The following is a 56547-nucleotide window of genomic DNA, read 5'->3' on the forward strand; positions in this document are numbered from 1 at the left end:
GCCATTCCGACCTGATTGCGGGCGCCGCCATGGGCAGCAAGGCGGTTACCAAGCCGATCAAGGCGCTGCGCGGCGCGATTGGCACGCAGCTCGACCCGCATTCCTGCTGGATGCTTGGGCGCTCGCTGGAGACGCTGTCGATCCGCATGGAGCGCGCCAACGATAATGCGCGCCTGGTCGCCGAATTCCTGCGCGATCATGCCAAGGTCGAGAAGGTGCATTACCTGCCGTTCCTGGGCGAGGACACGCCGGCGGGCCGCGCCTACAGAGCGCAATGCACCGGTGCCGGCTCGACCTTCTCCTTTGATATCAAGGGCGGGGAGAAGGCAGCTTTCGCCTTTCTCAACAACCTGCAGATATTCAAGCTGGCGGTGAGCCTGGGCGGAACGGAATCCTTGGCCAGCCACCCCGCAGCCATGACCCATTCGGGCATTCCCTTCGAGGTGCGCCAGCGCATCGGCGTGCTGGAGACCACGGTCAGGCTGTCCATCGGCGTCGAGCACCCGGACGATCTGATCGCCGACCTGACGCAGGCGCTGGCGACGGTCTGAACCGTCTCCGGGTCGTCCGCGGCTCCGCGGTTTGCACATAAGCGTTACCGGGCGGAGCCTTCTGCTCTCACAACCGTTGTGTCGGTGCATCCGCGCGCCGGGGAGCCGCGGAGGATGTTGCTCGTCAAACGGAGATTCTCATGCGTATCCAATCCTTGGCACCAATGCTTTCGGCACTTGCCATCTCGGCGTCCTTCGTCATGGCTTCATCGGCCCTGGCCGAGACGGTGAAGCTGACGGCAACGCTCGACGGCGGTCAGCAGAACCCGCCGGTGACCACGAAAGGCAAGGGGACGGCCGCTCTCACCTTCGACACGGTCAAGAAGAAGCTCAGCTGGAACGTCAAATATTCCGGGCTGAGCGGGCCGGCCACAGCAGGACACATTCACGGCCCAGCCGCGATTGGTGAGAACGCCGGGGTGGCGATCCCGTTCAAGGGCAAGCTCAAGAGCCCGATCAAGGGTTCGGCTGTCCTGACCGACGCGCAGGCCGCCGACCTGATGGCCGGCAAGGACTATGTCAACGTGCATACGGCGGTCAACAAGGACGGCGAAATCCGTGGCCAGATCGAGGCGGCGAAATAGCGCAAGCCGCGTTGACAGAAAGGGGCGGGCGACTGCCCCTTTTTTGTAACTACGCCTTGTCGCGTATCTGGGTCATCGTCTTGCTCGGCGTGATCGCTTCGGGGTCGAGCCGGATTTCGACGATCGCCGGCTTGCCGCTGGCGCGGGCGCGTTCGAAGGCCGCAGCGAAATCCGCTGTCTTCTCGACCGTTTCGCCATGGCCGCCATAGGCGCGGGCGAGGGCCGCGAAATCGGGGTTCCTGAGATCGGTGGCGACGACGCGACCGGGATATTCGCGCTCCTGATGCATGCGGATGGTGCCGTAGATCCCATTGTTGACGACGACGACCACGATCGGCAGGTCATATTGCACGGCAGTGGCGAATTCCTGCCCGTTCATCAGGAAGCAGCCGTCGCCGGCGAAGGCAACCACGGTGCGATCCGGAAACAGCTCTTTGGCGGCGACTGCCGCAGGCGTGCCATAGCCCATCGAGCCTGACGTCGGCGCTGCCTGCGTGGCGAAGCGGCGGAAGCGGTGGAAGCGATGCACCCAGGTGGCGTAATTGCCGGCGCCGTTGGTGAGGATGGTGTCGTCGGGCAGCATTTTTTCCAGGTAGTTCATGATCGGCCCCATCTGGACCGAGCCGGGGCCGCTTTCCGGCGGTGTCGACCATTCGAGATAGGCGGCATGCAGCTTTGGCGTCTCGGCTGCCCAAGTCGGCGCCGAGGCTGGCTTGCGCCTGGCGAAAGCTTCGACAAAGGCAGACGGCGAGGCGTTGATCGCCAATGCCGGCCGGTAGACGCGGCCGAGTTCGCCGGCGTCGGCATGGACATGCACCAGCGTCTGGTCGGGATAGGGGCTTTTCAGCAGCGTGTAGTCCGAGGAGGGCATTTCGCCCATGCGGCCGCCGACCAGCAGCACGAGATCGGCCTGCTTGATCGCTGTCGCCAGCTTCGGGTTGATGCCGATGCCGACATCGCCGGCATAGTTCGGATGCAGATGATCGAACAGCATCTGGCGGCGGAAGGAGCAGCCGACCGGCAGCGACCACGCCTCGGCGATCGTGCGCATCCGCGCCACCGCCTCGGCGTCCCAGCGCGTGCCGCCAAGGATGACGAACGGCCGCTTGGCCTTGGCCAGCAGCTTTTCCAGCGCATTAAGCTCGGTTTCGCCCGGCCGGGTTTCGACCGGTGTGTGCGGCAAGGCGATGGGCGCTTCGACGACACTGGTCAGCATGTCTTCCGGCAGCGAGATGACCACCGGGCCGGGGCGGCCCGATGTCGCCACCGCGAAGGCGCGGGTGACGAATTCCGGGATGCGCGAGGCATCGTCGATCTCGACCACCCATTTGGCGATGTCACCGAAGAACCTTTTGTAGTCCACTTCCTGGAAAGCCTCACGCTCCTTGGCGTGGCTGGCGACCTGGCCGATGAACAGGATGACGGGTATCGAATCCTGCATGGCGATGTGGATACCGGCCGAGGCGTTGGTGGCGCCGGGGCCGCGGGTGACGAAGCAGATGCCGGGCTTGCCGGTCAGGCGGCCGTGGCAGTCGGCCATCATGGCGGCACCGCCTTCCTGGCGGCAGACGATGGTGCGGATCGCTGAATCGTGCAGCGCGTCGAGCACCGCCAGATAGGATTCACCGGGCACGCAATAGATGCGGTCGGTGCCGTTGGCTTCGAGCGCGTCGACGATCAGTTGTCCGCCGGTCTTCATTGTCCAGACTTCTCCAGTTCGGCAAGGATTTCTTGCGTGTGCTCGCCCAGGCGCGGCGAGGGGCGCTCATAGACCAGCGGCGTGCCGGACATGACCATCGGCGCACGCACCGAAGGCAGAAGATTGCCATGGCCGTCGTCGAGATCGAGCCGCATGCCGCGCGCGATGGTCTGCGGGTCAGCGAACATCTGGCCGATGGTGTTGATCGGGCTCGCCGGCACGCCGGCCGCTTCCAGCTTCGCCAGCAACGGGTCGCGATCAAAAACCTTCAGCGCCTCGATCATGTGCTCGCGCAGCTTGACCCGGTTGGCGACCCGGGCCGGATTGGTGGCAAAGTCGGGGCTGGTCGACAGTTCATCCAGCCCGACGACAGCGCAGAATTTGGCGAACTGGCCGTCATTGCCGACAGCCAGGATGATGTGGCCATCCTTGACCGGCACCACTTCGTAGGGGGCGATGTTCATATGCGCATTGCCCATCTGCACCGGCGACTTGCCGGAGACGAGATAATTGAGGTTCTGGTTGCCGAGTGCCGAGATCTGGGTGTCGAAAAGCGCCATGTCGATGTGCTGGCCCTCGCCGGTCTGTTCGGCGTGCCGCAGTGCGGCCTGGATGGCGATGACCGAATAGAGGCCGGTGAAGATGTCGGAGATGGCGACGCCGGCCTTTTGCGGCTCACGGCCGACCTCGCCGGTGATCGACATCATGCCGGCCATGGCCTGGATGATGAAGTCGTAGCCGGCGCGTGGCGCGTAGGGGCCGTCCTGACCAAAGCCGGTGATCGAGCAATAGACGAGGCGCGGGTTGATCTTGCGCAGGCTGTCATAGTCGAGGCCGTATTTCTTCAGGCCGCCGAGCTTGAAGTTCTCGATCAGCACGTCCGAAGTCGCGACCAGCCGGCGCACCGTCTCGGCGCCTTCCGGTGTCGAGAAATCGATGGCGATGGAGCGCTTGCCACGATTGCAGGAATGGTAATAGGCGGCCGACAGGTTCTCGCCGTCCTTGCTCATGACGAAGGGCGGGCCCCATTTGCGGGTGTCGTCGCCGCCATCGGGGCTCTCGACCTTGATGACATCGGCGCCGAGATCGGCAAGCAACTGCCCGGCCCATGGTCCGGCAAGGATGCGGGCGAGTTCGACGACGCGGACGCCTTTCAGCGGGGGCTCAGCCATAGATCACCGTGGTTGCCGCAATCACCTTGATTGCTGCGAAAGCAGAGCCTCTATCAAGCCCTGCAACGGCTGTCACGGCTCTTGCGATGGGCCAATCCCTTCAACCTTTCAGCACGCCGTCGGCCCAAGCCGCGAAATCGCCCATGATGATGTCGCGATTCACCTCGTTCAGACTTTCGTGGCGGGTGTCTGCGTAAACCTTTGAAACCAGATTCGAAAAGCCCATCTTGCGCATGCGATTGGCAAGATGGGTGATGCCTTTGCCATAGTCGGAAGCCGGATCCCTTTCGCCGCCCACGATGCTGACGGGGAGGTCGCGCCGGATGGCGGCAAAGCCGGCATCCTTGCCGCCGTTGAGCGCCATGCCGACGACGTCGCGCCACATCGATACCGAAGCATCCCAGCCGCAGAGCGGATCGGTGATGTATTTCGCCACTTCCGCCTCGTCGCGTGACAGCCAGTCGAATAATGTGCGGTGGTTGGGCACCGCCTTGCCCCAGGCCTGGAAGGTGAGCTTCGGCAGCAGGTGCGATGGCACGTCGGAGCCGAGCCGCATCCGTTCCCAGGCAAGGATGCCCAGCGCCAGCTGTCCGAGCAGGCCTTGGGAGAAATTGCCGTTCCAGATCGCGGCGGCATGAACGCGCGGCGAGTGGCGCAACAGGTAGTTCAGCGCCACGGAAGCACCCATCGAATGGCCAAAAAGGATGACGGGCAGGTTCGGCTGTTCGCTGGCGATCAGACCGTGGATGGCGTCGACATCGTCGATCACCTTGGCGGAGCCGTCCCTGTCGGCGAACCTGCCGAGCGGCGCGTCGGGGGCCTTGGTCGCGCCATGGCCGCGATGATCGTGGACATAGACGTGGAAGCCGCGTGAGCCAAGAAAATCGGCGAAGCGGGCATAGCGCGCGGCGTGCTCAGCCAGGCCGTGATTGATCTGGACAACGGCTCGTGGCCGGCCATCGGCTTGCCTGATGAAAAGATTGAGATCGGCACCGGTCGGCGAGGCAACCACGTGCTGCTGGCTGAATGACATGCCGCTCGGTCTCCAGGCTCTGGCCGCCGCCGTGGCGCCGGCCTTGTTTGCGCCGGCGCCGGTTTTGCGTCAATCCGCCTGCCTGCTTTTCGCAGACGATGTTTCTTGCGTTTGGCCAGCAAAATATCGCAATTCTGACATGGAGACAGCTTCAGTCTGTCGCCCACTTCTTCAACCGGGGATCTTCCATGCGCATTGGTGTCGTTTTCGGATTGGCCATGTTGGCGGCGTCGCTGGCTGGTGCGGCGCGTGCCGACGTCAAGATGAGCGGCACTTTCGTTGCCGACGCTGCCTGTCCGGCGACGCAAGCCATCAAGAACGGCAAGAACCCCGGCAATGTCTCGACCGATGCCGGGCAGGGCTACCAGCTGCTTGCCGGCAACAAGGATGCGCCGACGCACTACCTCATCCTGGTGCCGGGCGCCGATCCGGAGCGCCGCTGGGTGAAGGTCACCTGCGGCCATGTTTCTGGCAGCAGCGCGGCGACGGTGCCGGTCGCACCGGGCGGGCAAGGCAAGCCGGCGGCATCGGGAAAACCCGAATATGTCTTCGCGCTGAGCTGGCAGCCGGCCTTCTGCGAGACCAAGTCGAGCAAGACGGAATGCAAGGCGCAGAGTGCTGGTGATTTCGACGCCACGCATTTCACCTTGCACGGCCTCTGGCCGCAGCCAAGCGGCAATTTCTATTGCCAAGCGACGGCGAGCGACAAGGCCAACGACAATCCGGCCCACTGGAAGGACCTGCCGCCGATCAACCTGGACGCCAACACCCGCACGGAACTCGATCAGGTGATGCCGGGGACAGCTTCCAAGCTCGAACGGCATGAATGGATCAAGCACGGCACCTGCTATGGCAAGAGCCAGCAGGACTATTTCTCCGATGCGCTCAACCTGATGCGCGCGGTGAACAGCTCGCCGGTGCGCGATCTCTTTGCCAAGAACATCGGCGGCAAGCTGACGGCGGACCAGATTCGCGGCGCCTTCGACACTGCCTTCGGGGCGGGCGCAGGCGACCGCGTGCGCGTTTCCTGCGTCATCGATCCGTCGAGCGGCAGGCGGCTGATCGGCGAACTGACGCTCGGCCTTGCCGGCCCGATCGGCCCCAACAGCTCGCTCAAGGATCTGTTGCTGGCTTCGGTGCCGACCAACAAGGCCGGCTGCCCGACCGGCACCGTCGATGCGATAGGCTTCCAGTAAGTACAGGGTAGGTAAGCGCAGGCGGGACGCAGACAACTGGACTGTCGCGCCGTCAGGCGTTCGTCGGCAGAAGAAATCCTAGAACAGACTTAAATCCGCGCGGGCTTGGTCCACACAACGGCTGCGTCGTGGCCGCCCGGCTCGCCGACGACGCGATCGCGCCCGGTCGATTTCGCCTTGTAGAGGCGCTGGTCGGCAAGCGCGAACAGGTCGGCAAGGCAGCGCGTCGTTTCGCTGACGCTGGAAACGCCGGCGCTGACGGTCAGCTCGAACCGGCTGGTGGCGGCCGAGCCCTTGACCGCGGAGCGGATGCTCTCGCCAAACAGCCTGGCGACCGGGTGCGGACGCGAACTGAGGATGGCGAATTCCTCGCCGCCGATGCGGAACACCTGGTCCTCGGCGCGTGCCGCTTCGCCAAGCAGGGCCGCAACCGCTTTCAGCACCTTGTCGCCCTCGGCATGGCCGAAACGGTCGTTGATCGACTTGAAATGGTCGACATCGATGATCAGCAGGCTGAGCGGCTTGGCGGTGCGCAGGCTGACCTGGACGGCGGCTTCACCGTCGCTGTCGAAGCGACCCCGGTGCAGCAGGCCGGTCAGGCCGTCACGGCCGACATGTTCGACCAGCGCTTCGTAGCGTTCGCGATAGGTCAGCGTATCGAAGATATCGGTCAGCCCGCGCGGCGCCGCGATCTGGCGCTCCTCGAACCATTTGAGATAGGCCACGAGCATGGTGCTGAAGGTCAGCGCCGCCGCCATCTTGGCGACCCAGCCGCCGAAAAAGACCGCTATCGGCGCGCCGGCAACGAAATGCAGCGCGGTGAAGAAACCGGCCTGGTCGAAGGTCAGCACGCAAGCGACCGAGATCAGGATGCGCGCGAACTGTGCCTTGCGCAGGTAACGCCCGAGCTTTTCGTAGAGCAAAATGATCAGAATGGCGTCGACGAATAGTAGCGTCGTGCCCCACACCATCAGCCAGCCCATCTGGTCGATGAAGCCGATGTCGGGGAGCCTGCCGTCGGGAAGTGCCGCGATGACGTGCAGTCGCAGCACCAGCACCAGCCCGATCATCAGCGCATTGCCGAGCAGCAGGCCGTAGATCGGCTGACGCACGGTGGCGGCGTCCTCCTTCATATAGAGCAACAACAGCATGACCAGCTTGCCGGAAAACAGCACCGCCGAGCCCGGCGAGACCATGCCGAACGGCAAGGCGACGTAAAAGACGCTGGCGAGATAGGTTTCGAGAAAGTGCATGACGCCGAGCGCGCAGACGAAGACGCCGAGGCCAATGCGCTTCCTGAAGCGGAAAAGCGTCACCATGACGCTGAAGTAGACGACCGCTTCGGCAAGGAGCAGGAAACTGTTCAGCAATGCCGTCGATCCGATCTTTCTCCTGAAATCGCGACAAATCAGCGATTCCACCTCGAACCTGTTTTGACGCGGAAGGGTTAACCGGAGCTTTCAGCGCGCCCGGTAAGCATGGAAAACCTCAGCGCTTGGCGGACACTTCCGCGTGTGAGCGGCCAGATGCGGCAAAAGCGATTGCCGTTCGCCGCTGCATCGCCTACATAGCGGCCAACCTCCATTCAATTCGACAAATCCAGTCAGTTTTTTCAGGGAAAGCGCGCGTGGCACGCCAGTTCATCTATCACATGGCCGGCCTCAACAAGGCCTATGGCACCAAGAAGGTGCTCGAGAACATTCATCTGTCCTTCTATCCGGACGCCAAGATCGGCATCCTCGGCCCCAACGGCTCGGGCAAGTCGACGATTCTCAAGATCATGGCCGGGCTCGACAAGGAGTGGAACGGCGAGGCGTGGCTCGCCGAAGGCGCCACGGTCGGCTACCTGGCGCAGGAGCCAGCGCTCGATCCGAACAAGACCGTGTTCGAAAACATCATGGAAGGCGTTGCCGCCAAGACCGCCATCATCGAACGCTACAACGAACTGATGATGAACTACTCCGACGAGACCGCCGACGAGTCATCCAAGCTCCAGGACGAGATGGACAGGCTGAACCTGTGGGATCTCGAACAGCAGGTCGAGATGGCGATGGAAGCGCTGGGCTGCCCGCCCAAGGATTCGGAAGTCACCAAGCTTTCGGGCGGTGAGCGCCGCCGCGTCGCGCTTTGCCAGCTCTTGCTGCGCCAGCCCGACCTTTTGCTGCTAGACGAACCGACCAACCATCTCGACGCCGAGACCACGGCGTGGCTGGAAAAGCATCTGCGTGCCTATCCGGGCGCCGTGATGATCATCACCCACGATCGCTACTTCCTCGACAATGTCACCGGCTGGATCCTCGAACTCGATCGCGGTCGCGGCATTCCCTACGAGGGCAACTACACCAAGTACCTCGAAGCCAAGGCCAAGCGCCTGAAGCAGGAAGGCCGCGAGGACGATGCCCGCCAGCGCGCCATCGGCCGCGAGCGCGAATGGATCCAGTCGAGCCCCAAGGCTCGCCAGACCAAATCCAAGGCGCGTATCCAGGCGTTCCAGGACCTTTTGGACGCAGCCGACAAGCGGCGTCCGAGCGATACCCAGATCGTCATTCCGCATGGCGAGCGGCTCGGTAATGTGGTGATCGAGGCCGAAGGCCTGTCGAAAGGCTTTGGAGACACGCTGCTGATCGACAATCTGTCGTTCAAGCTGCCGCCCGGCGGCATCGTCGGCGTGATCGGCCCGAACGGCGCCGGCAAGACGACGCTGTTTCGTATGATCACCGGCCAGGAAAAACCCGATGCAGGCACGGTCCGCGTCGGCGAAACCGTGAAACTCGGCTATGTCGACCAGAGCCGCGATACGCTCGATCCGTCAAAGACGGTTTGGGAAGAGATTTCCGGCGGCGCCGAAGTGGTCAAGCTCGGCAAGTTCGAGGCCAATACGCGCGCCTATTGCGCGTCGTTCAACTTCCGTGGCGGCGACCAGCAGCAGAAGGTCGGCAACCTCTCCGGCGGCCAGCGCAACCGAGTGCATCTGGCCAAGATGTTGAAGACCGGCGGCAATGTGCTGCTGCTCGACGAACCGACCAACGATCTCGATACGGAAACGCTGGCCGCACTCGAAGACGCATTGGAAAACTTCGGCGGTTGCGCCGTCATCATCTCGCACGATCGCATGTTCCTCGACCGTCTGGCGACGCACATCCTCGCCTTCGAGGGCGACAGCCATGTCGAATGGTTCGAGGGCAATTTCGAGGATTACGAGCAGGATAAGATCCGCCGGCTCGGACCCGATGCCGTCAACCCGCACCGCATGACCTACAAGAGGCTGACGCGGTAAGGGGTTTTCCGGGCGGCGAATTCTCAAGAAGACATGAGGAGCTCACATGGCTGATTGGTCCGCCGCCCAATATCTGAAATTCGAGGATGAGCGCACGCGACCCGCGCGGGACCTGGTGGCGCAGGTCCCCGTCGACTTCCCGCGCCGGGTCGTCGACATCGGCTGCGGGCCGGGCAACTCGACCGAGCTGCTTGTCGAGCGCTGGCCGGATGCTGAGGTGAGGGGCTTCGACACCTCACCCGACATGATCGAGAAGGCGAGGGCGCGTCTGCCCGACGTCAACTTTGACCTGGCCGATGCCTCCAAATGGCAGCCGGCGGAGCCGGTCGACGTGATCTTCGCCAATGCGGTGTTCCAGTGGCTGCCCGAACATCCCGCGGTCTTCCAGCGGCTGATGGGCTTCCTCGCCCCAGGAGGCGCGCTGGCCGTCCAGATGCCCGACAATATGGGCGAGGACTCCCACCGCCTGATGCGGGAAACCGCCGCCGAAATGCCATTTGCCGAAAAGCTCAAGGGCGCGGCGCGCGGGCCGTTGCCGCCAGTGTCGCTCTACTATGACCTCCTGTCGCCGCTCAGCGATCGGCTGGACATCTGGCACACCGTCTACAACCATCCGCTTGCCGACGCGCAGGCGATCGTCGAATGGGTGAAGTCGACGGGCCTGAAGCCTTTTGTCGACCCGCTCGATGCGAACGAGAAGACACTGTTCCTCGACAGCTACACGGCCAAGATCGCCAGGGCTTATCCGAAGACGGCGGGCGGCAAGGTGCTTTTGCGCTTTCCGCGCATCTTCATTGTCGCCAAACGGGCCTGATTAGCCACGTTGCACGACGCCCGTTGCGGCCGCTTGACCGGGTTTCGCCGCCATGCGCATTTCATCTCGATGGGATCACAATGCCCGCGTGGCAGGGGTGGATAATGGCACTGAAAAAGATGCTTTTCGGCAGTAGCGTTTGTGCGGCGGCACTTCTGGCGTTCTCGATCTCGGCTGAGGCCAAGCGAGCGCGCTGCTTCACCAGCGACGACGGCTATTTTGCATGCAGCTACAGGGCGATCGATGATGCGGGCAGCTTCCGCATCTCGGCGCCGGGCTATCCGACCTATGTGCTGGAGATCGACGGGCCGGGCTTTGCCTATGGGTATGTTAATCTCGGCCGCCGCAATGTGCCGCTGCCGGGGCAGTTCGTGCGCAGCCGCGACGACGGCGCCTGCTGGAACAACCCGCAGACCAACACCAAGCTCTGCGCCTGGTGAAATCAGGCTTAAGTCGGCGTAAACCGCCGCGGTGAGAAAAGTGTTGCGCCGGAGCGTTCCGGCGCCCACATGAAGCCCGCAACGCCTGCGGATGGGACGGACTGGATATATGCATCGCGTCATCATCAGCGGCCTCGGCGTTGAAATCCCTGAAGCCAAGATCACCAATGAAGAGCTGGTCGCCAGCTTCAATGCCTGGGTCGACACGGAGAATGCGCGCCGCCTGGGCACCGACGAGCCGCCGTTGTCGAAATCGGATAGCGACTTCATCGTCCACGCCTCGGGCGTGCGCACCCGCCATGTGATCGAACGCGAGGGCATTCTCGATCCGACCCGGATGGCGCCGCGAATTCCGGCACGGCCTGACGATGCGCTGTCGCTCGAAGCCGAGTTCGGCATCGCCTCGGCCAAAAAGGCTCTCGACCATGCCGGGCTGAAGCCGTCCGATATCGACCTGGTGATCTGTTCGGCTTCGCATCACCAGCGGCCCTATCCAGCAATCGCCATCGAAATGCAGGAGGCTCTGGGGACAAAGGGCGCCGGCTTCGACATGGGGCTCGGCTGTTCTTCGGCGGCGGCAGCCCTGCACATCGCCGTCAACCTGGTGCGGTCGGGCGCGCACAAACGCATTCTGGTGACGACGCCGGAGATCATCACCGGCCATCTCAATTTCCGCGACCGGCAAACGCATTTCATCTTCGGCGACGCCTCGGTGTCGATGGTGGTCGAAGGCCTGGCCAAAGGCGACAAGCGGCCGGGGCGCTTCGAGGTGCTCGACACGCGCGTCTGGACGCAGATGTCGAACAACATCCGCACCAATCTGGGCTACCATACCCGCACCGCCCAGGATGATCCCTATATGATCAATCTGGAAGGCAATCTGATCAAGCAGGTTGGCAACAAGGTGTTCAAGGAAGTCACAGTCGCCGGGCAAAAATTCATCGTCGAATTCCTGGCCGAGCACGGGCTGACGCCGCAGGCGATCAGGCGCTTCTGGCTGCATCAGGCCAATGCGCGCATGAATGCGATGATCCTGAAACTGTCGTTCGGCCACGAGGTCGACCACGATCGCGCGCCGATGGTGCTGGAGCGGCTGGGCAACACGGCGGGCGCCGGCGCCATCGTCGCGCTGTCGGAAAACCACGCCGACATGAAACCCGGCGATTTCGGCCTGATCTGCGCCTTTGGCGCGGGGTATTCGATAGGCGGCGCGCTGTTGCGGATGCTTTGAGCTTGCCGTGTCAGGCTGGCGCGAATGGCACCAGCATGGGCACGCGAGCGGCATAATCATCATAGGCAGGGCCGAGTTCGACGCGCAGGAAGCTTTCCTCGAGCCTCGCTTTGACGACGATGCCGATGATCAGCAGCGCTGTCCCGGCTAAACCCCAGATCGTGCCCTTTGCCGACATGGTGGCGAGGATTGCCAACAGCAATCCGGTGTAGATCGGATGGCGGACGAGCCCGTACGGGCCGGTGTCGACGACACGGTGCCCGGCCTTGGCGGTGATGGTGCCCGACCACAGTCTGCCGAGATGCAGGCGCGCCCACCAGGCAAAGGCGATGCCGATGGCAATCAGGGCGACACAAATCCAGGCTTCGGGGAGGTTGGGCATCCACAGCCTAAGTCGGCCTTCATAGCCACGCGCAGGAATGAACAGCAGCACCGCGCCGACCAGCCAGAGAACGCGATAGCGGGCCTCCGCCCTGAATCCGGCGCGCTTCCGGGCAGGGTCGGACCATAGGGCGGCTGCGGCCCAGCTCGCCGCCCAGATCAACCAAAGCAACGTGATTGCCGTCACGGGTCGCACGATCAGCTCCGCAAACTGTCTGGACGCCACCATGAAACCGGCACCGCGCGGCGACAATGCGGCGCGAAATCGATGACAGGTAAGAAAAGCGTGATCGCGATCCTATCGGTGGTGTTGATCGGACGATCAGCACTTTCGACTGGACGCCGCGAAGCCCGCCCGGCTAACTCGCTGGATGACGAATGGAAAGAACGCCATGCTGGATCTCTTCCCCGAGGCTGAAAAGCCGGCCGAAATCATCCCCGCGCGAAAGCTTGCCGCCAAAGCGGCAGCGCTTTACCTGGCGCCGGCGGATCATTTTCAGACGCGCCCGGTGGACGAATTGCGGCTGGGCTTCGACGGCATATCGGGCGATTTTCATGCCGGATCGACACGGCGCTCCGGCGGGCGCGAGCCCTGGTATCCGCGCGGCACAGAAATGCGCAACGAACGGCAACTGTCGATCGTGGCGGCGGACGAGCTGGCGGTTGTTGCCGAACGCATGGGCCTCACCGAGATCAAGCCGGAATGGATCGGCGCCAATCTTTTGATCGAAGGGGTGCCTAACCTCTCCATGCTGCCTGCCGGCACGCTGCTGTTCTTCAAGGGCGGCGTCACCATCAAGATCGACGCGCAGAACGGACCTTGCCGCATCGCCGGCCGGTCGATCGCCGAGAATGCCGGAATGGCCGACGTAGAAGCCGGCGCGCTGTTGTTCCCCAAAATGGCGAAGCGGCTGCGTGGCGTCGTGGCCTGGGTCGAGAAACCGGGAGCGATCAAGGCCGGCGAGGAGATGTCGGTGCGGGTCCCGGAGCAGTGGATTTACACGGCATAGCCGCGCGGGTTCGCACCGTTCAGTACACCAAAGGCGGGGCCAAGCCGCCTTTTGAGGCGGCGTGGCAAAGCCGCCAAGCGTTAGCCCTTGCGGTTTTTCTTGGCGCCCTGCGCCAAGATGGAAACGTGATCCCATTTTTCCCAGGTGGCGATGCGGTTGGCGTATTCCTGTTTGATCATTGGCAGGCCGCCGTCGCCGAAGAACACCCGGAGCGGCGGTTCGGCGGCATCGACAATGGCCAGCATCGCAGGACCGGTGGCCTCGGGATCGCCGGCGACCGAATTGGCGCGGCGCTCGGCCATCTTGGCGCGGGCAGGCGCATAGGCCTCGATCGGTTGGGAGACCTTGGCCGACGGGCCGGCCCAGTCGGTGGAGAAGCCACCGGGTTCGACCAGCGTCACATGGATGCCGAATTCGGCGACCTCGATACTAAGCGACTGGCTGAAGGCTTCCAGTGCCCATTTCGAGGCGTGGTAGAGGCCGAGCGAGGCAAAGGCGTTGACGCCGCCGATCGACGAGATCTGGATGATGTGGCCGGACTGCTGCGCCCGCATGATCGGCAGGGCGGCCTGGGTGACCCACAGCGCGCCGAAGACGTTGGTTTCGATCTGGTCGCGGGCTTCCCGTTCGCTGACCTCCTCGATCGCGCCGAAATGGCCGTAGCCGGCATTGTTGATGACGACGTCGAGCCGGCCAAAGCGCTTGTGCGCTTCGGCGACCGCGGCATCGACTGCCCTCTTGTCGGTAACGTCGAGCTTTATCGTGGCGACGTTATCGCCATATTTCTCGACGAGATCGGCGAGCGTGCCGGCATCGCGGGCGGTCGCCGCGACGCGGTCGCCACGCGCCAATGCGGCCTCGGCCCAGACGCGGCCAAAGCCCTTCGACGATCCGGTGATGAACCAAACCTTGTTTGTCATGATGTGGAGTCCTTGCCCCTGCGGGCGTGATTTCGGGTGAAAGCGGAGGCTTCTCCGTTTTTTGGCATATACGGCTTAACCCGTTATTTTCCAGAGGCGAGGGGAAATCTTTTTGAACAAGACGCCCCTTGATCAGGGGTAATTCACCTGAGACGACCATGCCGGGTCGTCGTGCTTTTGCCAATAGAGCGCCTTCAGGCGGCTGGTGATCGGCCCGACCTTGCCGTCGGCGACCGGGGCGCCATCGATGACCGTGACCGGCATGATGCCGCCCGCGGTCGAGGTGATGAAAACCTCGACTGCCTCGCGCAATGCGGCGATGCTGACATCGGTAGCCGTGGCGGCAAGACCTGTCTCGGCGCACAGGTCGAAGACGGTGCGCCTTGTGATGCCGGGCAGCACGCCGATGGAAGGCGTCGACAGTTTGCCGTCCTTGACGCAGAAGACATTGAAGCCTGGACCTTCGGCGACGTTGCCGTTGAAGTCGAGAATTAACGCGGTCTCGGCGCCGCGGTCATAGGCATCGTAGAGGCCGCGCACCAGATCGAGCCAGTGGTAGTTCTTGATCGCCGGGTCGATCGAGGCCGGCGGAATGCGTACCTTGTCGCTGATGGCGACATGCAGACCGCGCTGCAACTGCTCGGCATTGGCGACCGAGCCGAACGGCACGGCGAACGCCATGAAGCGGTTGACCGCCTGGCGCGGGTCGCGGCTGAAGGTCGGGGAGGCGCCGCGCGTGCACAGCATTTCCACATAGGCGGCGCGATGACCCGACAGCGCCACGCAATTGTGCAGGATTTCGGTCACGCCGTCGCGGTCGAAGGGGATCTTCATGCGCAGCTTTTCCAACCCGCCGAAGAAGCGATCGAGATGCAAATCGAGGCGGAAGAAGCGGCCATTCCAGACATGCACGGTGTCGTAAGTGGCGTTGGAATGCAGAAAACCCCAATCCAGCACTGAGATCTTGGCCTGCGACATCGGCAGGTACTGACCGTCGAGGAAAGCGATCCCCTCGGGGTAGAAGTGCGGGTCGACATGGCGGTCGCCAACCACGGGCGGTTGCCTCTCGTCCTGTGTCGCCATCGTTTGGCTCATCGGAAGCCTCCTGTCGCACAAGGCGAGGTCAGCAGGCTATCCGCGTTGGGCAGAAGACATAGAGCCACCCGCCCGGTGCTGTTCGGCCTCCATGGCGATCTCGCCGATACATTGGATTGGAATTGCCTTACAATCGCGAGCTCTGAACGGGAGGGGAAGATGGGCAGGCTTGGGGCCGTCACAGCAGCCATGATGATGTTCGCTGCCGCGGGCGAAGCCAGCGCCCAGTGCGCGCGCGAAGGCGAGGACTTGTGCCAGGGCGGCCAGACTTATCGCTGCGAGAAAACCGGCAGCGAATTGACACCGATCTTCCAGAACCTGCCTTGCGCGGTGAATGTGCCGTCGCTGAGCGGCACCTGGGTCGGCAATGGCCACCAGAGCCCGGCGGGTGACGCCGGGGCCGACTGGCCGATCGCCATGACGATCAACGATGGCGGTGCGTCGATCGACTATCCGTCGCTCGGCTGCGGCGGATCGCTGTCGCAGACATCCAGGGACGACTCGTCAGCGGAATACCACGAGAGCATCACCTACGGTCAGGACAAGTGCATCGACGGCGGCAACATCACCGTCCGGTTTTTCAAGGGAGATCTGTCCTGGACCTGGGTCGGCCAGGCCGACGGCCAGCCCTACAATGCCGTCGCCGTGCTGACGCGGAAGTGACCGTGGTCAATCCTCCTCGTCATCCGCATCGAGCAGGCGTGTCGCGCGCCAGCGGGTGAGCACGATGTTGGTCTGATCGATGACGAAGAAGCGCGCCGAGTCGCGGTCATAGCCTTCGCTCAGCAGTTTTTCGTAGTCAGTGTGCACGTGGCGGATATGGGCAATGGTCGCCAGCCATACGGCGATGCCCGGCGGCAAGGTCTTCATGTGAACCGCGCCGGCGTCGGCCCGAATCTTCTCCATGTCGGCATAGGGCGCTAGCGGCAGAAGTACAGTGAGCGCCTTGGCGATGGCGCGGCGGCGGCCGGTCGGCGCCGTCATTGCCCAATCCGATCGGGCTCGTCGCGCCCTTCGATGGTCGCCTCCGGTATGGCGTCGGTCGAGGCGAAATAGGGTTTCAGGTCGATGACCGGTGTGCCGTCGAGCACGTCGATGCCGTCGAGATCGATGCGGCCGGTGCCGATGTCGAGCGCGACGAGCCTGGCCACATGCAGACCGATCGGGTTCGGGCGGGCAGGGGAGCGCAGAGAAAATACACCTTTCGCTTCAGCCGCATGGCGCGGTTTCTGCACAATCAAAGTCCTGGGCGCGTGATGCAGCCAGGACAGGATGATGACGTGGCTGGCGCGCTCCAGCCCCTGCAGGCCACGGCGATAGGGCGCGTCTATTGTCAGCACTGCCGGCTGTCCGGCCTCGCGCGCGCTGCGCATGTTCTTCGGGCATGTTTGGCGCGTCGTCCATGGCGAGGCGATGCGGCCGATGAAGACGATCCCGCCATCCGGCGACATCAGTGCCGGATCGTCTTCCAGCCTCTGCTCGCCTTCTCGCGTCTCGAACAGCTCACGCGTTTCGGTCATCCTGCTCTCATCTCGCATCTTCTTGTTCATGCTGTCGTTGTCCCAAAACCGCGGTCCACGTCTGGACCGCATGCATCGAGAAGTCGACGCATGCGGCATTTTCTTGTCCGGAAGCGACATAGCGCTTGCAAGGTTTTGAAAACCGACATAAACATATCTTTATATCTTTTCAAAGAGAATACGCTGATGCATGTCTCGCTCGACACCATGGTGGATACGTTGAAGGCTGCGGCCGAATCCAGCCGGCTGCGAATACTGGCACTGTTGTCTCGCGGCGACCTCACCGTTTCCGATCTTACCGAAATTCTCGGCCAGTCGCAGCCGCGCGTTTCGCGGCACCTGAAGCTCTTGCTGGAGGCCGGGTTGATCGGGCGCTACCAGGAAGGGTCGTGGGCCTTCTTCCGCCTGTCGGATGCGGATTCCGCGCGTGACTTCGTCATCGGGCTGGTTTCCGGCATTCGCGGCGCCGATCCGCAGGTCGAGCGCGATCTTGAGCGCCTGGCCTCGGTCAAGCGCAAGCGGCAGGACCGGGCGGTCGAGTATTTTTCCGTGAATGCGGCGAGCTGGGACCATATCCGCTCGCTGCATGTGCCGGACCGCGCCGTCGAAGCCGCGATGTTGAAGCTGGTCGGCAAGCGGCCGTTCCAGTCGATGCTCGATCTCGGCACTGGCACCGGGCGGCTGCTCGAAATCTTCTCGCCGCTCTATCGGCGCGGCGTCGGCATCGACATGTCGCGCGAGATGCTGACCGTGGCGCGCGCCAATCTCGACAAGGCCGGCGTTTCAAATGCGCAGGTGCGGCAGGGCGACATTTTCGCGCCGCCGGTCGAGCGCGATGCCTTCGATCTCGTCACCATCCATCAGGTGCTGCACTATCTCGACGATCCCGCCCGCGCCATCCATGAGGCGGCGCGGCTTTTGCGTCCGGCCGGGCGGCTGGTCATCGTCGATTTCGCGCCGCATGCGCTGGAATTCCTGCGCGACGAGCACGCGCATATGCGGCTCGGCTTTTCCGACCGGCAGATCGCCGACTGGTTTTCAGAAGCCGGCCTCGATCTCGAAGAGGCCCAGGAGTTCGAGCCGCGCGGCGGCAACGAGGCCAGGCTCACCGTGAAACTCTGGCTTGGCCGCGATCGGCGCCTGCTGATCGCCGATCCCTCCAGTGACACAAGGCAGGCCAAAGCGAATTCGATAGGGGAAATCGCATGAACCAGTTCCGCTTTTCCCGCCGCCCCGACATTGGTGACAAGGTCCGGGTTTCTTTTGAATTCTTCCCTCCGAAGACCGACGAGATGGAAGCAAGGCTGTGGGAGACGGTCACAAGGCTGGAGCCGCTGAAGCCGAAATTCGTCTCGGTAACCTACGGCGCCGGCGGATCGACGCGTGAGCGCACCGCCCGCACCGTAAAGCGCATCCTGACGGAAACCGCCATTCCTGCCGCGGCGCATCTGACCTGTGTCGGTGCAACGCGCGACGAGGTCGACGCGGTCATCCAGGATTACAAGTCGATCGGCATCAACCGATTCGTGGCGCTGCGCGGCGACCCGGCTTCCGGCGTCGGCGAATCCTATCGGCCGCATCCCGGTGGCTACGAGAATGGCGCGGAACTGGTCGCCGGACTTAAGGCAATCGCGAATTTCGACATCTCCGTTGCGGCTTATCCGGAAAAGCATCCGCAAAGCCCCGATTTCGCCACCGACATCGAGATGCTGAAACGCAAGGTCGACAATGGTGCGACGCGGGCGATTACCCAGTTCTTCTTCGACAATGATCTCTACGAGCGCTATGTCGAGCGCGTCCGCCGCGCCGGCATCTACATCCCCATCGTGCCGGGTATCCAGCCGGTTCACAGTTTCAGGCAGGTCGCGAACTTTTCCGCGAGGGCGGGGGCGCATGTGCCTGGCTGGCTGGCGGAGCGGTTCGAGGGCCTTGATCGGGACCCGCAGACGCATGCGCTGGTGGCGTCGGCGGTGGCGGCCGAACAGGTCATGGATCTGGTCGAGCGCGGGGTCGGCGATTTCCACTTCTACACCATGAATCGGGCCGATCTGGTCTTCGCCATTTGTCACATGATCGGCATCCGCTCGCACGAAGCAGAGGCGGCTGGCTCGGCCGCGGCTTAGAGCATGATCCCGAAAAGTGGAATCCGGTTTTCGGAAAAGATCATGCTCAAACCATGAGAGCCTCGAAGAAACGTTCGAAATGCAAAAAGGCCGGGTAAAAACCCGGCCTTTTCAATGGTTTGGACTATGTGGTGCTGGTTCTTCCCCGTCTTGGCGGGTCAGGGAAGAAAGCCCATAATAAGGGCTCCGATGAAGGCGAACGCAGCACAGATCATCAATGCGTTGATAGGCCTCGTAAGTCCCATGACATAGCCTCCTCTTAAAGAGCTATGCCTGAGAGTCTAGGTTCATTTGTGCCACAGGCAAGCAGAAAATGTGCTGCATTGCGACGCAATTGCTAGATTTGCGACCTGCCTTTTGCCGTTAAGCGTTGAAACTCCTAGGCAAAACCCGGCTTCAGACCTGTGAATAAAATATGGCGGTGGTGTGTCGCTGGCGTGTCATGGCAGCGCTACCGCTGCGAAAGTTGAATTCGACTTTCGCGATGCGGGGGCAATTAAGTGGCTGGAGCGTCCTTTGCGCGTCCAGTGGACGCGCGGCGCTTTAGCGTCGGCCAAGCAGACGCCCGTCGATGGTGACAAGGCCGAGCGCGATCAGCACCACGCCGCCGATTTCGAACAGCTCCAGCCGCTCGCCAAGGAACAGGAAACCGAGCAGCATGGCGCTGGCCGGCACGATGAGCGTGACCAGCGAGGCGTTTGTGGCGCCGGCCGAGGCGACGAGGTTGAAATAGAGGATGTAGGCGAAGGCGGTGGACAGAAGCGCCAGCGCCAACACCGCCGCCCAGACCGGCGGCGAGGCCGAGAACAGGCCCGATGGACCGTAGGTGAAGAGCACGATCGGGATCATGACGATGGTCGAAGCCGTCAATTGTCCGGTGGCGATGACCGGCGAGGGCACGCCCTTGAAACGGCGCGCGACCATCAGGGCAACTCCATAGGACAGCGAAGCGCCGATCAGCGCGAATTTTGCCCAGACCGGGCCGCCGAGCCCGGCAAGCAGGCCGGGGCCGATCATCACCGCCGTGCCGGCGATGCCGAGCGCAATGCCGGCCAGCTTGTTCCAGGAGAGCTTTTCGTCTGATGTCAGCACATTGGCGAGGACCAGCGTCCAGAACGGCGTCGTTGCATTGAGCACCGAGGCGACACCGGCGCCAAGCTCTGTCTGGCCAGCAAAGATCAGCGAAAAGGGTACGACGTTGTTGGTGAGCGCGAGCAGGAAGAACAGGCCTGCATGCGGAAGCGCAAGGCGGAAAGACGGGCCACGCAGGCCGAGATAGATCTGCAGCGCGATCGCGGCGATGGCGACGCGAAACAGCACCAGCACCAGCGGATGAAGCTCGGCCACCGCGATGCGGGCAAAGAAGAACGAGCCGCCCCAGATCGCACCGAGCAGCAAGAGCTGCCCCCAGTCCTTGAGCACCATCGGCCCGCGTGATGCTGATGTCGCGGCTATTGCCATGTGAGTCGCCCTCCCAGACGGCCTGAATGCCAGTCAGTCAGGCAGAAGCCATATTGGGTCCATAGACAAGGGCCACCCGAAACGTGATTGATGGCAAACGTTGCTGGCAAAGACCTAGCGCCGCTGCGTCAGCCGTACGAGACACAGAATTGTTTTCATTAGCCGCTAGCTTGGATTAATTGTGCGCAGCCGAGGTGAGGATTCGTCCATGCAGCGATTCGAGAATGCCCGCGAGGCGGCACGGGCGCTTCGCCCGGACGACCCCGTCTATTGCTTCCGCCCGCAGGTGCTGATGGCGGATGCCAGACAGTTCATGGGCATGTTCCCCGGCAAGACCGCCTATGCGGTCAAGACCAATGGCGAGCAGATCGTGCTGAAGGCCCTGGTCGAGGCCGGCGTCACCGCTTTCGACGTCGCTTCGCCTGGCGAGTTCGCCGCCGTACGCGCGGTCTCCGCCGATGCCGAAATGCTCTACATGCACCCGGTCAAAGCGCAGTCGGACATCAAGCTGGCGCTGGAGAAATATGCCATCCGTGTCATTTCGCTGGACCATGAGGACGAGATCACCAAGCTGACGCGGGTGGTGCGGGCTCTCGACATCGATCCGGGCTCGATCAGCGTGTTCGTGCGCATCCAGACGAAAGGATCGGCCGCCTACGAACTGTCGAAGAAATTCGGCGCGGGGCCGGCCTATGCCGTCGAGCTCGCCGAGCGGCTGAACCGCACCGGCTACAAGGTTGGCCTGTGTTTCCATGTCGGCAGCCAGATCGAGGACCCCGACACCTATGAGCGGGCGCTGGCTTCCGCCGACTGGGTGCGCAACCGGCTGACCTTCGATATTGCCGGGCTCGATGTCGGCGGCGGTTTCCCCGCCGAATATGGCCACGACCCCAATCGCAAGCAGATCGAAATGCCGTCGCTCGGTCAGATCATGTCGCGGCTGTCGGGCGATCTGAAAGAATATCAGTTCGACGAGATGCCGCTGGTGGCCGAGCCGGGCAGGGTGATCGTGGCGCGCTGCCTGTCGCTGATCGTGCGGGTGCTGCTGCGCAAGGGCAAGCGGCTCTACATCAATGACGGCATCTGGGCGTCGCTGTCGGATTCATGGACCGGCAAGATCACGCTGCCGGCGCGTTTCATTCCCGATCCGGCGATCCGCTCGCGCAATGGCGAGGAGAAGAACATCGTGCCGTTCAAGGTCTGCGGCGCGACCTGCGATTCCGTCGACATCCTGTCGCGGCCGTTCTGGTTGCCGGAGACGGTCGACACCGGCGACTGGATCGAAATCGGCCATATCGGCGCCTATTCGCTGTCGCTGAGGACCCGCTTCAACGGCTTTTACCCCGACACCTTCGTCGAGGTGACGACGCCGTTCGACGAAGGCGATGCGCCGCAAGGGTTTGCGAGTTTGGAGACGATGGCGGATTGAGGGGAATAGAGTGGCGGCAGTCACTGCTTCGGGCTGGTTTTTCCAACTGCCCTACGCCCTACAATTTCCCCAAAAGCTCCGGTGTCGGCCAGCCGTCCACGGCCATGCCGAGCCGCATCTGTTCCTTGCGGATGGCTTCGCGTGTGTTGGTGCCGAGGATGCCGTCGACCGTGCCGACATCGTAGCCCCGGGCTTCGAGCTTGGTCTGCAGCGCCTTCATCTGCTCGTTGTTGAGACCGGTCTCGGGATTGCGCGGGTCGAACTGTTTTGCGCCCGCCAGCCGGGCGGCAAGGTTTGCAGCGGTCAGCGCATAGGTGAAGGACTGGTTCCACTCGAGATAGACGTCGAAATTGTCATAGGCGAGGAAGGCGGGGCCCTTGCGGCCCATGGGCAGCGCCAGGCCGGCCTTGAGGCCGTTGTCGATAAGCGGCGTGCCGTCGGGGTTGGTGACGCCCCATTGTGCCCATTGCGACAGCGGCAGCTTGTTGGTGCGGCCGGTCTGGTCCCACGGCATGTCTTCGGGGACGCGTACTTCCTGGATCCAGGGCTCATCGCGTTTCCAGCCGCGCGACAGCACCTTGTTGGCGGTGGTCATGATCACGTCCGGCACGCTGCCGCGCAGGTCGACCTTGCCGTCGCCGTCGCCGTCGACGCCGCGCGCCAGGTAGTCGGAAGGCAGGATCTGCGTCTGGCCGATCTCGCCGGCCCAGGCACCCCTGACGTCGGCCGGCACGACGCCGCGATCGATCAATTGCAGAAGCGGTATCAACTGAGGCCGGAACAGTTGGGGGCGGCGGCAATCATGTGACAGCGTCACCAGCGCGCTCAGTGTGTGGAAATCGCCCTGCACGGCGCCGAAATCGGTCTCCAGCGCCCAGAAGGCGGCGATGATCGGCGCCTGGACGCCGAACTGCTGGTCGGCACGGGCGAAGACGTCGGCGTATTTCTTCAGGTTTGTCGCACCTTGCTTCAGCCGATAGGCCGAGATCATGCGGTTGGAGAATTCGATGAATGTCTGGGTGAAGACGCCCTGGGCGCGGTCACGCGCCAGAACCTTGTCGTCTATGGTGGCATCCTCCAGCGCGTCGAGACCGACGGGGCCGACGCCAGCCGCCTTGGCTTCCACGGCCACGCCTTGCTTCCAGGTTTCGAAGTCGCCGCCGCATTCCTGCGCCATCGCCGGCCAAGCTGTGACGCACAGGAACAGCGCCGCGAGGGCTTGAGAACGCAGTCGCATCAGCTTCCTTTCGACATTCAGATTTCCAGGGCGTCCTTGCGCGTCCATCGGGGCGCAGAGCTCTGGAGTACCGGCGATTGCAGACTTTACCGCTGGCTGTGTCGAAAAGCAGGCGGCAGGCTCGGTGTCAACGGTTCTTCTGTCTTAGCCTCTCGTTGCAGCCGACTTCGGTGCCGTTGAACGGGAATTCTGCCGGAGTGATTTGATCCAAGGTGGTGCTGCCGTTGAACCTGACATCAACGGGTGTTCTGCCGCAGCCATTTGTTCCAGGCGGCTTCACTGCCATTGAAAACGTTGATGTCGGCCTTGCCCGGCATGCCGGGAATGATGCCGGTTCCGGTGTACTGCCAGAAGGTGAAGGGGTGGCTGCCGTATTTCTCGCGCGGATGGCCGGCGACGGAGCGCAGCCAATAGGGATAGCCGCGGAAGCTCGACAACTCGTTGTCGTCGAAGAAGTCGACCGAGGTGTAGATGATCGGCTTCTTGCCGTAGTGCCGTTCAACGATTTCGAGGAAGGTGCTCATCTCCGCGCGCACCGTGGCTGCGTCGGGACGCAGCTTGCAGGTCGGCGATTGCGGGTTCCATTCCATGTCGAGAACCGGCGGCATCGCCGAGCGATCGACAGGGACGTTGCGAATGAACCAGCGCGCCTGCACGGCAGCGGGGGTGCAGAAATAGTAGAAATGGTAGGCGGCTCGCGGAATTCCGTTGGCCTTCGTGCGCGCCCAATGCTCATTGAAATACTCGTCGAAACGGTCGCCGCCCTCGGTCGCCTTGATGAAGGCGAAGGAGATGCCGCTGGCCCTGGCTGCCGGCCAGTCGACCGAGGTCTGGTATTTGGAGACATCGGTGCCGTGAACGGCATAGTTCCAGGGCGCGCCGCTGTCCCATTCATGCGGCTTGGAGTCCTCGAAGCGCGGCGCACGCACGGCGACCGTCGGGCTGCTGGAAGCGGACGGCGACAGCGGCGACAGATCGTCGACGGTCGAGCAGGCGCCAAGCAGCGTCAGCATGATGAGGCCCGCGAACCGGCGCATCGCTTCTCCTGGGCCGGAATCAGCCGGCCGCTGATGGGTTCTGTTGCGGGTGGCCCCCTCGAATGGCCTTATCGAGCGATCGCCCCACAGCATCGCCCGTATATCCTGTGATCGCCGATCATGGTTGATATCAGGTTGATGGCGCTCGACAAGCACAGCGATTTGCTGAAGCAATGGCGGCAAATCGATGGCATCGGGCGGAACTCCGCTCGAACGAGGGTGAAAAATGCGGTTTGTCGTCAGGATCGTCAAATGGCTGCTTGGCCTGATCGCACTGGCGGTCGCCGCGCTTTTTGCCTGGCTTTACGTCGCGCCCCCGGAATTGATCCGCGTCGGCTCGGGCTACTCGGCCAAGATCGTCTGTTCGAACGTCTTCATCGCCGGCCGCGACGCCAATGAGGTGCTCGCCGTCGACGTGCAGGCGCCCGGGCACCCACTGCTGCGGCTGATGCGGGTCTCGGTGGACAAGAACAGGGGAACGGTCTCAGCCGGCCTGCTTGGCTTCCTCGGCAAGAGTGTCGCCGTCGCCCGTGACGGGCTTGGCTGCGCGTCGGTTCCGGACGGCGATGTCGGCAAGGTACGGCGCACGGCTATCCATGCCGAGCCTTCGGCGGTCAGCCGGGACGCGCTGTGGCCGGAAGGCGAGCGGGTCGAGGCGTCGCAGGACCCCGTGATTGCCAAGCTGCTGGACGATGTGGCGCTAAACGGCACCGGCATGCGCGCGGTGGTGGTGGTCAAGAATGGCCGCGTCGTCGCCGAGCGCTATGGCGATGGCTTTTCCGACAAGACGCCGCTGCTCGGCTGGTCGATGACCAAGACGGTGAACGCCGCCATCGTCGGCACGCTGGTCAAGGACGGCAAGATGGCCATCACCGACAAGGGGCTGTTCGCGCCGTGGAAGGCGGATGGCCGCGCCGCGATCAGCCTTGCCGACATGCTGGCGATGTCGAGCGGGCTGGAGTTCAACGAGGATTATGGCGATGTCGCCGACGTTACGCGCATGCTCTACCTCGAGCCAGACATGGCGGACTTTGCCGAAGCCAAGCCGCTGGCGACCGAGGTGGGCAAGGTGTTTTCCTATTCGAGCGGCACGGCGGTGATGCTGTCGCGCCTCTGGCAGGACGCGATCGGCGACAAGGCCAAGGCGCTGACGTGGCCGCGCACCGCCCTGTTCGAGCCGCTTGGCATGCACAGCGCGGTGCTCGAGACCGATGAGCAAGGCACTTTTGTCGGCTCGTCCTATCTCTATGCAACCGCGCATGACTGGGCGCGCTTCGGTCAGTTCCTGCTGCAAGGCGGGGTGTGGAACGGCAACCAGATCCTGCCGGCCGGCTTCGTCGACTGGATGCGGGAGCCGGCATCCGCGTCGAAAGTCTACGGCAAGGGCCAGTTGTGGATCGAGGCCCCGGGCGATGAGGAAAACCCCGGTGCCGGCGTTGCCGCGGGCCTGCCCAAGGACATCTACTGGATGGAGGGACATGACGGGCAGACGGTCGCCATCATTCCCTCGGAGCAACTGGTGGTGGTGCGGCTCGGGCTAACGCCGGCCAAAATCGGCTACCGGCCGCAGACGATGGTGGGAGCGCTGGTGAAGGCGCTGCATTAGACTAGCGCGCAGCAACTCTTGTCTATGCAGCTGTCGCCAAAGGCTTGGCGCGATCAACCCGCGCCCGCTCGTCGGGCGAGTTCATGACCTGCCAAAGATCGCTGCGGCGCTGGACGTTCAACCAGAAGTCCGGGCTGTTGCCGAATACCCGCGCCAGAATGAGCGCGGTCGCCGCCGTCACGTTGCGGCGGTCGTTGCACAATTCGTTCACATGCTTGCGCTGGACCCCCATCGCCTCGGCCAAAGCCGCCTGCGTCAGGCCAAGCGGCTGCATGAATTCTTCCGTGAGAATTTCGCCAACCGTTGCCGGCTTGCGTGCGGTCATCAACATGTTCTCACCTCACTTATAGCTGTGGTCGTCGAGATAGATGTCCGACGCCTCACCGCGGCCGCCGTCCCAGCGGAAGATCAGCCGCCATTGCTTGTTGACGCGTATTGAATGGAAGCCATCGAGATTGCCGCGCAGCTTCTCGAAATGGTTGCTGGGCGGCACACGCAAATCCTGATCGATCATCGCGTCGTCAATCATCTGGAGCTTGCGGAACAAACGGCTTTCGAGATCGGACGGAATGTTGCGAGAATGTGTGTCTTCCACGAAGAAGGCCCGCAGCCATTCATCCCTAAAGCCGGTGATCATCACATGCTTCCATGCATGTGAGGTAGTGTACCGCTCTCGGGGTCATAAGGCAATGTTGATTCAACTGATCGTGGCTGCTTCGCCCTCACATGCCTTTCCTACGCAATATTCAGGAAGCGATCTTGATAACCGCCAGCCAGGCATAACCGCGATAAAGTGTGCGGAAACGGAAGCTTGCGCCGGTTCGCCGAGATTCCGATTCCAGCACTTCGCGCAGTGATTCACGCGGCGAAACGTGGAATTTCTTCAGCCAGCCGCGCAACAAGGTCCGGAACCAACCCGGCAGGCCTTCCTGCTGGCCGAAATCGACGATGTGCAGCGAACCGTTCGGTGACAGTGCGGCAAGTGCCGCCGACACGGTTTTTTCCCAGTCGGGGATCATCGATAGCGAATAGGACACGAAGACGCGATCGAAGCATTCGACATCGAAGAGTGCACCGGCATCGAAATCCGTGGCGTCGCCCCTTGCCAGCATGACGCGGCCGGATAGGCCCTCGCGGCCGATCGCTGCGCCGGCCGTTTCCAGCATTTCGGCTGAGATATCAAGGCCGTACAAGTGGGCACCGGGATGGCGGCGCGCTGCCAGGATGATGTTGCGGCCGGTGCCGCAGCCGAGTTCCAGCACGGTGCCGCCGGCCGGCACGTCGAGCCCGTCGATCAGCCGGTCGCGGCCAAGAAGGTAGTATTTGCGGGTTAGGTCGTAGATGTGGCGCTGCCAGCGGTAGACGCCGTCCATCAGTTCGGCATGGCTGGCCTTGAATTCGGGGCTGGCCGGCAGCTCGGTGGTGCTCATGCCGCGCGCTTCACGTACAGGTGGAAGCCGCCATAGATGGCCGAGCGGTCGCGGGCCGAGAATTCCCGCGAAGCCTCGTCCTGATAGTCCCACTGGTCAAGCAGCGAGCTGGAGACGCGGCCCGGCAACAGGCTGGGCTCGGCGGCGGTGCGGAAGATGACGCGGGCGCCGGCCGATGCCGTGCGGGTGATTTCCGACCACAGCGCGTTGAGCTGGTCATCGGTCATCCAGTCCTGTGCGTCGAGCAGAATGAAGCGGTCGACGGAGCCTGCATCCTTGCCGGCAAGGAATTCTATCAGATTGGCATGGTGGATGGCGACGCGGTCGATATTGCCGCGGATGGTGTTGTAATTCTGTTTCTCGAGATAGGCGGGCAGGGCGGCCTCGCCGGGGTTCGGATAGCGCCGGGCGAAGGCCTGCCAGGCGAAATAATTGTTCTCCAACGGAAAATCGCAAGCGAGCTTTTCCAGCCGGGCTTTCAGCACACTGGCCATGGTGCCGTCACCGGAGGTGATCAGCGAATCGTACTGCGCCGGTGGAATGCCGAGGCCGAACAGCGAGGCCTTGCGCGATGTCGCCCATTTCAGCAGCGGTTTGTCGAAGACCGGCGCCAGCTCCTCGTTGAAGAAGCGGCGCTGCTCGCCGATGTTGCGGGCCTGCATGATTCCGGCAGGATCGACGCCGAAGAACTTTGCCGTGCGGTGTCCCATGGCGATGAACAGGCCAAGCAGGCCGGTCTGGTAGAAATTGCGATCGAAAACACCGATGCGACGGCGGCCACGCCAACTGCGGCACTCCCAGTAGTGACGGCTGACCGGGTCGAGATGCGGCGCGATGAAACGGTCGTAGGCTGCCGAATTGTGGCTGGTGTCGGCGGCGCCGAAGAAGCGGAACAGGTCACCCTGCGAAGGCAAATGGCGCACTGCCTCCAGTTTCATGCGGTTCAGCGCGATGTGCGCGGCGTTGAGATCGACTGCGTCGACTCGTGCCGGCGAACGGGTGAGGTAGGCCAGGATGTTGCAGCCACCCGAGGCGATGGTGACGACGCGGTGGCCCTGGCCAAGCTGCATCGCCTCCATGTCGACGTCGGGGTCTTCCCAGATCTGCGGGTAGACGAGGCCGGAAAACAGGAAGGCGAACAGCCGCTCCGAAATGCCGGCCTTCGACAGCGGGCGGTTCTGGTAGACGGCCTTTCCAACTTCCTTGCCGCGGCGAAAAACCAGATCTGCGGAAACATCCGTCATGGCAAGGTGATTCCCCATTTGCTTTGTCGCAAGCGGGTAGCGCAGGGTCATGACAGGCCGGTGACAGCCTGTTGAGGCCTCCTTACAGCTTGCCAAATCCGCCCGGCGTCGGCGTCGTCAGGATGACGGCGTCGCCGGCCTGCAGCACGGTCTGGTCGCAGGCTTTCAGCATTTCAATCGTGCCGTCCTTGCGGCGGACCTTGGTCGAACCGACCTCGCCATCGCCGCCTCCGTCCAGCCCTTTTGGCGGCCGGTTGCGATGCGAGGAGAGGATCGCGCATTCCATTTTCTCGAGGAAGCGGATGGTGCGCCTGGTGCCGTCGCCGGCGTTCCATTTGCCCTTACCGCCGGAGCCTTCCCGGATGTTGAAATCCTCGAGCAGGACGGGGAAGCGCAGTTCCAGCACTTCCGGGTCGGTGAGGCGCGAATTGGTCATGTGGGTGTGGACGCCGGATGTGCCGGCAAATCCGCGCCCCGAATTCATGTGCCCGGCCGGGGAGCCGGAGCAGATCGTCTCGTAATACTGATATTGCTTGTTGCCGAAGGTGAGGTTGTTCATCGTTCCCTGCGCATTGGCCATCGCGCCCATGGCGCCGAACAGCGCGTTGGTAACGTGCTGCGAGGTCTCGACATTGCCGGCGACGACGGCGGCGGGGTAGGCGGGTTTCAGCATGCAGCCGTCGGGGATGATGATGTTGATTGGCCGCAGACACCCGGCATTCATTGGGATCATGTCCTCGACCATGACCCGGAACGCATAGAGGACAGCCGCGCGGGCGACCGGCTCCGGCGCATTGAAATTGTTCTTCATGACAGGCGACGTGCCGGTGAAGTCGACCGTTGCCTCGCGCATTTGCCGGTCGACCGTGATCTTCACCTTGATGACCTGGCCGGTGTCGGTCGGGTATTCGTACTGCGAACTGTCGGGTAGCCGCTCCAGCACGCGGCGCACGCTTTCGGCGGCATTGTCCTGGACATGGCCCATATAGGCCTCGACGACATCGAGGCCGAAATGCGTGACCATTTTGCGCAGTTCCGCGACGCCCTTCTCGTTGGCGGCGATCTGCGCCTTGAGGTCGGCGATGTTTTGGTGCGGGTTGCGGGCCGGGTAGCGGTGGTCGGTGAGCAGCGTTTCCAGCTCCTTCTCGCGGAAGCGGCCACGATCGACGATGCGGAAATTGTCGAACAGCACGCCTTCCTCGTCGACCGTGGTGGCGAGCGGCGTCATCGAGCCGGGTGCCGTGCCGCCGATATCGGCATGATGGCCGCGCGAGGCGGCCCAGAAGAGGATGTTCTGCTTGATATCGTCGAAAACCGGCGTCACGACAGTGATGTCGGGCAGATGCGTGCCGCCATTGTAGGGTGCGTTGAGGGCAAAGACGTCGCCGGGGTGGATGTCGCTGGAATTCAGCCGAATGATGGTTTCCACCGAACGGTCCATCGAGCCTAGATGCACCGGCATGTGCGGCGCATTGGCGACCAGTGCGCCGGTGCGATCGAAGACGGCGCAGGAAAAATCCAGTCTTTCCTTGATGTTGACGGAATAGGCGGTGTTCTGCAGCGTCACGCCCATCTGTTCGGCGATCGACATGAACAGGTTGTTGAAGACCTCCAGCATGACCGGGTCGGCCTCTGTGCCGAGCGCTGCCTGCCTGCGCTTTTTCTCGACGCGGCGCAGGAGCACATGGTTCTTGGCGGTGATTTCGGCCTGCCAGCCCGGCTCGATGACGATTGTCTGGTTCGGCTCGATAATCAAGGCAGGACCCGCAACCCTGTTTCCCGGCTTCAGCGCCTCGCGGCGGAAGATGCCTGAAGCGCGCCACTCTCCCTCAGTGAAGATTTCGCGGGACTGCGAAGGGCCTACGGCAAGGTCTTCGGTTTGCGATTCACTTTCGTCGCGGCCGCTGCCGCCGGTGTCGGTGCCTTCGACGCCGATGGTCTCGACGATCATCGGCTTGTCGTCATACACGAAACCGAACTGCGCCTTGTGAGCGATTTCGAAATCGCGCTTGGCCTGGAAAATCGAGTCTGCCTCAAAATTCACCGGCAGTGTCGTGTCGGTGCAGTCATAACGAATGTGCAGCACCGGCTTTGCTGCGACCGCATCCTCCGCGATGCCTTGCGCCGCGAGTTCTGCCACAACGGCCTTTCTCAAGATGGCGATGAGGTTGCCGATCTCCGTTCTGGACTCTTCGTCAAGCGGCTTGAGCAGCGCCTGCTGGCGCGAGGCAAAGACCGAGGACAGGCCGATGCCATAGGCCGACAGCAGGCCGGAGAAGGGATGGATCAGGACCGCCTCCATGCCGAGCGCGTCGGCGACCAGGCAGGCGTGCTGGCCGCCGGCGCCACCGAAGCAGTTCAGGAGATATTCCGTGACGTCATAGCCGCGCTGGACGGAGATCTTCTTGATGGCGTTGGCCATGTTCTCGACGGCAATGGTGACGAAGCCTTCGGCGACGGCCTCGGGCGTGCGGCCATCGCCGATTTCGGCGGCAAGTGCCGCAAATTTTGCCCGCACCGTCTCGACATCGAGGGGCTGGTCCTGGCCGGGTCCGAAAATGGCCGGGAAGAAATCGGGTTGAAGCTTGCCCAGCATGACATTGGCGTCGGTGACGGCGAGCGGGCCGCCGCGTCGGTAGGCGGCAGGGCCGGGATTGGCGCCTGCGGAATCCGGTCCAGCCCGGAAGCGGCCGGCCTCGTAATGCAGGATCGAGCCGCCGCCGGCGGCGACGGTGTGGATGCGCATCATCGGCGCGCGGATGCGCACGCCGGCGACTTCGGTGTCGAAGGCACGCTCGTATTCGCCGTCATAATGGGCGACATCGGTGGAGGTGCCACCCATGTCGAAGCCGATGACCTTGCCGAAACCGGCGAGCTTGGCCGTTTCGACCATGCCGACAACGCCGCCGGCCGGCCCTGACAGCAGCGCGTCCTTGCCCTGGAACATGTCGGCGGCGGTGAGGCCGCCCGACGACATCATGAACATGAGGCGAGGGCTTTCCCTCCCCCTCGAGGGAAGGGTGGCGCCAAAGTCGCCGGGTGGGGTCGGATCGACTGGGTTCGAGGCCCCGGCGGAGCCTTCTGATAGGACCCCCTCTGGCCGCTTTGCCGACTGCCCTTCGCTATGGCTACGGGCGTTCGTCGCTGAAAAAGCCAAATCGTTGGCGTTTTCTCGGCCTCCGGCCGATCGCTCCTCACCCCCCACAAGGGGGGAGATTGGCGCCGCGCCCAACTCTCCCGCCACCCTTTGTACATATCTCGACAGGATCGGCGACAGATAGGCGTCGACCACCGTGGTGTCGCCGCGGCCGACCAGTTTGATCAGCGGCGAGACTTCATGGCTGACCGAGACCTGGCTGAAACCAAGTTTGCGGCAGACTTTTGCCACCGCTTTCTCGTGGTCGGGATATTTCCAGGCATGCATGAAGACGATGGCCACGGCGTCGATGCCATCGGCCCTGGCCTGTTCGATCGCCGGCCGGCAGGCGGCGATGTCGAGCAATTGTTCGACGTAGCCGTCGGCGCGCACGCGCTCGTTGATTTCGATGACGCGCTCGTAGAGCTGCTCGGGAAGGATGATCTCCTTGGCGAAGATGTCCGGGCGCGCCTGATAGGCGATCTTCAGCGCATCGCGAAAGCCCTTGGTGATGAGCAAAAGCACGCGGTCACCCTTGCGCTCCAGCAGCGCATTGGTGGCGACCGTGGTGCCCATCTTGATGTCGCCGATCAGGCCAGGCGGGATCGCGTCGCCGGCGGACAAGCCGAGAAGGTCGCTAATGCCCTGGATAGCGGCATCGGTATAGGCTTCAGGATTTTCGGAGAGAAGCTTGCGGGGATGCAGCCCGCCTTGCGGGTCGCGGCCGATGACATCGGTGAACGTGCCGCCACGATCGATCCAGAAATCCCACTTGGTGGTCATGCGGCAAGCTCCCGGCATTTGGTCGATGCAATCTGTTAGTTCGCAATGGCTTGGCCGGCAACGGCCATGCGCACGATGTTACATGCGGACACGCAACGTTACGAAACTCATGGCTATCTGATGCATTTCCTCTTCGAGCGTTCACTGTAACGTGAGCGTCTGTTAAAGGAGAGATGTTATGAAAAAGCTCATTCTTGCGTCCGTTTCCGCGTTGGCCTTGCTTGGCGTTGCCGCCTGCAGCGACAGCGGCACGGATAACACCACCACCCAGAGCACCAACCCGCCGGCAGCCGAACAGCCGATGAAGCCGGCCACGCCTGATGCACCGAAGCCTACCGAACCGGCTCCGGCAACACCGGCTCCTGCGCCTGCGCAGTAGTTGCGTAAGCGGTACTTCGTTTGATGAATGAGAAAGGCCGGCTCACGTCGGCCTTTTTCATACTGTCCGAGCGCCGCGGTCGTCAGCGTCGGACCGATTTGTCGTAAGGCCTGCGGCACTGTCCCGGCTTGATAGCGGGGGGCGGTGGCACTAAGAAGCAGGCCATGTCGATTTGGGATCGCCTCGGCGAATTCATCACCCGCGTTTCATCTTCAGCCTCGTCGGGTGTCGCCGACGTCGTCGAGGCCGTGCGCACGGTTTTCTCCGGCGATGCGGATCTGCGCCGGCGTGTCGCCTTCTCGGTGGCGATGATCGCGCTGTCGGCCAAGATGGCCAAGGCCGATGGCATCGTCACCCAGGACGAGGTGCGCGCCTTCCAGGAAATCTTCGAGGTGCCGCCGAAGGAAACGCGCAATGTAGCGCGGCTGTTCGATCTCGCTCAGCGCGACGTGGCCGGTTTCGAGACCTATGCAGAGCGGATGGCGCAGATGTGCGGTTCCGGGCATTCCAACTGCGTGATGCTGGAAGACATACTCGACGGCCTCTTCCACATCGCCAAGGCCGACGGGCTAGTGCATGAGCACGAAGGCCTGTTCCTGCACCGGATCGCCGAGATTTTCCGCATCGACGAGGCGCATTACGAGGCCATCATGGCGCGGCACGTCAATCTGGGCGCCGGGGATCCCTATGTCGTGCTTGGCATCGAGCGCGGCAAGCCGTTCGAAGAGGTCAAGAAGCGCTATCGCAAGCTGGTTTCCGACAATCATCCGGACCGGCTGATCGCGCGCGGCCTGCCGCAGGAATTCATCAAGATCGCGACGACCAGGGTGGCGGCGATCAATGCCGCCTATGAGATGATCGAGCGGGGCCTGCGCCACGCATGAGCGGCTTCCTGCCCGACGAGCCACGCGCCGAGGTCAGGGTATCGCCGAATTTCGGTCCGCGGCGCGAGACGCTCAAGCCTGATATGATCGTGCTGCATTACACCGGCATGGCGACCGGCGTCGGGGCCGAAGCGTGGCTGTGCGATCCGGCCAGCGAGGTCTCGTCGCATTATCTCGTCCATGAGAATGGCCACATCGTGCAGATGGTCAGGGAAAGCGACCGCGCCTGGCACGCCGGCAAGAGTTCGTGGTTCGGACGCGCCGACATTAATTCCTGTTCGGTCGGCATCGAGATCGTCAATCCGGGACATTCGCTGGGCTATCCCGGTTTCCCCAGGCGGCAGATCGATGCGGTGATCGGGCTGTGCAAGGGGATCGCCGGTCGGCATTCGATTGCCGCCGAGCGGGTGCTGGCGCATTCCGACGTGGCGCCGGGGCGCAAAGTCGATCCGGGCGAGAAGTTCCCGTGGCGGACGCTGTTCGATGCCGGTGTTGGCCATCTCGTGGCGGCCGCGCCCGTCCGGCGAGGAGCCACGCTGACAGTTGGCGACACCGGCGGCGATGTCGAGGCGTTGCAGTCGATGCTGGCGCTCTACGGCTATGGCGTCGAGATATCGGGTATTTTCGACCGGCAGACGGAGATCGTCGTCGAGGCCTTCCAGCGGCATTTCCGGCCGCGCAAGGTGGATGGCGTTGCCGATGGCTCGACGCTGCGGACGCTGCAAAGGCTGCTTGCTTCCGTCAGGTCCTGACTTCCGGAGGATCTCTACCAAGCAACCTCTTCCAGTCCTTAAATTACAAGCTGTCATTCAAAGTGAATTGCCTGGCCTTGTTTGACACCAATTCGAGCGTCAAACGGCTGACGTGCAGATATCGGACCCCCAGCCCCCGGAGCTATTCCGATATTGATTAGGCGTTGCTGCGTGAACATCTTCATGCGGCTCAGACAGAACAGGATCACATGCAGAAATTGACCGTTTTAACGGCAGCTCTTGCTGCTGGCGCAATGACTTTTGCCTTCAGTGCCGCACATGCCGCCCCACTCAGCCCGCGGGCCGACCAAGGGCTTGTCTTGGCATCCGCAAAAAGCGGCAAGGCCGCACTGGCAAAAAGCGGCAAGGCAGGCCACGACGCCAAGGCGACGAAGCGGGCTTCCGCCAAAGCGGAAAAGGCAAGCTGGTCCAAGCCGAAGAAATCCACCAAAAGGCAGACGAAGCGTGGCCGCAGGACCGTCGACATGATGGCAACGGCGTCGATTGGAGCCCGGAACGCGGCGGCATCGACGGCCGCAGTGGCCAGCACCGGCCAGTATTCCGCAATCGTGGCCCGCTATGCGGCGATCGAAGGCGTGCCCGTGTCGCTCGCCACGGCGGTCATCAAGATCGAGAGCAACTACCGGCCTAACATCGTCGGCAGCGCCGGCGAGATCGGCCTGATGCAGATCAAGCCGGCGACGGCGCGGATGATGGGCTACAATGGTTCCGCCAAGGGCCTGTTCGATCCCGACACCAACATCAAATACGGCATGAAATACCTTGCCATGGCGCGGAATCTCGGCGGCGGCACGACCTGCGGCACGATTCTGAAATACAATGCTGGACACGCCGCAACGCGGATGAACCCGGTGTCAGCCGCCTATTGCGGCAAGGTCAAGGTGCAGATGGCTGCGCTTGGATCGCCCGCATAAGTCTGCTTTTTCGTTTGCGTTTTCGGGCGCGAACCCCTTTATACGCCTTGCCAGCTGGCTGGGCGGCCGCACCCGCAAACGCCGAAAGGTCGCGGGTGAGGAAAGTCCGGGCTCCATGGAAACACGGTGCCGGTTAATGGCCGGCGGGGGCGACCCCAGGGAAAGTGCCACAGAAAGCAAACCGCCACGATCCGGCTTGCCGGATTCGGGGCAAGGGTGAAAGGGTGGGGTAAGAGCCCACCGCGCGACTGGCAACAGGAGCGGCACGGTAAACCCCACCGGGAGCAAGACCGAATAGGGGCGGTGCGAGGGGAAACCCTCGAGGGCTGTTTCCGGCTCACCGTCCGGGTAGGTTGCATGAGGCGCATGGCAACATGCGCCCAAGATGAATGGCCGCCACGTTCTCGCGCCGCAAGGGGCGAGGGCCATACAGAACCCGGCTTACAGGCCAGCTGGCAATTATCTCCATATCGAAGAGAAGTATTTTGAGATCAGCAGGTTGCGCCCTCGGGCGAGCCTGTTGATTCAAGCTTGTTCAGCGATCCATTGGCGCGCGCGGGAAACGGCCATTGCTTAAAATTGGTACAATTAAATCGTACCATGGATTGGCTGATAGCATCGGGAGCGCATCATGGGACAGGTCGACAAACGCAGCATCACGCTGTCGCCGGAACTGGCGCAAGCGGTGGACGACGTGGTCGCCGCCGGCGAATATGCGTCGGCCAGGGAAGTGATCCGCGATGCGCTCAGGCTATGGAAGGACCGCCGCGATCTGCATGGCTACACGCTGGAGGAATTGCGCAAGCTGGTGCAGGAGGGCATCGACAGCGGGCCGGCGCAAGACGGCCAGCCAATCATGGAACGTCTGCGCGCCAAATGTATGAAAATGGCCGAGGCCAAGGCTTCCACGAGTGAAGTATCGCCTGCTTCCCCAAGCAGTGGTCGACCTTGACTACATTGCCGGCCACGATCCCTGGGCGGCAATCCGTCTCGTGGATGCGTTGGAAAGACGGTGGGATTTGCTGACTTTGCATCCCTTCTCAGATGCGCCGCGCGATGACATCGTGCCCCGCATCCGTCATCTGCTCGTCGGCGACTATCTCACCTTGTATCGGGTTGGTGACGGCGCGATCGAGATCATCCGCGTGCTGCACGGCCATCGCAACATCGAAGCCGATGATCTCGGCCCGTGATCGGTCCGATCAGCCGCTGATCTTGTCCAGCGACGCCTCGATCGCCTTCCAAAGCTCTTCCACCGGTTCGCAGCCGACCGAGAGGCGAACGAAACCGGCGGAAACCGCATCACCCCGCTTCGAGCGCCGCTCGGCGGAGGTATGAACGCCGCCGAAGGATGTCGCGGCCTGCATCAGTTGGCAGTTGTTGATGAAATCCTCGGCCTTGTCCTCCGAGGCGAGCTCGAAAGAGATGAGAAAGCCGAAGCGCTCCATCTGGGCGCGGGCAAGATTGTGCGACGGATCGCTTTCCAGTCCGGGAAAACGCAGGCCGCTGATCGCTCGGTGGCCTTTCAGCCGTCGCGCGATCACCTCCGCCGAGGCGCACATGCGGTCGAAGCGCACATCCAGTGTTTCGAGGCCGCGATGCACCAGCCAGGCTTCGAACGGGCCGGGAATGCTGCCGGAAACCTCGCGCCAGCCGGTCACGGCGGCGATGATATCGGCATTGCGGCTGGCGACGTGGCCGAACAGCACATCGGAATGGCCATTGGGCGCTTTGGTGTCGGCGGCAACGACGATATCGGCGCCATGGTCGAGCGGCCGCTGGCCGAAGGGCGTCATCGTCGTGTTGTCTACGACAAGGAGCGCGCCGGCTTTGTGAACTGCGTCGGCAACGGCCGCAATATCGCAGATATCCAGCCCCGGATTGGCGGGTGTTTCGACAAACGCCAGGCGATATCCGTCGAAGCTGCCATCGAGGAAGGTCGAGGTCGGCCTGACATCGTAGGTGATGCCGAGCGGCTTGAGGAAGCGATCGGCCAGCGCCCTTGTCGTGTGGTAGCCGTCCGAAGGCAGCAGGATACGGTCGCCGGCCTTGAGCACGGCAAAAAACGCCGCCGAGATCGCCGCCATTCCGGAAGGGAAGGCGACGCAGGGCGCGTCCTCAAGATGGGCCAGCATATGCTCGACCGCATCCCAGGTCGGGTTGCTGAAGCGGCCGTACTGGTTGAAGCCAGTGGCGTCGCCAGGCGCGTGAAAAATAGCGGCCATGGTCAGGGGCAGGGGAATGGAATCGCCCATGGCAAGCCAGCTATTGCGCAGATGGGGAAGTGCTGCAGCGCGACTGCTCGTTGTTTCAGACATCGATATTTCTAACCCTGTTGGTGACCGACCGGATGCGGCGAGACGCTATGCTGGGTAGCGGCTCGCGGCAAGGCGCGTCCGGTTGGGCCAGGCGGCTCTAAACGCTTCGTTAGGCTTAATGATCCATAAAGACGAGACGTGCCGTCACGGCTGCTCTCATTGGTCGCGGCGGGCGTGTTTGTGAAGCCTATTCCCGTTGACGCCCATAGGGCCCCATGATATCCCATCTCGACATCAAAGCCTTCGTTCCGCGTCAGGGTAAAGCGTACGCCAATCGGGCAGCCGCGGCGGCTGCGCGTTTGCTGGTTTTTGCCCGTGCGGACGAGGTTGATACGGGGCAAGGAACGCGCTGTGGCGGCGCGTGCGAAAAGATGGAGAGGGGTGCGGCGGCGCAAGCGGCTGCAGCGTTTAATGGACCGGTTTCTGTCAAACACGGTGAGCAGGATCGACGCGAAGGGACGGGTGTCCGTTCCCGCGCATTTCCGTGCCGTCGTGCAGAAGCGCGGCTATTCGGAACTCTATGCGCTGCGCTGCCTGGACCTGCCGGCGATGGATGTCGGCGGGCTCGACCTGCTCGATCGCTACGAGCAGCGCATCGCGCTCGAAGATCCCTTCCTGCAGACGGCGGACGATATGTCGTTCTTCTGCCATGGCGACGGAACCTTCTTGAAACTCGACCAGGACGGCCGCATCACGATGAGCGATTTCATTCGCGAACACACCGGCATTTCGGCGGAAGTGGCCTTTGTCGGACGCGGCAATTTCTTTCAGATCTGGGAGCCGGGACGGCTTGCCGCCTATGGGGCGCAGGCGAGGGCCCGACTTTTGCAGCTTCGGCAGGGGACGAAGCCTGGGGAGCGACCGGAATGACGGCGAGCCACGGCGATGACCTTCCTCACGCCGTAGATGGGCACGCCGTTGGCGGATCGGCCCGCCACATTCCGGTCCTCCTTGGCGAAGTGCTCGAAGCACTGGCGCCAGCGGAGGGCGATATCATCATCGACGGCACGTTCGGCGCCGGCGGCTACACCAGGGCCATTCTGGCGACGGGCGCCTCCGTGGTGGCTATCGACCGCGATCCGGATGCCATTGCGGCCGGGCGCGATCTGGAAGAGCAGTCGGGCGGCCGGCTGCGCCTGGTGCAGGCGCCGTTCTCGACGCTGGACGAGCATGTCGAGAGTGCCGACGGCGTCGTGCTCGACATCGGTGTGTCCTCAATGCAGCTCGACCAGGCCGAGCGCGGCTTTTCGTTCCGCACCGACGGGCCGCTCGACATGCGCATGGCGCAGGCTGGTTTGAGCGCCGCCGACGTCGTCAACAGCTTCAAGCCGGGCGACCTTGCCCGCATCTTCGGCTTCCTCGGCGAGGAGCGCCATGCCGGGCGCATCGCCCGCATGATCGAGGCTCGCCGCGAAAAGCGCCCGTTCGAACGCACGCTGGAACTGGCCGACGCCATCGAGACGCATGTCGGTCGCGCGCCCAAGGACAAGATCCATCCGGCGACGCGCGTCTTCCAGGCGCTGCGCATCTTCGTCAATGACGAGCTTGGCGAGCTGGCCAAGGCCTTGTTTGCCGCCGAACGCGCACTGAAGCCGGGCGGACGGCTCGCCGTGGTGACGTTCCATTCGCTGGAAGACCGCATCGTCAAGCGTTTCATCGCTGATCGGGCCGACGTCGCGACCGGCTCGCGTCACCTGCCCGAGGCTCATGCGCGCACCGCGACCTTCCGCAAGGCGGGTGGCGGCGTGACGGCCGGCGACGCCGAGGTGGCGGCCAATCCGCGCGCCCGTTCGGCCAGGTTGCGCGCGGCAATCCGCACCGAGGCGCCGGCGCGCGGCAACGATTTTTCGATTTTCGGCCTTCCAAAGCTTCCCGGCATCGACCGGCCGGGGGAGAGGTAGCACGTGTTTCGTACCAGCGACATCGTCCTGATCGCCGTCATGGTTGCGGCCGCCGCCCTTACCTACAAGGCCAAGCGCGAGGCCGAGGACCAATTGGCTTCGGTGCAGAAGATCCATGCGCAGATCCGCTATGAGGAGGACACGATCGACCTGCTCAAGGCCGACTGGAGCCTGCTCACCCAGCCGTCGCGGCTGCAGAAGCTGACCGAACTCTACAAGTCGCAGCTCGAACTCGAGCCGGTCAGCGCCCGCCAGATCGTCGGCATCGGCGACCTGCCGGCCAAATCCCTGGACATTCAGGACATTCTGAACGGACGCCAGGGCGGTATGGCGGACAATTCGGACGGCAAGGCGCCGTCGGACGGCAGGGATCCCGTGGTGACCGGAGGCATCGCCCAATGATCGGCAAACTGCTGAAGCGTCGCGCCAGGACGAGTGAAGACGGATCGATCGTGGTCGAGGGCGCCCGCAAGGCGACCGGCGGCAAGGGCAGGACGCGCATCGTGATGACGATGGCGGTGTTCTTCGGCATCTTCTCGACCATTTCCGGCCGCCTGGTCTATCTCGGCTTCCAGACCCCCGACATGTCGGGCGGTCCGCAGAGCCGGGTGACGGCATCGCGGCCCGACATTGTCGACCGCAACGGCGAAGTGCTGGCGACGGACATCAAGACGGCGTCGCTGTTTGCCGAACCGCGCCGGATCGTCGACGCCGACGAGGCGATAGAGAAGCTGTCGACGGTGCTTCCGGACATCGACTATGAGCAGACTTACCACAAGCTGAAGAGCGGCGCCGGGTTCGTCTGGCTGCAGCGGCAGTTGACGCCCAAGCAACAGTCCGACATCATGCAGCTCGGCATTCCCGGCTTCGGCTTCCGTACCGAGAAGCGCCGCTTTTATCCGAGCGGCGAGACCTCGTCCTACATCGTCGGCCTCACCAACATCGACAACCAGGGCATCTCCGGAATGGAGAAGTATGTCGACGAGCAGGGCCTGAGCGACCTGCAGGCATCGGGCCTCGCGGTCGCCAAGGATCTCAAGCCGGTGAAGCTTTCGATCGATCTGCGCGTCCAGCATGTGGTCCGCGACGAGATCGCCGCCGGACTGGAGCGTTATCGCGCCATAGGCGCTGGCGCCGTTGTGCTCAACGTCAAGACCGGCGAAGTGGTGGCAATGGCCTCGGTGCCGGATTTTGATCCGAACAATCCTTACAATGCGCAGGACAAGGACCGGCTGAATCGGATGTCAGCGGGACTCTACGAGATGGGCTCGACCTTCAAGAGCTTCACTTCAGCCATGGCGCTCGATTCGGGCAAGGCGACGATGGCGAGCCGCTTCGATGCTTCGCATCCAATCCGGGTCGGCCATCAGGCCATTCACGATTTCCACGGCAAGAACCGAGTGCTGTCGTTGCCGGAGGTGTTCCTCTATTCGTCCAATATCGGGTCGGCCAGGGAGGCCGAGATGGTCGGCATCGAGGCGCACCGCGAATTCCTGCATCGCCTTGGCATTCTGGACAAGATGCAGACCGAACTGCCGGAAGTCGCCCGCCCGACCGAACCGAAGGTCTGGAAACAGGTCAATTCGTTCACTATCGCCTTTGGTCACGGCGTGTCGACGACACCGCTGCAAGCGGCTGTAGGCTGCGCGGCGTTGATGAATGGTGGCTTCCTGATGAACCCCACCTTCCTGATGCGTACGCAAGCGGAAGCAATGGCCACCGCCAAGAAGGTGGTGAGCGAAAAGACCGTGGAGGGCATGCGCTACCTCTATACGCTCAATGCCGAGAAGGGCTCGGCCAGAAATGCCAGGGTCCCCGGCTACCGCGTTGGCGGCAAGACCGGAACAGCCGAGAAGGTCGTCAACGGCCGCTACTCGAAAGACTTGAATTTCAATACCTTCGTCGCCGCCTTTCCGATGGACGATCCGCAATACCTCGTGTTTACGATTGCCGATGCCCCGCACCCGGAAAAGCCTGGCATGACAGACGTCGCGGCCGCGAATGCGGGGGTTATGGCCGGTAATATCATCAGGCGTTCAGCTGCCATGCTTGGCGTGAAGCCAGATTTCAGCCATGAAAATGGTGCAACGCTGGTTTCCTATCAGTGATTCTTAGGGCGCGCCGGTAACTGCGCGCTATTTTGTTGCGGTGAACGGGACTCGATGAAGCTCAGAGATCTAGCCGGTATCCTGCCCGTCGAGGGAATAGCTTCCGTCGATCTGGAGGTTACAGGGATTTCTTCGGATTCCCGCCAGGTAAAGCCGGGCGTTGTCTTTTTTGCGCTCGCCGGAACCAAGGCCGATGGTGCCGTTTATGCCGCCGACGCCGCCGTGCGCGGTGCGGCCGCGATCGTAGCGGGCAAGGGCAGCACCATAGCTGGGCTGTCGGTTCCGGTATTGGCGGTCGACGATCCGCGCCTGGCGCTGGCGCTGAGTGCGGCCCGCTATTTCGGCAAGCAGCCGCAGACCATGGTCGCGGTGACTGGTACCAGCGGCAAGACGTCGGTCGCCGCCTTCACCAGGCAGATCTGGGAGCAGGCCGGCTATGCCGCCGCTTCGATCGGCACCACCGGCGTGGTGGCGCCGGGCCGCAGCGATTATGGCTCGCTGACGACGCCCGATCCGGTCGCCCTGCATCAATTGCTGCGGGAATTGGCCGATGCCGGCGTCACCCACGCCTCGATGGAAGCCTCCAGCCATGGGCTCGACCAGCGCCGCCTCGATGGCGTGAAGCTGGCAGCTGGCGGCTTCACCAATCTCGGCCGCGACCACATGGACTATCATCCGACCATCGAGGACTACCACCGCGCCAAATTGCGCCTGTTCGACGCACTGCTGCCGAAGGGCGCGCCGGCGGTCATCTTCGCCGACGATCCGTGGTCGGCGCCGACGGTCAAGGCCGCACAGGCTGCCGGGCTCGAGGTGCTGACGGTCGGCCGTCATGGTGATTTCCTCAGGCTGAAGCGGGTCGAGCACGAGCGCCACCGCCAGCGCGCCGAAGTCGAGGCCGACGGCGTGCTCTACGAGATCGATCTGCCGCTGGCCGGTGATTTCCAGATTTCGAACGCGCTGGTTTCTGCGGGGCTTGCCATTTCCACGGGAACACCTGTCGCCAAGGCCTTGATGGCGTTGGAGAAACTGAAGGGCGCACCGGGCCGGCTCGACCTCGTCGGCACCACCGCCAATGGCGCGCCGGTCTATGTGGATTATGCCCACAAGCCCGACGCGCTGGAAAACGTGCTGGCTTCGGTGCGCCCGTTCACCACCGGCCGCGTCATCGTCGTGTTCGGCTGCGGCGGCGACCGCGACCGGGGAAAAAGGCCGATCATGGGCGAGATCGCGACGCGGCTTGCCGATGTCGTCATCGTCACCGACGACAATCCGCGCTCGGAAGTGCCGGAAACGATCCGTGCTGCCATTTTGGCCGCTGCCCCCGGCGCTATCGAGATCGGCGACCGGCGCCAGGCGATCCATGAGGCGGTCGCCATGCTGCATGCCGGCGACACGCTGATCGTGGCTGGCAAAGGCCATGAGGAGGGCCAGACGATCGGCTCCGAGACCTTGCATTTCTCAGATCATGAGGAAGCCCGCGCAGCACTCGTGGAGCGTGCCGCATGAGCTTGCTGTGGACATCCGAGGCGCTGGTTGCCGCCATGGACGGGCGGCCTCTCGGGCCGATGCCGGAAGGCATTTCAGGCATTTCGATCGACAGCCGCAGCCTGCAGCCGGGCGACGCCTTCTTCGCCATCAAGGGCGAGGCGATGGACGGCCATGACTTCGCAACCGCTGCCATCAAGGCCGGCGCCGGTGTGCTGGTGGTGGCCGAAGGCAAGCTGCCGTCGCTCGGCCGGCTGACGGCGCCGATCATCGTCGTCGAGGATGTGCTGGCCGCGCTGGAAAAGCTCGGAGTGGCCTCCCGAGCACGCTCCCAAGCCAAAATCATCGCGGTGACCGGTTCGGCCGGCAAGACGACCACCAAGGAAGCGCTGCGCCATGTGCTGCAAGCCGTCGGCAAGGTGCATGCCTCGGCGCAGTCCTTCAACAACCACTGGGGCGTGCCGCTGACTTTGGCGCGCATGCCCGATGATTGCGACTATGCTGTGTTCGAGATCGGCATGAACCATCCCGACGAGATCCGCCCGCTGGTCAAGATGGTGAGGCCGCATGTCGCCATCGTTACCATGATCGCGGCCGCCCACCTTGGCTTCTTCCGCAATCTGGACGAGATCGCCAAGGCCAAGGCCGAGATTTTCGAAGGGCTGGAGCCTGAGGGGGCCGCCGTCCTCAACCGCGACGATGCGCGCTTCAGGCTTCTCGACAAGATGGCGCATGCCGCCGGTGTCGAGCACGTCTACGGCTTCGGCGAGAATGCGCGCTCGACCTTCAAGCTCACCAAATGCGAACTGCATGCGGATCATTCCGATATCGCCGCCAGGATCAGCGGCCACGAGGTGACGGCGCGGGTCGGCGCGCCCGGCCGCCATATGGTGCAGAATGTGCTGGCGGTGCTGGGGGCGGCGCATCTGGTCGGCGCCGATCTCGACAAGGTGGCACTCGCACTGGCCGATCTTTCGGCCGAACGCGGGCGCGGCAAGCGCCATGTGCTGCGTCACCCCGGTGGCTCGACTTCGAGCCACCCCGGCGGGCCGATCACGCTGATCGACGAGAGCTACAACGCCAATCCGGCATCGATGGCTGCCGCCATGGCATTGCTCAACGCGACGCCAGTGACGGGCGAGGGCCGCCGCATCGCGGTCCTCGGCGACATGCTCGAACTCGGCGACCACTCGGCGAAGCTGCATGCCGCCCTTGCCGAGCTCATCGTCGGCACCGGGACGCAGACCGTCTTTCTCGGCGGCCCGGAGATGCGGGCGCTGGCGCAGACGCTGCCGGCTGAGATCAAGACGGAATACCGCGCCGGTGTCGAGGAGCTGAAGCCGGTGCTGCTTGCCGCGCTGAAGCCGGGCGATGTGGTGATGATCAAATCGTCGAAGGGCATCGGTTTTGCAAGACTGGTCGATGCGCTGCTGGGCAAATACCCGGCTGAATCGACAGCCAGAAAACAGACCTAGGTCGGGGGACGAAAAGCGCATGTTTACACTGCTCGTCGATTTTGCGGACAAGGTCTCGGTCTTCAATGTCTTCCGCTACATCACCTTCCGCACCGGCGGGGCGCTGATCACGTCGGCGCTGATTGTCTTCATCTTCGGGCCGACCATCATCAATTCGCTGCGGCTGCGGCAAGGCAAGGGCCAGCCGATTCGCGCCGATGGGCCGCAGACGCATTTCAAGAAGGCCGGCACGCCGACCATGGGCGGGCTGATGATCCTGTCGGGCATTATCGGCTCGTCGCTTTTGTGGGCGAACCTGTCGAGCATCTATGTCTGGGTGGTGCTGCTGGTGACGCTGGGCTTCGGCTCGATCGGCTTCTATGACGACTATCTGAAAGTGACCAAGCAGTCGCATCTCGGCTTTTCCGGCAAGGCGCGGCTAGCGCTTGAATTCATCATCGCCGGCATCGCCGCCTGGGTGATCATGCACAATGGCCAGGCGCCATTCTCGTCGTCGCTGACATTCCCCTTCGCCAAGGAATTCATCATCAATCTCGGCTGGTTCTTCATTCCGTTCTCTTGTTTCGTCATCGTCGGCGCCGGCAACGCGGTGAACCTGACCGATGGCCTGGACGGGCTGGCGATCGTGCCGATCATGATCGCGGCGGCGTCCTTCGGCGTCATCGCCTATCTCTCCGGCAACGCCGTGTTTGCCGAATATCTGCAGATCCATTTCGTGCCCGGTACCGGCGAACTGGCGGTCGTGCTTGGCTCGGTCATCGGCGCCGGCCTCGGCTTCCTCTGGTTCAACGCGCCACCGGCGGCGATCTTCATGGGCGACACCGGATCGCTGGCCATGGGCGGCTTGATCGGAACCGTCGCCGTCGCCACCAAGCACGAGATCGTGCTGGTCATCGTCGGCGGATTGTTTGTCGTGGAAATCCTGTCGGTCATCATCCAGGTCGGCTACTTCAAGATGACCGGCAAGCGGGTGTTCCTGATGGCGCCGATCCACCATCATTTCGAAAAGCTCGGCTGGACCGAAAGCCAGGTGGTGATCCGCTTCTGGATCATCGCCGTCATCCTGGCGCTGGTCGGCCTGTCGACCCTCAAGCTGAGATAGGAAGCCCCTTGATCCCCGCCGCATCCTTTTCAGGCAAGCGCGTTTCGCTCTTCGGGCTCGGTGGCTCGGGGATCGCCACGGCCCGCTCGCTGATCGAGGGCGGGGCGGACGTGCTGGCCTGGGACGACAATCCGGAAAGTGTGGCGAAGGCCGCCGTTGCCGGCATCGCTACCGCTGATCTGCGTGGCGCCGACTGGGCGAAATTCTCGGCGTTCGTACTGTCGCCCGGCGTGCCGCTGACGCATCCCAAGCCGCATTGGACGGTCGAGCTCGCGCGCGGTTCAGGCGTCGAGATCATCGGCGACATCGAGCTTTTCTGCCGCGAGCGGATGCTGAGCGCGCCAACGTCGCCCTTCATCGCCATCACCGGCACCAACGGCAAGTCGACGACGACCGCGCTGACGGCGCATATCCTGAAAGCTGCGGGACGCGACACCCAGATGGGCGGCAATATCGGCCGCGCGGTGATGACGCTCGATCCGCCTGAGTCCGATCGGCACTATGTGGTCGAATGCTCGTCCTACCAGATCGACCTCGCGCCCTCGATCAACCCGACGGCTGGCATCCTGCTCAACCTGACGCCCGATCATCTCGACCGCCACGGCACCATGCAGCACTACGCCGCGATCAAGGAGCGGCTGGTTGCCGGCAGCGAGACGGCAATCGTCGGCATCGACGATTCCTGGTGCGCTCAGATCGCCGAGCGGCTGGAGCGGGCCGGGCGGCATGTCATCCGCATTTCCAAGCGGCTGCCGCTGACCGACGGCTATTTCGCCGACGGCAGCGATCTGATGGAGGCGGTGCACGGCCGCTACAGCCGTGTCGCCTTCCTCGAGGGCATCGGCTCGCTTCGCGGCCAGCACAATGCCCAGAACGCGCTGGCAGCGGTTGCCGCTTGCCTCAAGGTCGGGCTGGAACTTGGCGAGATCCAGTCGGGGCTGGAAAGCTTTCCCGGCCTCGCGCACCGCATGGAGCAGGTCGGCCGCAAGGACCATGTGCTGTTCATCAACGATTCCAAGGCGACCAACGCCGATGCGGCGGCCCCGGCACTGTCGAGCTTTGCGCGCATCTACTGGATCGCCGGTGGCTTGCCCAAGGAAGGCGGTATAGAGCCGTTGCGCGGCTTCTTCCCGCGCATCGCCAAGGCTTATCTGATCGGCGAGGCGGCGCCGGCTTTTTCGGCGACACTGGGCGAGGCCGTGCCCTACGAGATTTCAGGCACGCTGGCCGCGGCGGTCGAGCACGCCGCGCATGATGCGGCCCAGGACGACAGCGGCGAGGCGGTGGTGCTGTTGTCGCCGGCCTGCGCCAGTTTCGACCAGTTCAAGAATTTCGAAGTCCGCGGCGAAGCCTTCAGGCAAGCTGCGAATGCTATCGAGGGTGTGAAACCCATCGGAGGGGCACGATAATGCAGAGCCGTCTCGACAAAAGCCCGGTTGCGACCTGGTGGTGGACGATCGATCGATGGTTCCTGGCGGCGTTCCTGTCGCTGATGGGGCTTGGCATCGTGTTGTCCTTCGCCGCCAGCCCGGCGGTGGCCGAACGCATCGGCCTCGACAGCTTCCACTTCGCCACAAGGCAGATCATCTTCACCGTGCCGGCGCTTGGCGTGATGCTGGCCGTGTCCTTCCTCGATTCCAGGCAGATCCGGCGCATGGCGCTGATCATGCTGTGCCTGATGCTGGTGCTGATGGTGGCGGTGCTCTACATCGGCGTCGAGGTGAAGGGCGCGCGCCGCTGGGTGTCGCTTGCCGGCCTGTCGATCCAGCCGTCGGAATTCCTCAAGCCAGCCTTCGTCATCATGTGCGCCTGGCTGTTCGCCGAGCACAAGCGCCAGCCCGACATTCCGGGCAATCTGTTCGCCATGCTGCTGCTGGTGCTGGTCGTATCGCTGCTGGTGGCGCAACCGGACCTCGGCCAGACAATGCTGACGACCGGCACCTGGGGTATCATGTTCTTCATGGCGGGGCTGCCCTGGCTATGGATCGTCGCACTGGGGGCGGCCGGCGTCGGCGGTGTCTTTGCCGCCTATACGGTGTTTCCGCACGTTGCCTTGCGCATCGACAAGTTCCTTACCGGCGAAGGCGACACCTTCCAGGTCGACATGGGACGCGAGGCGCTGATCAATGGCGGCTGGTTCGGCGTCGGGCCGGGCGAGGGTACCGTCAAGCGCGTCATCCCCGACAGTCATGCCGACTTCGTCTTTTCGGTCGCCGGCGAAGAGTTCGGGCTGATCATGTGCTTTTTCATCATGTCGATCTTCGCCTTCATCGTGCTGCGCGGCCTTAACACGGCGCTGAAGGAGCATGACGATTTCACCCGCTATGCGGTCGGCGGCCTCGTCACCGTCTTCGGCCTGCAGGCTGTCATCAACATGTGCGTCAACCTGCAACTGGTGCCGGCCAAGGGCATGACGCTGCCGTTCATCTCCTATGGCGGCTCCTCGCAGATCGCCATCGCCATCTCGATGGGCATGGTGCTGGCGCTGACACGCAAGCGGCCGGAAAAGCGCAAGCAGATGGGCTTTGGCCTGTCGCAACGCGCCGTGCCGGCGGAGTGATATGGCCAGAGGCGTCATCCTTCTCGCGGCGGGCGGAACCGGTGGGCATCTTTTCCCGGCCGAGGCGCTGGCGCATGAGCTGAACGAGCGCGGCTGGTCGGTGCATCTGGCGACCGACGACCGTGCCGAGCGTTTCGCCGGCCATTTCCCGGCCGCCGCCATCCATCCGATCCAGTCGGCGACGATGGGCTCGAAAAATCCTTTTGCCCTGCTTGGCGCCTTCTGGAAAATCTGGCGCGGCGTGCGCCAGGCTTCCGCCATCATTGGCAGAATCAAGCCGGATGCAGTCGTCGGCTTCGGCGGCTATCCGACCTTGCCGCCGCTCTACGCGGCGACACGGCGCAAGGTGCCGACGCTGATCCACGAGCAGAACGCGGTGATGGGACGCGCCAACCGGGCGCTGGCCGGCCGTGTCGACGCCATCGCCGGCGGCTTCCTGCCACAGGACACCAGTGCGGCCGGCATCAAGACGGTCACGACGGGCAATCCGGTCAGGCCTGCGGTGCTGGAAGCGGCCAAGACGGCTTATGCGGCGTCGACCGGGGAACAGCCGTTCCGCCTGCTTGTGTTCGGCGGCAGCCAGGGCGCCCAGTTCTTTTCCGATGCCGTGCCGGGGGCTATCGCGCTGCTTTCCGATGCCCAGCGCAAGCGGCTGGTCATTACCCAACAAGCTCGCGCGGATGACGTGGGGAGGGTCAAGGCGGCCTATGCCGCCCTTGGCGTCGCCGTCGAGGTCTCGCCCTTCTTCACCGACATGGCGCAGCGCATCGCGGCGGCGCATCTGGTGATCTCGCGCTCCGGCGCCTCGACCGTTTCGGAGATCGCCGTCATCGGCCGGCCGGCGCTGCTGGTGCCTTACCCCTATGCGCTCGATCACGACCAGGCGGCGAACGCGGCGGCCCTTGCTGCCGCCGGCGGCGGCGAAGTGCACCCGCAATCCTCGCTTTCGCCCGAACGCATCGCAGCGCTCATCGGCGGGCTCATGGACGCCCCCGAGCGGCTGGCGGCGATGGCGGCGGGCGCGAAATCGGCCGGCAGGCCGGACGCTGCACGGTTGCTCGCTGATCTCACAGAGGCTATTGCGTCGAAAAAAACCGTTTCGGATTTCAGGAAGGGGACGCACGCATGAAGATGCCGCAGACGATCGGCCTTGTGCATTTCATCGGCATTGGCGGCATCGGCATGAGCGGCATTGCCGAAGTGCTGCACAATCTCGGCTACAAGGTGCAAGGGTCCGATCAGGCCGAAAGCGCCAATGTGCAACGGCTGCGCGACAAGGGCATCGAATGCTTCGTCGGCCACAAGGCCGAAAATCTCGGCGAGGCCGAGGTGGTGGTCGTCTCGACCGCGATCAAGAAATCCAATCCGGAGCTCAAGGCCGCGCGCGAAAAGCTGCTGCCGATCGTACGTCGTGCCGAAATGCTGGCCGAGCTGATGCGCTTTCGCCAGGCGGTGGCGATCGGCGGCACGCATGGCAAGACGACGACGACCTCAATGGTGGCGACCTTGCTCGATGCCGGCGGGCTCGATCCGACCGTCATCAATGGCGGCATCATCAATGCTTATGGCACCAACGCCCGCATGGGCGACGGCGAATGGATGGTGGTCGAGGCCGACGAGAGCGACGGCACCTTCCTCAAGCTGCCGGCCGAGATCGCGGTCGTCACCAACATCGATCCCGAGCATCTCGATCACTATGGCAGTTTCGACAAGGTGCGCGAGGCGTTCCGCCAGTTCGTCGAGAACGTGCCGTTCTACGGTTTTGGCGTGATGTGCACCGATCATCCCGAGGTGCAGGCGCTGGTCAGCCGCATCGAGGATCGCCGCGTCATCACCTATGGCGAGAACGCGCAGGCCGATGTGCGCTTCACCAATCATCGCATGGTCGGTGCCATTTCGGAATTCGACGTGGTGATCCGTGACCGCAAGACCGGCGGCCAGACGACGATAGCAGGCCTGCGCCTGCCGATGCCCGGCCGTCACAACGTCTCCAACGCGACGGCCGCGATCGCAGTCGCGCATGAGCTCGGCCTGTCGGCCGAGGCGATCAAGAACGGCCTGTCGTCCTTCGCCGGCGTCAAGCGCCGCTTCACCCACACCGGTTCGTGGGACGGCGTCGAAATATTCGACGATTACGGCCACCATCCGGTCGAGATCTCGGCGGTGCTGAAGGCGGCGCGCAGTGCCACCAAGGGCCGCGTCATCGCCATTGCCCAGCCGCACCGCTTCACCCGGCTGCATGATCTGTTCAACGAGTTTTCCACCTGCTTCAACGACGCCGACACGGTGATGGTGGCGCCGGTCTACGCGGCCGGCGAAGAGCCGATCGACGGCGTCAGCTCGGACGCGCTGGTGTCGCGCATCCGCGCCGGCGGCCATCGCGACGCGCGCTACATCGAGGGTCCGGCGGCGATCGCGCCCATCATCCGCGATCTGGCCAAATCAGGCGATTTCGTCGTCTTCCTGGGCGCCGGCAACATCACCCAATGGGCCTATGCATTGCCCAAGGAGCTTGGCGGGACCGTCACATGATGCACGGCCAGGCCCTGATCGACAGACTTGGCGACAGGCTTGCCGGCCTGCGCGGCCGCCTCACGCCGAATGCCGAGATGGACAAGATCACCTGGTTCCGCGCCGGCGGCCTGGCTGAAGCGCTGTTCCAGCCGGCCGACGAAGAGGACCTCGCGGCGTTTCTGAAAGCCGTTCCGGAGGACATACCGCTGACCATCGTGGGGGTCGGCTCGAACCTCCTGGTCCGCGACGGTGGCATTCCGGGCTTTGTCATCCGACTTTCGGCCAAGGGGTTCGGCGAGGCCGAAACCGTCGGGCCGACAAGGATCAAGGCGGGTGCGGCGACACCCGACAAGCGCGTCGCCGCGGTGGCCCTCGAGGCGGGCATTGGCGGCTTCCATTTCTATCACGGCATCCCGGGCGCCATCGGCGGCGCGCTGCGGATGAATGCCGGTGCCAACGGCGTCGAGACGCGCGAGCGCGTCGTCGAGGTGCGTGCGCTTGACCGCAAGGGCAATGTGCAGACGCTGAGCAACGCCGATATGGGCTACGCCTATCGCTATTCGGCGGCTCCCTCCGGGCTGATCTTCACCTCGGCCGTGTTTGAAGGCTTTGCCGAGGACAAGGCAGCGATCAAGGCGGCGATGGATGCCGTGCAGAACCATCGCGAGACCGTGCAGCCGATCCGCGAGAAGACCGGCGGCTCGACCTTCAAGAATCCGGAAGGCACGTCGGCCTGGAAGGAGATCGACAAGGCGGGTTGCCGCGGCCTGATGATAGGCGGCGCGCAGATGTCGCCGATGCATTGCAACTTCATGATCAACACGGGAACCGCGACCGGCTACGACCTTGAAAATCTCGGCGAGACGGTGCGTACGCGGGTGCTGGAGAATTCCGGCATCCGGCTGCAATGGGAAATCAAGCGCATCGGCAATTTCCGGCCGGGACATGCGGTTCAGGAGTTTCTCGGGCAACTCCTTTAGCGCGCGTTGAAGTTCATGTGATGCATGAACTTCAACGGGACCAAAACGGCCCGTAACCGTTGCTGCAAAGACTCAACGACACGCTTTTCGCATCCATTTTCTCAGTAAGTGAATCTCTCGGAATCGTAAGCACTTGCCAGTGAATCAACTCTCTGATTCTCTGCTCAAAAGCGTTTCCTGATTTGAGTCGTTCGACGCGTTACCCGCGTTTTCCGTCTGGGGGGCAACCTGCCGGGAGACTCGGACTCAATGTTGCGGAAAATCTTGGTTTTTGGTCCGCCGTGAGAGGGGATGCCGGGGAATGAAGAACAAGCATGTGGCCGTCCTGCTGGGTGGGTTTTCGTCCGAGCGGCCCGTGTCTCTGTCCTCGGGGAAGGCTTGTGCCGATGAGCTCGAGAAGGAAGGCTACCAGGTCACGCGCGTCGATGTCGGGCGCGATGTCGGCTCCGTGCTTGCCGAGATCAAGCCCGATGTGGCCTTCAACGCGCTGCATGGCCCCTTTGGTGAGGATGGTACCATCCAGGGCATCCTCGAATATCTCGGCATTCCCTACACCCATTCCGGCGTGCTCGCTTCGGCTCTGGCCATGAACAAGGAGCAGGCCAAGCGGGTTGCCAAGGCGGTCGGCGTTCCGGTCGCCGAATCGAAGGTCGCCAGCCGCTTCGCCATCCAGAGCAAGCATCCGATGAAGCCGCCCTATGTGGTCAAGCCGGTCAATGAGGGTTCGAGCTTCGGCGTCGTCATCGTGCATGAAGGCCAGTCGCATCCGCCGCAGGTTCTGGGCTCGTCGGAATGGAGATATGGCGATATCGTCATGGTCGAGCGCTACATCCATGGTCGCGAGCTGACCTGCGCGGTGATGGGCGATGTGGCGCTGGGGGTCTGCGAGATCATCCCGACCGGCCATTCCTTCTACGACTATGATTCAAAATATGTCGCCGGGGGATCAAAGCACGAATGCCCCGCAAAAGTTTCACCGAATATTTACCAAAAAATACAAACACTGGCGCTCAAGGCTCACCAAGCGATCGGCTGTCGGGGCGTTTCCCGGTCGGACTTCCGTTATGACGATCGGCATTCCGAAAACGGCGAGGTTGTCTGGCTCGAGGTCAACACCCAGCCGGGTATGACGCCGACGTCCTTGGTGCCTGAAATCGCCGCCCAGGCCGGGCACTCTTTTGGCGATTTGTTGAGTTGGATGGTGGAGGACGCTTCGTGTCTGCGTTGAAATGGGGACAAGGTAAGGAGAGGGGCGCGGCCGGGCCGGCGCTGTTCGGCCTGCCGTTGTCGTTGGACCATTTCGTGCTGCCGCGGGTGCTGCGTCGCCCGGTGCGCATTCTGGCGCGCCTCGGCGTCGGGGAATTCCAGGCGCCGCGCTTTTCCGCGGCCATGATGTCGGCCGTGCTGATTGCTTCGAGCGGTGCTTATGGCGCCTATCTCGGCGGCCACGTCGACGGCATCGTGCAGAGCATCACCGCCCGCACCGGCTTTGCCGTCGATCAGGTCAAGGTGGTCGGCAATCGCCAGACCTCGGAGATCGATATTCTCGACAGGCTCGAACTCGACGGCTGGACGTCGCTGATCGGCTTTGACGCCGAGGCTGCGCGCGAGCGCATCTCCGGCCTGCCGTGGATCGAGGTCGCGGCGGTGCGCAAGGTCTATCCGCACACGCTGGAAGTGCGCGTTGAGGAGCGCCAGGCCTTCGCGCTCTGGCAGCAGGGCGACGAGCTGTCCGTCATCGAGAAGGATGGCGCCGTGATCGCGCCGTTCTCGGGCGGCAAGCAGGTGCTGCTGCCGCTGCTGATCGGTACCGGCGCGCCGGCGAGCGCGCCCGACTTTATCGCCAAGATCGAAAAATATCCTGAGCTCGCGACGCGGATCAAAGGCTATATCCGCGTCGGCGATCGGCGCTGGGACCTGAAGCTGGATAATGGCATCACCGTCAAGCTTCCCGAGGATGGCGAGGATCTGGCACTCGCCGAACTCGTCAAGATGGATCAGGACAAGGGGCTGTTGTCGCGCGACATCGCCGCCGTCGACATGCGTCTGACCGACAGGATGGTTGTGCAGTTGACGCCCGAGGCGGCAACGCAGCGCGAAGCCGCACTGAACGAAAAACCCAAGAGCCTGAAGCGCAAGCCGGAGACGAAGATATGAGCTGGCTTGGCGGTCATGGCGATGCCTCGTCGCGCCGATCCGGCACCCTGACGGTGCTGGATGTCGGTTCGAGCAAGGTCTGCTGCATGGTGGCCAAGCTGAAGCCGTGCGATGACGGCAAGCTGCTGCGTGGCCGCTCGCACCGGATCCAGGTGATCGGCATTGGTCATCAGAAATCGCAAGGCGTGAAGTCGGGCGTCGTCGTCGATCTCGACCGCGCCGAGCATGCCATCCGCCTCGCCGTAGATGCGGCCGAACGCATGGCCGGGCTGACGGTCGATTCGCTGATCGTCAACATGACGGCCGGCCGGCTGAAGAGCGAAGCCTTCTCCGCCACCATCAACCTTGGCGGCCATGAGGCCGACGAGGCCGACATCAAGCGCGTTCTCGGCGCCGGCGCCAAGCAGGCGCTGAAGGCCGAGCGCGAGGTGATCCATTCGCTTCCCGTCGGCTTTTCGCTGGATGCGGAACGCGGCGTGCGCGATCCGCGCGGCATGGTCGGCGACGCACTCGGCGTTGACATGCATGTGTTGACCGGTGACGCCGCTCCGATGCGCAACCTGGAGCTTTCCATCAACCGTTCGCACCTGTCGGTCGAGCGCATGGTGGCGACGCCCTATGCCAGCGGGTTGGCGGCCCTGGTCGACGACGAACTGGAGATGGGCGCGGCCTGCATCGACATGGGCGGCGGCACGACGACGATCTCGGTGTTTTCTGAAGGCAAGTTCGTCCATGGCGACGCCATCGCCATCGGCGGCAACCATGTCACGCTGGACATGGCCAAGGGGCTTTCGACCTCGCTCGACGCAGCGGAACGGCTGAAGGTGATGCATGGCTCCGCACTGCCGGGCAGCGCCGACGACCGTGACCTGGTCTCGATCCAGCCGATCGGCGACGATGGCGATGTGCCTTTGCAGATCCCGCGCTCGGTGATGACGCGCATCGTGCGTGCCCGCATCGACGAGACGCTCGAATTGCTGCGCGACCGGCTCAACAAGTCCGGCTACGGCAATGCGGTGGGCAAGCGCGTGGTGCTCACCGGCGGTGCCAGCCAGCTTGCCGGCCTGCCGGAGGCGGCGCGCCGCATCCTGGGACGCAATGTGCGCATCGGCCGTCCGCTCGGCGTGGCTGGCCTGCCGGAAGCGGCGAAGGGGCCGGCCTTCTCGGCCGCGGTGGGGCTTCTGATCTATCCGCAGATGGCGAGCTTCGAGAGCCATCCGGCGAAAGGAATTTCCGGTCTGAGAATGACCGGAACGGGCGGAAAACTGCATCGCATGAGTCAGTGGTTGAGAGACAGTTTCTAAATTGACGGGGACAGCCCCATAGGCGGCCGCGGCGGCGAAGCGGCGTGAAAGGCAAAGGACGGAGACAATGACCATCAATCTGCAGAAGCCGGACATCACCGAGCTTAAGCCGCGCATCACCGTGTTCGGTGTCGGCGGCGGCGGCGGCAATGCCGTCAACAACATGATCACCGCCGGTTTGCGCGGTGTCGAGTTCGTGGTGGCCAACACCGACGCGCAGGCGCTGACCATGTCAAAGGCCTCACGGCTGATCCAGCTTGGCGCGCACGTCACCGAGGGTCTGGGCGCCGGCTCGCAGCCGGAAGTCGGCCGAGCGGCGGCGGAAGAGTGCATCGACGAGATCCTCGATCACCTGACCAACACCCATATGTGCTTCGTCACCGCCGGCATGGGCGGCGGCACCGGTACGGGCGCTGCTCCTGTCGTTGCCCGCGCGGCTCGTGAGAAGGGCATCCTCACCGTCGGCGTCGTCACCAAGCCGTTCCATTTCGAAGGTCAGCGCCGCATGAAGACGGCGGACTTCGGTATCGAGGAACTGCAGAAATGCGTCGATACGCTGATCGTCATCCCCAACCAGAATCTGTTCCGGCTGGCCAATGACAAGACCACCTTTGCCGACGCTTTCGCCATGGCCGACCAGGTGCTCTATTCCGGCGTTGCCTGCATCACCGACCTGATGGTCAAGGAAGGCCTGATCAATCTCGATTTCGCCGACGTCCGCTCGGTCATGCGCGAGATGGGCAAGGCGATGATGGGCACCGGCGAGGCTTCCGGCGAGGGCCGCGCGATGGCCGCCGCCGAAGCGGCGATCGCCAATCCGCTGCTCGACGAGACCTCGATGAAGGGCGCCAAGGGCCTGCTGATCTCGATCACCGGCGGCCGCGACCTGACGCTGTTCGAAGTCGACGAGGCGGCAACCCGTATCCGCGAGGAAGTCGACCAGGACGCCAACATCATTCTGGGCGCCACCTTCGACGAGGAACTCGAAGGTGTCATCCGCGTCTCGGTGGTTGCCACCGGCATCGACAAGTCGGCGGCTGAAATCGCCGCTGCGCCGATCTCGATCCGCACGGCGCCGCCGAAGCCGGTCAGCCGCCCGGCCGTTGCCGCTGTGGAAAGCCGCCCGGCGCCGGTCCAGCAGACCACGTACGAACCGCGCGCCGCCGATCCGGTCGCCGAAGCCATCCAGTTGGCCGAAGCCAATGCCGCGGCCATGGCACAGGCGCGCCCGGCTCCCGTTGCCCATGCGGACGATTTCCGCCCGCAGAGCAAGATCTTCCA

The 56547-nt window shown here is 63.4% G+C and carries 53 protein-coding genes and 1 other RNA gene (2 of these 54 running past the window's edge); 36 read left to right on the forward strand and 18 right to left on the reverse strand.

Features of this window, described 5'->3' with window-relative positions; genetic code table 11:
• Together ASD12_RS05830 and ASD12_RS05835 are read left to right on the forward strand one after the other, a co-directional pair.
• Positions 1–551, forward strand: the 3' end of a protein-coding gene (locus ASD12_RS05830) for a cystathionine gamma-synthase family protein (protein WP_056582828.1). 733 nt of this gene lie to the left of the window's left edge; 551 of the gene's 1284 nt are visible here — the last part of the coding sequence; its start codon lies beyond the left edge, outside the window; it ends in the stop codon at positions 549–551.
• 140 nt (positions 552–691) lie between these two features.
• Positions 692–1135, forward strand: a complete 444-nt coding sequence (locus tag ASD12_RS05835) for a CHRD domain-containing protein (RefSeq protein ID WP_056582830.1) — start codon at positions 692–694, stop codon at positions 1133–1135.
• Between the two features lie 49 nt (positions 1136–1184).
• Here the strand turns inward: ASD12_RS05835 and ASD12_RS05840 are convergent, their stop codons facing one another.
• From ASD12_RS05840 to ASD12_RS05850, 3 genes are all read right to left on the reverse strand, one after another.
• Entirely contained in the window at positions 1185–2834 is a 1650-nt protein-coding gene (locus ASD12_RS05840; RefSeq protein ID WP_056582832.1) for a thiamine pyrophosphate-binding protein, read from the reverse strand.
• Positions 2831–4006, reverse strand: coding sequence for a CaiB/BaiF CoA-transferase family protein (locus tag ASD12_RS05845; RefSeq protein WP_056582834.1), 1176 nt, complete (start codon positions 4004–4006; stop codon positions 2831–2833). Before ASD12_RS05845 ends, ASD12_RS05840 begins: the two co-directional genes overlap by 4 nt.
• 100 nt (positions 4007–4106) lie before the next feature.
• Entirely contained in the window at positions 4107–5039 is a 933-nt protein-coding gene (locus ASD12_RS05850) for an alpha/beta hydrolase (protein ID WP_056582835.1), read from the reverse strand.
• Between the two features lie 188 nt (positions 5040–5227).
• Here ASD12_RS05850 and ASD12_RS05855 point away from each other — a divergent pair, with 188 nt between their 5' ends.
• Entirely contained in the window at positions 5228–6235 is a 1008-nt protein-coding gene (locus tag ASD12_RS05855; RefSeq protein WP_056583082.1) for a ribonuclease, read from the forward strand.
• Positions 6236–6324: 89 nt separating this feature from the next.
• Here ASD12_RS05855 and ASD12_RS05860 read toward each other — a convergent pair whose 3' ends face one another.
• Positions 6325–7605: a GGDEF domain-containing protein gene (locus ASD12_RS05860; protein ID WP_082525273.1), complete on the reverse strand. Its 1281-nt coding sequence runs from the start codon at positions 7603–7605 to the stop codon at positions 6325–6327.
• Positions 7606–7862: 257 nt separating this feature from the next.
• On the opposite strand from ASD12_RS05860, the gene ettA reads away from it, so the two are divergent.
• The 4 genes from ettA to ASD12_RS05880 all read left to right on the forward strand — a co-directional run bounded on the left by ettA (position 7863) and on the right by ASD12_RS05880 (position 11997).
• On the forward strand, positions 7863–9512 hold the full coding sequence (gene ettA, locus ASD12_RS05865; RefSeq protein ID WP_056582837.1) for an energy-dependent translational throttle protein EttA: 1650 nt from the start codon (positions 7863–7865) through the stop codon (positions 9510–9512).
• Between the two features lie 46 nt (positions 9513–9558).
• Positions 9559–10326, forward strand: coding sequence for a trans-aconitate 2-methyltransferase (tam, locus tag ASD12_RS05870; protein ID WP_056582840.1), 768 nt, complete (start codon positions 9559–9561; stop codon positions 10324–10326).
• Between the two features lie 104 nt (positions 10327–10430).
• Positions 10431–10766, forward strand: a complete 336-nt coding sequence (locus ASD12_RS05875; RefSeq protein ID WP_056582842.1) for a hypothetical protein — start codon at positions 10431–10433, stop codon at positions 10764–10766.
• Positions 10767–10875: 109 nt separating this feature from the next.
• Positions 10876–11997 (forward strand): beta-ketoacyl-ACP synthase III, encoded by a 1122-nt coding sequence (locus tag ASD12_RS05880; RefSeq protein ID WP_056582844.1) that lies wholly within the window; start codon positions 10876–10878, stop codon positions 11995–11997.
• A 10-nt stretch (positions 11998–12007) separates the two neighbouring features.
• On the opposite strand, the gene ASD12_RS05885 is transcribed toward ASD12_RS05880, so the two are convergent.
• Positions 12008–12607: an isoprenylcysteine carboxylmethyltransferase family protein gene (locus ASD12_RS05885; protein WP_244482753.1), complete on the reverse strand. Its 600-nt coding sequence runs from the start codon at positions 12605–12607 to the stop codon at positions 12008–12010.
• A gap of 163 nt (positions 12608–12770) precedes the next feature.
• Here ASD12_RS05885 and ASD12_RS05890 point away from each other — a divergent pair, with 163 nt between their 5' ends.
• On the forward strand, positions 12771–13388 hold the full coding sequence (locus ASD12_RS05890) for an MOSC domain-containing protein (RefSeq protein WP_056582846.1): 618 nt from the start codon (positions 12771–12773) through the stop codon (positions 13386–13388).
• An 80-nt stretch (positions 13389–13468) separates the two neighbouring features.
• On the opposite strand, the gene ASD12_RS05895 is transcribed toward ASD12_RS05890, so the two are convergent.
• On the reverse strand, positions 13469–14308 hold the full coding sequence (locus tag ASD12_RS05895) for an SDR family oxidoreductase (protein ID WP_056582848.1): 840 nt from the start codon (positions 14306–14308) through the stop codon (positions 13469–13471).
• Positions 14309–14440: 132 nt separating this feature from the next.
• Positions 14441–15403 (reverse strand): D-amino acid aminotransferase, encoded by a 963-nt coding sequence (locus ASD12_RS05900; RefSeq protein ID WP_056582850.1) that lies wholly within the window; start codon positions 15401–15403, stop codon positions 14441–14443.
• 159 nt (positions 15404–15562) lie between these two features.
• Between ASD12_RS05900 and ASD12_RS05905 the strand changes: the two genes are divergently transcribed.
• Positions 15563–16066, forward strand: a complete 504-nt coding sequence (locus ASD12_RS05905; protein ID WP_056582852.1) for a hypothetical protein — start codon at positions 15563–15565, stop codon at positions 16064–16066.
• A 6-nt stretch (positions 16067–16072) separates the two neighbouring features.
• Here the strand turns inward: ASD12_RS05905 and ASD12_RS05910 are convergent, their stop codons facing one another.
• Together ASD12_RS05910 and tsaA are read right to left on the reverse strand one after the other, a co-directional pair.
• Entirely contained in the window at positions 16073–16387 is a 315-nt protein-coding gene (locus ASD12_RS05910) for a DUF2293 domain-containing protein (protein WP_056582853.1), read from the reverse strand.
• Entirely contained in the window at positions 16384–16923 is a 540-nt protein-coding gene (tsaA, locus tag ASD12_RS05915) for a tRNA (N6-threonylcarbamoyladenosine(37)-N6)-methyltransferase TrmO (RefSeq protein WP_056583088.1), read from the reverse strand. Before tsaA ends, ASD12_RS05910 begins: the two co-directional genes overlap by 4 nt.
• A gap of 186 nt (positions 16924–17109) precedes the next feature.
• Here tsaA and ASD12_RS05920 point away from each other — a divergent pair, with 186 nt between their 5' ends.
• Positions 17110–18132, forward strand: coding sequence for a metalloregulator ArsR/SmtB family transcription factor (locus ASD12_RS05920; RefSeq protein WP_056583090.1), 1023 nt, complete (start codon positions 17110–17112; stop codon positions 18130–18132).
• The gene (gene metF / locus ASD12_RS05925; protein ID WP_056582855.1) at positions 18129–19046 is read left to right on the forward strand and encodes a methylenetetrahydrofolate reductase [NAD(P)H]; all 918 of its coding nucleotides are present in this window, start codon (positions 18129–18131) and stop codon (positions 19044–19046) included. The genes ASD12_RS05920 and metF overlap by 4 nt, the downstream gene beginning before the upstream one ends.
• A 543-nt stretch (positions 19047–19589) precedes the next feature.
• Here the strand turns inward: metF and ASD12_RS05930 are convergent.
• On the reverse strand, positions 19590–20507 hold the full coding sequence (locus ASD12_RS05930) for a DMT family transporter (protein ID WP_056582857.1): 918 nt from the start codon (positions 20505–20507) through the stop codon (positions 19590–19592).
• Positions 20508–20715: 208 nt separating this feature from the next.
• Here ASD12_RS05930 and ASD12_RS05935 point away from each other — a divergent pair, with 208 nt between their 5' ends.
• Positions 20716–21936, forward strand: a complete 1221-nt coding sequence (locus ASD12_RS05935) for an alanine racemase (RefSeq protein ID WP_056582865.1) — start codon at positions 20716–20718, stop codon at positions 21934–21936.
• Between the two features lie 58 nt (positions 21937–21994).
• Here ASD12_RS05935 and ASD12_RS05940 read toward each other — a convergent pair whose 3' ends face one another.
• Complete coding sequence (locus ASD12_RS05940; protein WP_056583092.1) at positions 21995–23173, reverse strand: lytic murein transglycosylase; 1179 nt, start codon at positions 23171–23173, stop codon at positions 21995–21997.
• A gap of 236 nt (positions 23174–23409) precedes the next feature.
• A complete protein-coding gene (locus ASD12_RS05945) occupies positions 23410–24210 on the reverse strand; it encodes a GH25 family lysozyme (protein ID WP_056582867.1) in 801 nt (266 codons plus the stop codon).
• A gap of 226 nt (positions 24211–24436) precedes the next feature.
• Between ASD12_RS05945 and ASD12_RS05950 the strand changes: the two genes are divergently transcribed.
• Positions 24437–25816, forward strand: coding sequence for a serine hydrolase (locus ASD12_RS05950; protein ID WP_056582869.1), 1380 nt, complete (start codon positions 24437–24439; stop codon positions 25814–25816).
• Positions 25817–25838: 22 nt separating this feature from the next.
• Here ASD12_RS05950 and ASD12_RS05955 read toward each other — a convergent pair whose 3' ends face one another.
• From ASD12_RS05955 to ASD12_RS05975, 5 genes are all read right to left on the reverse strand, one after another.
• Positions 25839–26147, reverse strand: coding sequence for a HigA family addiction module antitoxin (locus tag ASD12_RS05955; RefSeq protein WP_023813159.1), 309 nt, complete (start codon positions 26145–26147; stop codon positions 25839–25841).
• 9 nt (positions 26148–26156) lie between these two features.
• Entirely contained in the window at positions 26157–26453 is a 297-nt protein-coding gene (locus tag ASD12_RS05960; protein WP_056582871.1) for a type II toxin-antitoxin system RelE/ParE family toxin, read from the reverse strand.
• A 109-nt stretch (positions 26454–26562) separates the two neighbouring features.
• On the reverse strand, positions 26563–27246 hold the full coding sequence (locus tag ASD12_RS05965; protein ID WP_056582873.1) for a class I SAM-dependent methyltransferase: 684 nt from the start codon (positions 27244–27246) through the stop codon (positions 26563–26565).
• A complete protein-coding gene (locus ASD12_RS05970; RefSeq protein ID WP_056582875.1) occupies positions 27243–28541 on the reverse strand; it encodes a DUF3419 family protein in 1299 nt (432 codons plus the stop codon). Before ASD12_RS05970 ends, ASD12_RS05965 begins: the two co-directional genes overlap by 4 nt.
• A gap of 31 nt (positions 28542–28572) precedes the next feature.
• Positions 28573–32409 carry a hydantoinase B/oxoprolinase family protein gene (locus tag ASD12_RS05975; RefSeq protein ID WP_056582876.1) on the reverse strand — a complete coding sequence of 1279 codons (3837 nt, stop codon included), beginning with the start codon at positions 32407–32409 and terminating at the stop codon, positions 28573–28575.
• A gap of 178 nt (positions 32410–32587) precedes the next feature.
• Here ASD12_RS05975 and ASD12_RS05980 point away from each other — a divergent pair, with 178 nt between their 5' ends.
• From ASD12_RS05980 to ASD12_RS06005, 7 genes are all read left to right on the forward strand, one after another.
• On the forward strand, positions 32588–32788 hold the full coding sequence (locus ASD12_RS05980; RefSeq protein ID WP_056582878.1) for a hypothetical protein: 201 nt from the start codon (positions 32588–32590) through the stop codon (positions 32786–32788).
• 164 nt (positions 32789–32952) lie between these two features.
• Complete coding sequence (locus ASD12_RS05985) at positions 32953–33672, forward strand: DnaJ family molecular chaperone (protein WP_056582881.1); 720 nt, start codon at positions 32953–32955, stop codon at positions 33670–33672.
• Entirely contained in the window at positions 33669–34424 is a 756-nt protein-coding gene (locus tag ASD12_RS05990) for an N-acetylmuramoyl-L-alanine amidase (RefSeq protein ID WP_056582883.1), read from the forward strand. The genes ASD12_RS05985 and ASD12_RS05990 overlap by 4 nt, the downstream gene beginning before the upstream one ends.
• Positions 34425–34633: 209 nt before the next feature.
• Complete coding sequence (locus ASD12_RS05995) at positions 34634–35359, forward strand: lytic transglycosylase domain-containing protein (RefSeq protein WP_056582885.1); 726 nt, start codon at positions 34634–34636, stop codon at positions 35357–35359.
• Between the two features lie 50 nt (positions 35360–35409).
• Positions 35410–35819: RNase P RNA component class A (gene rnpB, locus ASD12_RS06535), an RNA gene on the forward strand.
• Between the two features lie 171 nt (positions 35820–35990).
• Positions 35991–36311 (forward strand): type II toxin-antitoxin system ParD family antitoxin, encoded by a 321-nt coding sequence (locus ASD12_RS06000; RefSeq protein ID WP_056582887.1) that lies wholly within the window; start codon positions 35991–35993, stop codon positions 36309–36311.
• On the forward strand, positions 36271–36552 hold the full coding sequence (locus ASD12_RS06005; RefSeq protein ID WP_056582889.1) for a type II toxin-antitoxin system RelE/ParE family toxin: 282 nt from the start codon (positions 36271–36273) through the stop codon (positions 36550–36552). The genes ASD12_RS06000 and ASD12_RS06005 overlap by 41 nt, the downstream gene beginning before the upstream one ends.
• Positions 36553–36561: 9 nt before the next feature.
• Here ASD12_RS06005 and ASD12_RS06010 read toward each other — a convergent pair whose 3' ends face one another.
• Positions 36562–37677 (reverse strand): cystathionine gamma-lyase, encoded by a 1116-nt coding sequence (locus ASD12_RS06010; protein WP_056582891.1) that lies wholly within the window; start codon positions 37675–37677, stop codon positions 36562–36564.
• A 411-nt stretch (positions 37678–38088) separates the two neighbouring features.
• On the opposite strand from ASD12_RS06010, the gene mraZ reads away from it, so the two are divergent.
• The 16 genes from mraZ to ftsZ form a co-directional block, all read left to right on the forward strand.
• Positions 38089–38547: a division/cell wall cluster transcriptional repressor MraZ gene (gene mraZ, locus ASD12_RS06015; protein WP_056582893.1), complete on the forward strand. Its 459-nt coding sequence runs from the start codon at positions 38089–38091 to the stop codon at positions 38545–38547.
• On the forward strand, positions 38544–39578 hold the full coding sequence (gene rsmH / locus ASD12_RS06020) for a 16S rRNA (cytosine(1402)-N(4))-methyltransferase RsmH (RefSeq protein ID WP_056582895.1): 1035 nt from the start codon (positions 38544–38546) through the stop codon (positions 39576–39578). The genes mraZ and rsmH overlap by 4 nt, the downstream gene beginning before the upstream one ends.
• Before the next feature lie 3 nt (positions 39579–39581).
• Positions 39582–39980, forward strand: a complete 399-nt coding sequence (locus ASD12_RS06025; protein ID WP_056582898.1) for a hypothetical protein — start codon at positions 39582–39584, stop codon at positions 39978–39980.
• Complete coding sequence (locus ASD12_RS06030) at positions 39977–41686, forward strand: penicillin-binding protein 2 (RefSeq protein WP_056582900.1); 1710 nt, start codon at positions 39977–39979, stop codon at positions 41684–41686. The genes ASD12_RS06025 and ASD12_RS06030 overlap by 4 nt, the downstream gene beginning before the upstream one ends.
• Before the next feature lie 54 nt (positions 41687–41740).
• Positions 41741–43195: a UDP-N-acetylmuramoyl-L-alanyl-D-glutamate--2,6-diaminopimelate ligase gene (locus ASD12_RS06035; protein ID WP_056582902.1), complete on the forward strand. Its 1455-nt coding sequence runs from the start codon at positions 41741–41743 to the stop codon at positions 43193–43195.
• The gene (locus ASD12_RS06040) at positions 43192–44649 is read left to right on the forward strand and encodes a UDP-N-acetylmuramoylalanyl-D-glutamyl-2,6-diaminopimelate--D-alanyl-D-alanine ligase (RefSeq protein WP_056582904.1); all 1458 of its coding nucleotides are present in this window, start codon (positions 43192–43194) and stop codon (positions 44647–44649) included. Before ASD12_RS06035 ends, ASD12_RS06040 begins: the two co-directional genes overlap by 4 nt.
• 19 nt (positions 44650–44668) lie before the next feature.
• Positions 44669–45751 carry a phospho-N-acetylmuramoyl-pentapeptide-transferase gene (gene mraY / locus ASD12_RS06045; protein ID WP_056582906.1) on the forward strand — a complete coding sequence of 361 codons (1083 nt, stop codon included), beginning with the start codon at positions 44669–44671 and terminating at the stop codon, positions 45749–45751.
• An 8-nt stretch (positions 45752–45759) separates the two neighbouring features.
• The gene (gene murD / locus ASD12_RS06050; RefSeq protein ID WP_056582908.1) at positions 45760–47160 is read left to right on the forward strand and encodes a UDP-N-acetylmuramoyl-L-alanine--D-glutamate ligase; all 1401 of its coding nucleotides are present in this window, start codon (positions 45760–45762) and stop codon (positions 47158–47160) included.
• Positions 47160–48311 carry a putative lipid II flippase FtsW gene (ftsW, locus tag ASD12_RS06055; protein WP_027034940.1) on the forward strand — a complete coding sequence of 384 codons (1152 nt, stop codon included), beginning with the start codon at positions 47160–47162 and terminating at the stop codon, positions 48309–48311. The genes murD and ftsW overlap by 1 nt, the downstream gene beginning before the upstream one ends.
• A gap of 1 nt (position 48312) precedes the next feature.
• A complete protein-coding gene (gene murG, locus ASD12_RS06060) occupies positions 48313–49440 on the forward strand; it encodes an undecaprenyldiphospho-muramoylpentapeptide beta-N-acetylglucosaminyltransferase (RefSeq protein WP_056582910.1) in 1128 nt (375 codons plus the stop codon).
• The gene (murC, locus tag ASD12_RS06065) at positions 49437–50843 is read left to right on the forward strand and encodes a UDP-N-acetylmuramate--L-alanine ligase (RefSeq protein WP_056582911.1); all 1407 of its coding nucleotides are present in this window, start codon (positions 49437–49439) and stop codon (positions 50841–50843) included. Before murG ends, murC begins: the two co-directional genes overlap by 4 nt.
• Complete coding sequence (murB, locus tag ASD12_RS06070; RefSeq protein ID WP_056582913.1) at positions 50840–51805, forward strand: UDP-N-acetylmuramate dehydrogenase; 966 nt, start codon at positions 50840–50842, stop codon at positions 51803–51805. Before murC ends, murB begins: the two co-directional genes overlap by 4 nt.
• A 301-nt stretch (positions 51806–52106) precedes the next feature.
• Positions 52107–53033, forward strand: a complete 927-nt coding sequence (locus tag ASD12_RS06075) for a D-alanine--D-alanine ligase (protein WP_056582915.1) — start codon at positions 52107–52109, stop codon at positions 53031–53033.
• Positions 53021–53962 (forward strand): cell division protein FtsQ/DivIB, encoded by a 942-nt coding sequence (locus tag ASD12_RS06080; protein ID WP_056582917.1) that lies wholly within the window; start codon positions 53021–53023, stop codon positions 53960–53962. The genes ASD12_RS06075 and ASD12_RS06080 overlap by 13 nt, the downstream gene beginning before the upstream one ends.
• The gene (gene ftsA / locus ASD12_RS06085; protein WP_056582919.1) at positions 53959–55266 is read left to right on the forward strand and encodes a cell division protein FtsA; all 1308 of its coding nucleotides are present in this window, start codon (positions 53959–53961) and stop codon (positions 55264–55266) included. The genes ASD12_RS06080 and ftsA overlap by 4 nt, the downstream gene beginning before the upstream one ends.
• A 67-nt stretch (positions 55267–55333) precedes the next feature.
• On the forward strand, positions 55334–56547 hold the 5' portion of the coding sequence (gene ftsZ, locus ASD12_RS06090) for a cell division protein FtsZ (protein WP_056582921.1). 469 nt of this gene lie beyond the right edge of the window; only the first 1214 of its 1683 coding nucleotides appear in the window; its start codon is at positions 55334–55336; its stop codon lies off the right edge, out of view.

It is taken from the genome of Mesorhizobium sp. Root102 (genome assembly GCF_001425625.1).
Lineage (GTDB): Bacteria > Pseudomonadota > Alphaproteobacteria > Rhizobiales > Rhizobiaceae > Mesorhizobium.

Excerpts from the sequence above, each read along its gene's own strand:
- mraY (WP_056582906.1), top strand. The coding sequence starts at position 44,669 with ATGTTTACACTGCTCGTCGATTTTGCGGACAAGGTCTCGGTCTTCAAT.
- ASD12_RS06030 (WP_056582900.1), top strand. The coding sequence starts at position 39,977 with ATGATCGGCAAACTGCTGAAGCGTCGCGCCAGGACGAGTGAAGACGGA.
- ASD12_RS05910 (WP_056582853.1), bottom strand. The coding sequence starts at position 16,387 with ATGACGGCGCCGACCGGCCGCCGCCGCGCCATCGCCAAGGCGCTCACT.
- ASD12_RS05985 (WP_056582881.1), top strand. The coding sequence starts at position 32,953 with ATGTCGATTTGGGATCGCCTCGGCGAATTCATCACCCGCGTTTCATCT.
- ASD12_RS06040 (WP_056582904.1), top strand. The coding sequence starts at position 43,192 with ATGAGCTTGCTGTGGACATCCGAGGCGCTGGTTGCCGCCATGGACGGG.
- ASD12_RS05850 (WP_056582835.1), bottom strand. The coding sequence starts at position 5,039 with ATGTCATTCAGCCAGCAGCACGTGGTTGCCTCGCCGACCGGTGCCGAT.
- ASD12_RS06035 (WP_056582902.1), top strand. The coding sequence starts at position 41,741 with ATGAAGCTCAGAGATCTAGCCGGTATCCTGCCCGTCGAGGGAATAGCT.
- ASD12_RS05890 (WP_056582846.1), top strand. The coding sequence starts at position 12,771 with ATGCTGGATCTCTTCCCCGAGGCTGAAAAGCCGGCCGAAATCATCCCC.
- metF (WP_056582855.1), top strand. The coding sequence starts at position 18,129 with ATGAACCAGTTCCGCTTTTCCCGCCGCCCCGACATTGGTGACAAGGTC.
- ASD12_RS05960 (WP_056582871.1), bottom strand. The coding sequence starts at position 26,453 with ATGATCACCGGCTTTAGGGATGAATGGCTGCGGGCCTTCTTCGTGGAA.
- ftsW (WP_027034940.1), top strand. The coding sequence starts at position 47,160 with ATGCAGAGCCGTCTCGACAAAAGCCCGGTTGCGACCTGGTGGTGGACG.
- ASD12_RS05885 (WP_244482753.1), bottom strand. The coding sequence starts at position 12,607 with ATGGTGGCGTCCAGACAGTTTGCGGAGCTGATCGTGCGACCCGTGACG.
- ASD12_RS05845 (WP_056582834.1), bottom strand. The coding sequence starts at position 4,006 with ATGGCTGAGCCCCCGCTGAAAGGCGTCCGCGTCGTCGAACTCGCCCGC.
- ASD12_RS06010 (WP_056582891.1), bottom strand. The coding sequence starts at position 37,677 with ATGTCTGAAACAACGAGCAGTCGCGCTGCAGCACTTCCCCATCTGCGC.
- ASD12_RS05880 (WP_056582844.1), top strand. The coding sequence starts at position 10,876 with ATGCATCGCGTCATCATCAGCGGCCTCGGCGTTGAAATCCCTGAAGCC.
- ASD12_RS05895 (WP_056582848.1), bottom strand. The coding sequence starts at position 14,308 with ATGACAAACAAGGTTTGGTTCATCACCGGATCGTCGAAGGGCTTTGGC.
- ASD12_RS05935 (WP_056582865.1), top strand. The coding sequence starts at position 20,716 with ATGCAGCGATTCGAGAATGCCCGCGAGGCGGCACGGGCGCTTCGCCCG.
- murG (WP_056582910.1), top strand. The coding sequence starts at position 48,313 with ATGGCCAGAGGCGTCATCCTTCTCGCGGCGGGCGGAACCGGTGGGCAT.
- ASD12_RS05995 (WP_056582885.1), top strand. The coding sequence starts at position 34,634 with ATGCAGAAATTGACCGTTTTAACGGCAGCTCTTGCTGCTGGCGCAATG.
- ASD12_RS05900 (WP_056582850.1), bottom strand. The coding sequence starts at position 15,403 with ATGAGCCAAACGATGGCGACACAGGACGAGAGGCAACCGCCCGTGGTT.
- ASD12_RS06075 (WP_056582915.1), top strand. The coding sequence starts at position 52,107 with ATGAAGAACAAGCATGTGGCCGTCCTGCTGGGTGGGTTTTCGTCCGAG.
- ASD12_RS05945 (WP_056582867.1), bottom strand. The coding sequence starts at position 24,210 with ATGCGCCGGTTCGCGGGCCTCATCATGCTGACGCTGCTTGGCGCCTGC.
- ASD12_RS05905 (WP_056582852.1), top strand. The coding sequence starts at position 15,563 with ATGGGCAGGCTTGGGGCCGTCACAGCAGCCATGATGATGTTCGCTGCC.
- ASD12_RS05955 (WP_023813159.1), bottom strand. The coding sequence starts at position 26,147 with ATGTTGATGACCGCACGCAAGCCGGCAACGGTTGGCGAAATTCTCACG.
- murB (WP_056582913.1), top strand. The coding sequence starts at position 50,840 with ATGATGCACGGCCAGGCCCTGATCGACAGACTTGGCGACAGGCTTGCC.
- ASD12_RS05940 (WP_056583092.1), bottom strand. The coding sequence starts at position 23,173 with ATGCGACTGCGTTCTCAAGCCCTCGCGGCGCTGTTCCTGTGCGTCACA.
- ASD12_RS06000 (WP_056582887.1), top strand. The coding sequence starts at position 35,991 with ATGGGACAGGTCGACAAACGCAGCATCACGCTGTCGCCGGAACTGGCG.
- murC (WP_056582911.1), top strand. The coding sequence starts at position 49,437 with ATGAAGATGCCGCAGACGATCGGCCTTGTGCATTTCATCGGCATTGGC.
- ASD12_RS05855 (WP_056583082.1), top strand. The coding sequence starts at position 5,228 with ATGCGCATTGGTGTCGTTTTCGGATTGGCCATGTTGGCGGCGTCGCTG.
- ftsA (WP_056582919.1), top strand. The coding sequence starts at position 53,959 with ATGAGCTGGCTTGGCGGTCATGGCGATGCCTCGTCGCGCCGATCCGGC.
- ASD12_RS05835 (WP_056582830.1), top strand. The coding sequence starts at position 692 with ATGCGTATCCAATCCTTGGCACCAATGCTTTCGGCACTTGCCATCTCG.
- ASD12_RS05965 (WP_056582873.1), bottom strand. The coding sequence starts at position 27,246 with ATGAGCACCACCGAGCTGCCGGCCAGCCCCGAATTCAAGGCCAGCCAT.
- ASD12_RS05840 (WP_056582832.1), bottom strand. The coding sequence starts at position 2,834 with ATGAAGACCGGCGGACAACTGATCGTCGACGCGCTCGAAGCCAACGGC.
- ASD12_RS05980 (WP_056582878.1), top strand. The coding sequence starts at position 32,588 with ATGAAAAAGCTCATTCTTGCGTCCGTTTCCGCGTTGGCCTTGCTTGGC.
- ASD12_RS05930 (WP_056582857.1), bottom strand. The coding sequence starts at position 20,507 with ATGGCAATAGCCGCGACATCAGCATCACGCGGGCCGATGGTGCTCAAG.
- ASD12_RS05920 (WP_056583090.1), top strand. The coding sequence starts at position 17,110 with ATGCATGTCTCGCTCGACACCATGGTGGATACGTTGAAGGCTGCGGCC.
- ASD12_RS05970 (WP_056582875.1), bottom strand. The coding sequence starts at position 28,541 with ATGACCCTGCGCTACCCGCTTGCGACAAAGCAAATGGGGAATCACCTT.
- ASD12_RS05990 (WP_056582883.1), top strand. The coding sequence starts at position 33,669 with ATGAGCGGCTTCCTGCCCGACGAGCCACGCGCCGAGGTCAGGGTATCG.
- tam (WP_056582840.1), top strand. The coding sequence starts at position 9,559 with ATGGCTGATTGGTCCGCCGCCCAATATCTGAAATTCGAGGATGAGCGC.
- rsmH (WP_056582895.1), top strand. The coding sequence starts at position 38,544 with ATGACGGCGAGCCACGGCGATGACCTTCCTCACGCCGTAGATGGGCAC.
- ASD12_RS05975 (WP_056582876.1), bottom strand. The coding sequence starts at position 32,409 with ATGACCACCAAGTGGGATTTCTGGATCGATCGTGGCGGCACGTTCACC.
- ASD12_RS05875 (WP_056582842.1), top strand. The coding sequence starts at position 10,431 with ATGGCACTGAAAAAGATGCTTTTCGGCAGTAGCGTTTGTGCGGCGGCA.
- ASD12_RS05950 (WP_056582869.1), top strand. The coding sequence starts at position 24,437 with ATGCGGTTTGTCGTCAGGATCGTCAAATGGCTGCTTGGCCTGATCGCA.
- mraZ (WP_056582893.1), top strand. The coding sequence starts at position 38,089 with ATGGACCGGTTTCTGTCAAACACGGTGAGCAGGATCGACGCGAAGGGA.
- tsaA (WP_056583088.1), bottom strand. The coding sequence starts at position 16,923 with ATGACCGAAACGCGTGAGCTGTTCGAGACGCGAGAAGGCGAGCAGAGG.